Below are 57,671 nucleotides of genomic sequence, written 5' to 3'. Positions count from 1 at the left end.
GATTCTTTGCGCCATTCTATCTGGATGGAAAACATCCAAATCTTCCATTTTCTCCCCGGTGGAGATGAATTTGATAGGTTTCTCCACTACATGACGAATGGAAATAGCAGCACCACCTCGCGTATCGCCATCTAGTTTGGTTAGAACTACCCCATTAAAATCTAATCGCTCATCAAAAGTCTTTGCGGTATTCACCGCATCCTGACCTGTCATCGAGTCTACGACAAAAAGTGTTTCTGAAGGATTAAGAGCATCTTTGAGCTCCGCAATCTCATTCATCATTTGCTCATCCACTGCAAGGCGACCAGCGGTATCGACGATTACGGTCTTTTTGCCTGTCTTCTTGGCGTAAGCGATGGCATTATTTGCTATTTGAAGGGCGTTCTTATTATCAGGCTCAGCATAAACCTCAATACCTACTTGCTCCCCAAGCACCTTAAGCTGGTCAATCGCAGCTGGACGGTATATATCACAAGCGACTAAAAGAACCTGTCGACCCTGCTTTTTCAACAAGTTTCCTAACTTTCCGGTGAAGGTGGTCTTACCAGAACCTTGCAGACCTGATATCAAAATTACTCCTGGGTCACCGGAAATATTCAGATCTACTTTGGTGCCACCCATCAACTTGGTAAGCTCTTCCTGGGTGATTTTCACCAAAAGCTGTCCCGGAGAAACTGATATCAAAACATCTCGACCAAGGGCCTCCGTTCTGATTCTATCGGTTACTTCTTTGGCGACTTTATAGTTAACGTCCGCATCAATAAGGGCTCTCCGAATTTCCTTGGCTGTGGTAGCCACATTGATTTCGGTGATTTTCCCAGTTCCTTTAAGGGTCTTGAATGCGCGGTCTAGTTTTACACTTAAATTATCAAACATGCTCTCTGCAAATATTTGGTGCAAAAGTAAGGATTTTAAAGCCAGATAGAAAGTCTGAAAGCATGTAAAACAAGCCACGATACCCATTTTTTCATGAGGTTTGGGTTTTAATTCCTAATTTGCGCAAGGCAAAAAAATCATCCTGAAAAAATTAATTTATGACCCTGGATTTTAAGAAAGACTGGCTCCCACATATCCTTAGTGTAGCTGTTTTTTATGTTTTGATCGTAGCCTATTTTTCTCCTGTGGTTTTCGAAGGCATGGTGATCTTTCAGGGGGATATCCTTAAATGGGAAGCAACGGCCAAAGAAATCATGGATTTTCGCGAGGCTACCGGGGAAGAAGCCCTTTGGACCAATAGCATGTTTGGTGGAATGCCTGGTTATTTTGTGAGCATGGAATTTCCAGGAGACATTACAAATCTTCTGGTATCCATTCTAACTCTCGGGCTACCGCACCCAATTAATGGACTGTTTTTGGGAATGGTCAGCATGTACATTTTGCTGTTGACCTTTGGGGTGAGGCCAGCTTTTTCGGCTGTCGGAAGTGTTGCCTTTGTTTTCAATTCATATAATTTCCTAAGCCTCGCAGCAGGTCATAATGCAAAAATTTGGGCAGTTTGTCTTATTCCAATTATTCTAACTGGTATTCACCTAACTTTCAAAAACAAACGGCTCTTGGGAGCTGCGATTTTGGCCCTAGGGCTAATGCTTCAACTGAAGTTTAATCATGTTCAAATTACCTACTACACCCTTATCATTTGCATCATTTATTCTGGTGTTCAGATAGCATTTTTATGGAGAAAGGAGGGATTACCTTCTTTGGCGAAAACAGCTGCATTTCTTTTGATTGGGGGTGTTTTTGCATTGGGTTCAAATATTGGACGACTTGCAACCGCACTAGAATACTCCACCTATTCCACAAGAGGCGCCGCCACAATCGAGAGCAAATCGGAAGGCTTGGATAAAGAATATGCCTTCGGCTGGTCCAATGGAATCATGGAGTCATTCACACTCTTGATTCCAGACTTTTACGGTGGTGGGTCCAATACCCCTTTGGGAGATGATTCGGAATTAGAAAAAGCCCTACGAGCTAATGGAGCCGATCCCGGTCAAATTGCTGCATATGTGCAAAATGCTCCTACTTATTGGGGAGATCAACCTTTCACTGGAGGCCCTATTTACGGAGGAGTGATTCTGGTTTTTCTTGCCTTCCTCGGAATCTGGGCAGCACCTAAGGAGACGCTAATCACCTTTGGGAGTATTATTGTGATTTCATTGGTCCTTTCCTGGGGAAAAAACCTAAGCTCTGTCAACTACCTTCTCTTCGACTATCTACCTGCATACAATAAATTCAGGGCTGTTTCAATGGCTTTAGGAATGACGCTTTTTGCCATACCAGTACTTGGGATGATCGCTTTGGAAAAGACTATTCAGGAAAATAAACTCAAGGATTTCCTCATCGCAGCTGGATCCGTTGCTGGATTGATATTGATTTTCGGACTTGGAGCAGGTATTTTCAGATTTACCGGGATGGCTGATCAAGGGCTTCCTGACTGGCTGGTGGATGCCCTTAGAGAAGATAGAAAATCCATGTTGCAAACTAGTGCATGGAGAAGTCTGGGATTTGTGGCTTTGGCCGCAGGCCTAATCTACTTTGCCATGAAAGGCAAAATCAATGATTTGGTTCTTGGTTTGGGACTTTTTGCCTTGGTTTTGATTGACCTTTGGACCATTAACCGACCTTATTTAAATGACAATAGCTTTCAGGAAAGTCCTTCCGAATCCTACTTTTCTGAAACTCCTGCTGATGCGGAGATCTCAAAAGATAATTCATATTTCAGAGTGATCGATTTAAATGAAGGAATCACCCAGGCGGGAAGAGCATCCTATCGATTTCACGCCATTGGAGGATATCATGGCGCCAAAATGCGCCGTTTTCAGGATTTGATAGATTTCAGAATTAACCCTGAACTTTCGAAATTTATCTCTAAAGCTCAGGAAGGGGAATTCGATTATGCGGGTCTGAACTCTCTGAATATGCTCAATACCAAATACATCATGGCAGGGAATGCGGCAAATGCAGTTTTCGAGAATCCGGAGGCAAATGGACCCGTCTGGGTACCTGAAAGGATAATAGCGGTAGGTAGCAATGAAGAAGAAATTCAGTCTATCGGAGAAATCGAAGTAGCTGAAACCGCCACCGTTAATTCAGAGGAATACCCAGGGATAAAAGCCGGCTCTGGAATGGCGGAATTAGTATCTTATGAACCGAATCGACTTGTATATACTATCAGTATGCAAGAAGAGGGGCTTGTCGTGTTTTCTGAAATATTCTATCCTGTTGGCTGGACAGCCACTATTGACGGAGATGAAGCTGAGATTATCCGTACTAATTATCTCCTAAGGGGACTGATGGTTCCTGCGGGGAATCACGAGGTAGAGTTTAAATTCTCCCCCACCTCCTATACTGCCACCAAAACCCCAATGGTCATCTTTCAGTATTTGATTGTATTGGCTTTAGGGGCAGGTTTATTCTTCACATTTAATAATTCAAATGGAAGAGTCAAAGGATAAAATAATCAGCTATTATGATCAGTTTGCCGAGCAGCAAGAGGTCACTGGAATCAATTCCAGACATCTGCAGATTCTGGATAAACTTGTCGATGCTGGATTAAAAGAAAATCATAAAATTCTGGAGGTTGGATGTGGAATTGGGACAGTTTCTCATCTATTGGCTTCCTATGTCAAAAGGGGAAAAGTGCTTGCCGTGGATATCTCTCCGGAAAGTATAAAGAAGGCTCAAGGTCTTTGGAAAGAACAGAAAAATCTTGAATTCGCAGTTTCAGACATGAAGGATTTTGAGAGGAATGAGCAGTTCGATTTCTTTGTTTTTCCAGACGTATTGGAGCATATTCCTATAGATCAACATCCTCCCCTTTTTCGCACCGTGAGAAAACATGCTCATGAAGATTCAGCTATTTTTGTACATATTCCCGCACCCAGATTTTTAGAGTGGATGATTAGAAATGAACCCCAAAAACTACAGGTTATTGATCAGCCTTTAGATTCTGGGGATTTAATCAAAAGCATAACTACCGCTGGTTTTTACCTTGAAAAAATGGAAACTTACTCCATTTTTTACGAGGAGAAGGACTATCAATATTTTGTTTTCCGGTCTGCTAAAAACCTTTATAAAACCAAGCCTCTGAGCAAATGGAAAGTATTAAAAGAGAGAGTCCGAATACGATTAAGACATAAAATATTCAATTAAACCAATGAAAGTCGAAGAGAATAAAGTGATAGGGATTGCCTTTGAGCTGAAGGTGAGCAAAGATGAGGATGATATTGAGTCCGTCCCCTTCAGCGTAGAAGTACGAGATGAGAATGATCCATTTTATTTTGTATTCGGAAAAAGTGGTCTTCCTGAAAAATTTGAGGAAATCTTATCAGGAAAAGAAATCAATGATGAATTTTCATTCGTCCTGGAAAAAGAAAATGCATACGGTGAAGCTGATGAGGAGCTGATTCTGACCTTGCCTAAAAGTCAATTTTCCAAGCAAAATGGCTTTACTGAAGAAATGATCCAGGAAGGTAATTTCCTTCCCCTGATGGATGAAAATCAGCAGCCTATGCAGGCAAAGATTCTTAAAATTCAGGGAGACAATCTAATTCTGGACTTTAACCATGCGCTAGTAGGTTTTGATCTGCACTTCGATGGTAAAATCCTAAGTGTTAGAAATGCCAGTGAAGCCGAAAAGCAAAGTGGTTTGGTAGAAGGCGTAGACTAGTCTAATCAAATTCAAAACCCTCAAGATTTAAGGCTAAGGACTTTACCCTGCTCCCAGGTTAGATAGACACGATCTCCTTTTTGGTATTTCCTATCCGGATCATCCACTTCCCAAATTTCCCCGGTCTCCTTGATTTTGACCTTTAGGGAGTTGAAATGCAATAAAAATATAACATCGGTGACATGAGCCAGAATTCCATTCCTAGTTCTGAGCTTGACATCTACCGGACGAATGTAGTCCTGCCCCTTGGTCTTAATTCTGTTGATTGATGAAAATAACTCAGCCACATATTTACTCTTTGGGCTCAGGCAAAGATCCTTGGAATTTCCTCTCTGAATAATCTTCCCATTCTTTAAAATCAATAGATCATCAGTTAGTCTAAGTGCATCATCGAGGTCATGCGTAACCAGAATAACGGTGGTTCCAAGTGCGGTAAAAACCTCCTTCAGTTCATCCATGATATTCCGGGTTTGGATGGAATCCAAACTACTGAATGGCTCATCCAAAAGCAGGATTTCAGGCTCTACACTCATTGCTTTGGCGATAGCCACCTTTTGCTGCTGCCCACCTGAGAGCTGCCTTGGTAGCTTGTCCCTGAGCTCTCCCAGTCGCAACAAGGAAATGAGCTCTTCTACCCTATTTCTGGTGTATTTCTCATCAAAGCTTAAGAGTGGCCTGGAGATATTTTCCTCCACTGTACTATTTGGAAAAAGAGCGTAATCCTGATGGATTAGCTTTATTTCATCGTATCCAGCGACGAGCTTCTCTTTTGGGTTTTCAATCTTTTTGTCACCAAGCCAAACCTCACCTGAAGTCTGAACTTCAAGTCCTGCCATGATCCTTAAAAGAGTACTTTTCCCGGACCCGCTCTCTCCAACTATAGCTAAAATATCACCCTTCTTAAGTTCTGTAGAAAAGGATTTCAGAGCTTTTTGGTTACCGTAGGTCTTTGATACTGACCTAATCGAAAAATAGCTCATGAGGTAATTTTTGATTGAATTTTCTTTGGAAGGCTTTTCAAAATAAGATCATAAGAATGATCCACCAGCTCTAAAATCAAGGGATCAGGAACGTTCCCTTCTACTGAGACTGAGTTCCAGTTTTTCTTATTCATATGATACCCAGGAGTAATTCCTTCATGTTTTTCTCTTAGCTCAATGGCTTTCTCAGGATCACATTTAAGATTAATGAAGTCAAAAATATCCAGACTAGTAATGGCAAAAATCTTTCCTCCTACTCTAAAGCAAAGAGTCACTTCATCAAAAGGAGTGTCCTCGGTAGTTCCGGGTTTTGCCAGACAATAATCACGTAAATAGGAAAGGGTCATAAAAAGTGTGTATTTCCTAAGGTAAGGAATGCTTTAAAAAGTTTAAACCCTTAACTCAAATATCCAGAAGCGATGAGCAAAAGAATTACATCAACCGCTTAATCGTCCATACGATAATGGCAAACAGGAAAATGATTATGGAAATCTTATTGATTCCATGCATCATTCTCAGATTGAAATTGGTTTTCTTATTTGGGTCTGGCTTTTTGAAAACATTGATAAAATAGCTCCCTACCTCCCCTAGTTTAAAAAACTCTTTGACTTTCGAATTACCCATTGTTTTTCAATTTAAATCGTGCGATTTGCACATTTAATTCTAGGCATGAACTTCTGGTTCTGTCCACATTCCGTCTTCGCGGATGATTTGAATCAGCTCATCCACAGCATGCTCCGATGGAACACCACGTTTCATTACCTCTTTGCCCTTGTATAATGTTATTTTTCCTTTTCCTGAACCTACGTATCCGTAGTCAGCATCTGCCATTTCACCTGGTCCATTCACGATGCACCCCATGATCCCAATCTTCACACCTTTCAAGTGGTCGGTTCTTTTTCGGATCATGGCTGTAGTTTCCTGAAGATCGAATAAGGTTCTGCCACAAGATGGGCAGGAAATATATTCTGTCTTAGACATTCTGGTCCGTGCAGCCTGAAGCACTCCGAAACCAGTGACATTATGAAGCTTGATTTGTTCCAAAGTCTCTTCTCGGCTATGAGACTTTTCCTTTTCCAACGAAATGAAAACTCCATCCCCCAGACCGTCAATTAATAGTCCACCCACATCGGTAGCTGCATAGAGCATGGTTTGATCTGAGGTCTGATCCGGGTAGCTCACTTTGAACACCACCGGCACCTGACTTTCCGCATCAATCAAACTTACCATTGCTCTCCTTAAAGCAGGCATAGTATGAGAATTTGAAGTTTTCAGGATTAGTACCAAGTTGGATTCTTTTTGTACCAAAGGAATAGCCGCATCAATATCTTGATCCGAAATTTCAAGAAAATTCAACTCTCTATGTCTAGCTTCGATAGAAGAGAAAGAGTCTAAGGTAAACAGAGGAAACTTGTTCAGCTGATCTGATTGCGCGGCCCAAATATCCCCATCTTGAATTTCTTTCATTCCATTCGGAAGCATAAAAGGAATAGGATTTCTACCAGAGTATACAAAATCACATCCGAGATCATTCATCTTCCACTTGTCCAATTCGGGTAGATAGAAGTGACCCACTGCCTTCATTTCTTTTGGAGTAATATCTTTTATTTTGGAGATATCTGTAATAACTCTGGGGACATTATGGTCTCCAAAATTAAACACCTCAGAGGTCTTCCTTTTTTCATGATCAAAAGGATGAATGGGGTAATGATCTAAATCAGGTATGGCTGGATGCCCAAGACGGTTGGTATATCGGTCGATCAAAGCTTGAGCTACCGGTGCTTCGAATTCTGGGTCTTCAGTCAGAGAAACACGCACAGTGTCCCCCAGCCCGTCTTCAAGGAGTGTTCCAATTCCTACAGCGGATTTTATCCTACCATCTTCAGCCTCTCCGGCCTCAGTCACACCCAAATGCAAAGGGTATGGTTTAAACCCGCCTTCATCCAGCTTTTGGACCAAAAGCCGGTAAGCCTGTACCATTACTTGGGTATTCGAGGATTTCATGGAAATTACCACCTGATGATAATCTTCCTCTTCACATATCCTCAAAAATTCAAGGGCAGATTCAACCATTCCTAATGGTGTATCACCATATCGACTCATGATTCTATCTGAAAGAGAACCATGGTTGGTCCCAATTCTCATAGCAGTACCATGTTCCTTACAAATTCTGACCAAAGGAAGAAAGCGCTCACGAATTCTATCAAGCTCTTCCTGATAGCTTTCATCTGTATACTCTATGGTCTCAAATTTCTTTTTATCAGCGTAATTGCCAGGATTTACCCGAACTTTCTCCACAATTTTAGCTGCGATCTCTGCAGCATTTGGGGTAAAGTGGATATCGGCCACGAGTGGAGTTTTATATCCTCTTTTGCGAAGCCCTTCCTTAATATTTCTAAGATTTTCAGCCTCCTTAATACTTGGAGCGGTAATTCTCACTAATTCACAACCTGCATCTATCATCCGGATACATTGCTCAATGGAACCTTCCGTATCCATGGTATCCACAGTCGTCATGGATTGGACCACTATGTGATTATTCCCTCCTATCACCACATCCCCAATCTGCACGGGAATAGTCTTCCTCCTAGAGTATTTGGTGAGGCTATCGCAATAAGTCATTGAAGTCTGCTGAGTGGATTCCATATTATAAGTCTCCTAATTGTGGTCTGATGGTTATTTCCTCAACTACCGATTGTGGGGAAAGGTTATAAGCTGCCCAAACACTTTCTGCCACATCCTCCGCCTTCATGAATCGTTCTTCGGGTATATCAACTCCCGCCCAGCTAGCAGTGTAGGTTGCCCCCGGCAAAATGGAGGTCACTTTAACATTGTATGGTTTGAGTTCTTCTCTTAGGCATTTGGTCATTCCAAGCATGGCCCATTTTGAAATAGCATAGCTTCCACCATTTGGATAAGCCGTGAGACCGGCGATTGATCCTATACTAAAAATGTAACCTGCTTTTCTTTCTATCATATCTTTTGAAAAAGCTCGGATTAGGTAATAGGCCGAATACAGATTCGTATTCATCATCAATTCAAAATTTCCTTCTGGCTCGTCATGAATTGCCCCTGGCAAAAAGACACCTGTATTGTTCACCAAAACATCAGGAATCCCTTTTGCTTTCACCTGCTCTGCAAAAGACAATACTTCCTCTTTCTTAGAGAGGTCCGCTCTGATCGAGGTGACGCTGCAATCAGAAAATTTTTCGGATAGTTCAGCATGTAAGGATTTCAGGTCTTTTTCATTTCTAGCACAGGTGATGAGATCAAACCCTTCTTTACCGAATCGCTCCAAAATGGCTTTTCCGATCCCTTTTGTACCCCCTGTGACCAAGATAGATTTTGACATTATTTGCAGGTGAATTAATAGTTAGTATGACAACTATCTAATGGAGACAAAGTTACATTTTTTTGTCAAAATAAAGCCGAAACCTGCATACGACCGACATGTACCACTCTATCCAAACCTTCAGAATTACGGCCTTCATAAACCACATTCAGTTGTAATCCTTCCCCGATTTTCTGAAGCCAATTCAAAGTCCAAGTGATGTTGGTGCCAGGGGTCAGAGCCTGAAGCATTTCATATCCAACGGGAGAATTTGCCACTCCATTGTAATCAATTAAAATAAGTTGTAAATCCCCAGTCAAAGTGGTTTTAATCGCCTTGGCATATCTTAAATCAATTCCAATTTTATGCGTCTGAGCCCTTTCGTTGAATTCGACGTTCTCGATATTTTCTTTATTGGAAAAAGAATATCTAGCAGTCGATCTGAAATAAGGACTTGGCTGCCAGGCTAATTCAGGACCTAACATATATTGGTCAATCGTATAATTCCTATTCTCCAAAAAATCAGATGCTGAGGATTTTATTCCCGTGGATCCGATTAATCTTAATGTTGCGATAGCATCGAAATTATATCTGAGGTTTAATTTCCAATCCTTTTGAATCAAATCCTCAAATCCCCCTGAAAGTAATTGCTTAAACTGGCTATCGAAAAGGGATAGATCAAAACCATACTTTGCGGAAGCGCGATTAAAGAAGAAGCTCGAGCGAATAACCTGTCTAAGCCGCAAAATTTCTTCTCTGCTGATCCCACCGATGAAAGGATTGATTCTATCTCCAAAATTGTCTGAAGTCACTTTTTTCTCTACGCTGAGGCTGCTTGTATTTGAAAATTTCTGGAGAAAACCTCGAACTCCCCCTTCACCTTTCCACGAGTCCGGAAACCTGGCCTGGAACCTGTAATTCAAAAGACTGGTGTAAGCTTGAACGTAAGTGTCTGTAGGGACAAAGATCTTGATGTACTCCTTTTCTTCGGGGTTTATGGCCAGGTAAAACTCATTCAATTGCTGAATTCCATCCCCATTATCATCCCTCCAGGTATGTGTGCCATCTCCGTTTGGGGCAAGGATATAAACGAACTCACGCTGTAGCTCCCTACCATTTCCAATTGCATAGCTAATGTCATTTCGGACCAGATTTTTTCCCAGACTCCCTTGATAGTCCAATTTACCCATCACGGTCGTCTCGGTGGGTAAATCTCTAAAAATATACCTTAGCTCTCTATAGGTGAAACTACTTCGAAGATTATGATTTTTCCACTGTTTCCTGAAGGTAAAATTACTAGTGAAAGCTTCTGTATCATTTTCAAACTTCCCAGCAAAAGGAGCTCGATCCTCTCTCCAAGCTGCATCTACCTGGAATTGATAATCCAAAAAATCATTGCTTTTTAGAAATACCAGATGTTCCTTAAAGTTCATGGCCGTACTTAAAACAGAATCCGTTTCAGCACTTCTCAGAGCATTTTGATCCAAGGAGAACTGATACCCAGGAACGAAAACTTTAGAGGAATAGCTTGCCCTTCCAGTATACCTTATCCAATCAGATTTTAGGGAACCTTGGTCACTATTCAAGGCAAAGAAATCCTGATCGAATTGGAGCCTTTCACCAAGATTGAGTCTCCAGGTTCCGAAATGCTGAGTGCCCTGAAGCACATCTCTCCTATTCCTCAGATAAATACCATATTTAAACTCATTCTTAATGTCTTTATGAAGATGAATATTAGCCTTAAACAATCTCTCCGCTGCTGCACTTTCCAATGACTCTTGAGATAGTCCCCAATCCCGATCGAATTCTATATATCTGAAACGATCGATGAAACTGAAATTAGTAGAATTCAACTCAAATTCAGCATCAGTATTTACGCGGTACTTTGGGAGTAAACGCAGTTTTCTGTCTTGGCTTTGAATACCCAGCTTCCAAGCTAAGCCCTGGTTATCCTCATCGTCAATTGTTGAAAATAGGTTCTCATCCACGGAGGACAGAGCGAGCTCGGTATACGCTGATTCTTTCTCCCCAAGTTTAACTCTTGAACCAGCCGTAATCATTCTCTTACTGTCTGGAGCCGGAAGTTGAGTCAAAATGGAATAATTGCCTTGAGGAGAACCTCCTATTCGAGGAACATATTCATAGACCGTTCCATTGGCCAGTTGGGTTTGGCGTATGTAGTCTCCTCTTCCCTGACCCACCTGAGAGAAGGACAAATCATACTTAGCCACTTCTGGATCAACAGAATATTGGTAATACACCAAAGTATTTCCATCCCCATCTATTTCGGTGATTTTTTCATAAAGGATCCTATTGGGATCAAAGGCCACGCTATCAATCCGTGGAATTCGGGCCAGTTCAGTTTGATCACCTACACTTGCCAATAATGCCAATTCCTCTTGGCTAAAATCAGAAAAAAGAGGTCTACTTCTATTATCCGACTCCTGATAGTAGTTCATATAGACCTCCACATTTCCATTGGTTTGGCTGTGATTAGCTCCGATTATTGATCTGCTATAATTACGTTCCGCGTATTCAAAATCTATCCTCACTCTTGAGTATTCAGTGATCAAAACTCTCGGAGTAAAGGTGATCTCCGCCTGATTGTAGTCAATAACGTAGTCTTCATTAAATCCCCGCTTGAGTTGCTTTCCATCCAAAAAGACCCGCTCTGAATTTGCCATGATGATTACGAACTGTTCATTCTCAGGGCCATTGATCAGATAGGGGCCAAGAACTCCCTCTATGATTGGAAGTTGAATCGAGGCAAATTTACCCTTCGCAATCGAAGCAAAAGCCTGGCTGCTGGCACTCCAAGAGTCTGATAGTTTATATTTAGACGTAAACTGTAAGCCCTGTACATTTTTATAATACCTTAGAAACTCTGACTTTCTTTGCTGAAGGACCACATCGCCAGCAGCTAGGCTGAATTTATCACTGTAAAGCTCAATCAGAACATTATCAAAATCCTGAATTTGCTGAGTATTTCCTTCTGGCTGAAAAGGGACATTTTGATCCGTTATACTAGCTCGGATATTCAACTGATCCGAAATGGCTCCTTCCAGCTGAAGATTTAGAGCTGAATTCACAAAAACATTTTGGGTGTTTCCAAAAGAAATTCCTCTGGTCAAGCTACCTGTTTTGTACAGGTTTGTAGCAGGAAAAATCTCCTCTGAAAAATCAAAGACCTCCTGTTTTGCTTCACGATTATCTCTGAAAACTGCCATGGAATCATAATTTGCTGAAAGAGTTCTTCTCGCCAGTGGAGCACCAAAATTCATACGGAAAGTACGGTAGCACAACCTTAGAGAATCTGGAAGCGTTTGATCGGAATTTGGTACAGAGATGGAGTTTCCCTCAAGTGAAAAAATAAAGTCAAAAGATTTACCATTAGCGTCAGTCAGTCTTATGCTCTCTTCAACAGCAGAGAGTGAATCGACTTGGATTCCCTGAAGCAAGTCACCCTGAGGTACCCAACGACACTTCTCTTGTCCCTGAACTTGGCTAATCAGGAAAAACAAAAACACACATAAACTTGCGAGAAATCGCATATTATAAACCAGCCTTGGATTCTAAGGTAATTAAATCCAGCCTATTGAACTATGGGGAAGGTGAGGTAAAATGTGGTTCCCTTTTCCGTTTCAGTTTCAAACCAAATTTTACCACCAGCCGTTTCAACCCCACTTTTTGCGATAGCAAGACCAAGCCCCGATCCCTGAGTTTTTGTACTGAAATTTGGTATAAAGATCTTTTCCCTAAGTTCAGGAGGGATTCCTTTTCCATTATCGCTTATCTCTAAAAAGACAGCAGAATCACTGAGCCAGAGCCAAACTTTGATTACAGGAACAATACCTTCTTCTACTGATTGAATTCCATTGATGATTAGGTTAGTGATCACACGCCCAAAGAGTTTATCATCACCCATGATCGGAATGTCATCTGTGTAAGAGTCATCCTTGAATCGAAGATCTACCCGATCATCATTGGAGTAAAGTTCGAGAACTTTTGTCACCACGGTCTTGAAATTCATCAACTCATTTTTCGGCAGCGGCATCTTGGCAAAAGTGGAAAACGAGGAGGCTATTCCACTTAGGGCATCCACCTGATGAATAAGGGTATTCAGGGATTTTTTCAGACGCTCTTTTTCGTCTTCCTGTCCCTGCCAATCCAACCTCATCAAATGTTGAAGAGTAAGTTTCATAGGGGTAAGAGGATTTTTAATCTCATGGGCCACCTGTTTTGCCATTTCCTTCCAAGCGGATTCTTTCTCGGTGGATGCGAGCACTTTCTTACTTTGCTCAAGCTTAAAAAGCATGTTGTTGTACTCATTTACCAGCATTCCTATTTCATCCCGAGCGTTCCAAATCATCGGCTCATTGTTCTCCAGGTTTGTGGTTTTGAGCTTTTGTGTCAGCAGCTTGAAAGGGAAAGTAAGATTCTTTGATACAAAGTATGAAATGATCAAAAACGCGATAAAAATCACAACAAACGCATTGAAAATATTACTCAGTACATCGGCAACAAGCTTATTTAATTCAGCCTCAGATTCGAAAAACGGCACTGCCAGAATGCCCATAAGTTCCTGCCTTGGCCCTGTTAATATTGGAAGGTAAACAGACTTATACTTCAGGTTTCCGAGGCTTTCATCTGTAAGAAATTGGTTGAGGTTATTTTCACGGATGGCAGCGATTGCAGCCGGATTTATGAACCTGGAGAGAATCCTTTTTTCAAAGATATTGGGTCGGTTTGTCGAGAATAGTTCACCCTCGGAACTATATAAATTTAATTCACTTCCCGTGGTATTGGCCAGGTAAGTCAGTTCTTCATCAATTGAATTTTGAGTAGAACCTTCCATCCCCAAACTAGAAATGGTACTGGTCAAATTCCCTCTTATCAATTCTGCTTTTTGCAAGTATTGCCTGTCAAGATCCTCTCGGTAGCTATTTGCCAAAAGTCCCAGAGTGATGATACTAATAATCAAAATGGGAAAGAAGAAGGCAAAATTGAGGTACAATTGAAGCTTAGTGGAATAGTTAAACACAAAGTTTTTATACCCCTTGATCAATGAATTAATCAGGATCGAGATAAAAGTAAGGGATACAAAAATCACAAAATAAAGAGATATGTTCCCTGCAAACTCTGCTGGGGAAATGGACGGTGAGGAAATAACAATAAGACGGGCACCATCCTTTATCCCCAGATGATGAAATCTTCCCTCAGCTACTCCCTCATTTACCAAATTTGGATTATCCAAAACGGGTAGGAATCGGTCACTAGAATAATTAAAATTTCCAACACTTGAAACCAACTCCTTCTCCACAAATATTCCATAGTTGTATTGTGTAGGATCCAGCTTTTCGGTGAAATTTTCATCCAGCAGGAGCTTTGGGTAGACACTGGATGGCTGGATATTCATTTTCTGTAGTTCTAAAACTATCGTACCTACAGCATTTCCATCCTTTGTGACCGGAACAAAAGATATAAATTGATTTCCTTCTATAGGTGAATCTCCCCTGATAAAAAATAAGCCTCTTACATCAGTCGCATAGTCACTTTTTACTACACGGTTTCTTACCCCACTGAGAGAGCCAGTGGAAGCCGGCCCCAAAATTTTCCTTCCCGAGGATGAATAAATGGAAATGACTACCTCGAATTGATCAAAATAATTATCCAGATAAATCTTCCTGATCTTAGTTTCAATGGGCTCTTTTGCCAGAAGTGGGTCCGCAAGGCGGTTCTGGATAAACAGATCGCCTTTAATCCTCTGCATCACCTCATCAAGAAAATACTCTGTGATCACATCGTTCTCGATCAGATTTTGGTCTGTAAACCTAACTTTTGACTCAAGGAGCTGATCTTGCTTTGTATTTCTAGTACTTAATCCAGAAACTACGGCAGCTATGATAGCTGCAAAAAAGAACGTATAAAAAGTATCAAGCCCAAGTTTGAATACATTCTTGTAAAGCTGATATCGAAATACTAGTGTGAAGAAAATCAGGTGCACGGCCCAGGCCAATGAGGCCCAAAACTGAAAATATAAAAGGACTCCCAGAACCGGAAAACCCATTATCCCCACCCATTTAGCGAATTGTATCCAATCTCGGCTCATGGAGGCCAGCAGGCTACAGAGTGCTATGGTGATCAAAACGTACAACGCACCCCAAAGAAATAAAATGAGATAGCTTATGAACTGAAACCAGTCCATAGCTGGGAAATTTTGGATGTCAAGGGCCCATTGAGAATTTAAAAGAATATCTGCAGGGATATCCCAGAGCAAATACAAGAAGGTTGAGCTGATTGCCAAACAGATTAGAAGAATGACTATTTGTTCATTCTTAGAGGTAAACATCCTCATTCGCTCATGCATATCATGAGTGGTGATTTTTAGCAGGATCAATGAAAAAATCAATGCAAAACAGATTGAATTAATCCATAAGTCTCCCAAACTGGGATTTAGCCACGAGGAAGCGTAATAAATCGGATCAAAGAGTTCGATTCTAAAAAAAGCCTCTGGAAAATCCAGTAAAAGCATGATAAATCGAAATACGAAAATAGTCAGAAAGCTGTATGATATGGCCCTCCATTGCTTTCCACTTCTCCAGACCTTGGCTATAAAATCGTAGCTCAAAATGGTATAGAGCAGAAGAACAGAAAAGAAAAATAATAGTACTGGCGTATTAGAGAAGCGACCTGCAGGCTGATACCCAAACAAAAAATCAACACTAAAGATAGGATCACCCTTGCCATTGTTTATGGTGAAACTTCCTTCTTCAGGGTCTCCAAAAAGCTCAAATTCTTCATTTCCAAAAATTTCTGGATTAGCACCTGTGATCAAATAATCATTACGCACACTTCCAGGGTAAATCAATCGTACGGCATGAATAAGCCAATATTGCTTTTCATTTCTAGTGATCTGGCGGGACCTGAGAAGAAATGTACCGAAAGGGTCTTCCGCAAGCTGATAAGGTTCAGTTTTGTCCAAAAGCTCAAAGTCCAGACTAAAAGAGAAATCGGACCAGAAAAGGACCTCATTTTCATCATTTAGCAAAAAGTATGGATACTCTGAATTGATTCTGGTGATGGTCTCAAAAGTAACCGAATCCTCAGGCCTCGCACTCATCAAAATATTGATGAAATCCTGATCCAGCTGGGCATCAATCACCGATATCTTTTTTTGTAAATCTTCGTAAGCTACAGTCTCTTCATTTTTTGGAAAAAAGAAGAAATACAGAATCAGTAAAAGGAGAATAGAGAGTACGCTTGCCAGAAAAATCCAGCGCCGGGATACTTGCGTCATTTAGGTTAAAAATAAAAAAAGCAAAGTCATGATTCAAACTTTGCTTTCGATAAGATTACCGTAAAGATAACCTTGCTTTTTTACGCTTTGCTGAGCGATACCAAAAGAATCCTATGATCATAGCCATCAAATAAGGCATGATAAAGAGATATAGAATCCCATTATTCAGCCCCGCTCCTATCGTGGTTTCTCCATTGCTTACATTATTTTCCACCGACGCTCTACACATTGCACACTGTGCATTGGCATTGAACTGAATAGCCAATGAAATAATTAATCCAAAAACAATTGCCACAAACCTTTTCATCTTATCCTCCTCTTTTATTTTTTCTTAATTCACGTAATATGGGCTGATCATTAAATACACTACCACCCCAGTTACCGTCACATACAGCCAAATCGGATATGCAAATTTAACAACTTTTCTATGCTTTTCTCTTTGGTCAGTCAGACCATAATAATATGCGAAAAGAATAGGAAACAATGCAACTGCCGCGAGTATGATATGGGTAATTAAAAGAAAGTAATAAACTGGACGAATCCAGCCCTCACCTCCAAAGGAAGTGCTTTCTGCCATTCCGTGGTACAAAACATAGGACACCAAGAATATAGCCCCTAGACCGAAAGCAGTACTCATCGCTGCTTTGTGCTTTGAAATTTCTTTCTTCTTAATAAAAATCAAACCTGTGATCAGAGCTACCGTCGCTGCTGAATTTATCACCGCATTCAGATGTGGAAGAAAGTATACCCATGGGGCTCCTTCACCAAATTTGGTCGGCATAAATAGCAGCACTGCTACGACCACGGGGATTAAAATTGATAATCCAATAATCCATGGCTTAACCTTTGCCTCATCGGCTAACACTCCCATTTTATTCTGCTCCATGTAAAAGCACTTTAGTCTCTAACATTAATAAGTCAACATCCTCTCTGTTTGTTCCGGAATAATACCCTCTAATTCGGCCTAATTCATCCACCAGGATAAACTTGTCACTGTGAATAAAATCATCTGGAACTCCCATCCCATCTATGGTGGGTAAAACGAAGCCACATCTGGCTAATTCATATGTCTGGACTTTATCTCCGGAAAGAAAATCCCATTTACCAGCTTCCGCACCGTGATCATCTGCATATTCCTTCAGGATTTCAGGTGTGTCATAAGTGGGGTCGATGCTAATGGAGAGGATCTGAACTTTTTCCTCCTCACGAAACATATCATTCACTCTTTCCATTTCTTTTGACATCACAGGACAAATACTTGGACAGGAAGTGAAGAAGAAATCCACAATAGTGATTTTGCCTTCCATATCTGCTGAACCCGTTGGGTTACCTTCCTGATTCACAAATGTGAACTCAGGAATATAGTGTTGAGTAGTATCAGAATTAGGACACTCTTGAAAGGGGTTTTCTACCCCCTTTTCAAAGTATACCGGCAAGTCATACTCATTCGTACCAAAGCTTTTTAAGAAGGTGAATATGAGCACAGGGATGAGCAATATGCACACGAGAACCAATCCCTGAAGTAATCTTAATCCTTTCATATTGTTGTAACAAAAAATAAGGTTGGAAGTATTCCCCCAACCTTACTTTTTTTGGATTTTTTATAATTCTACCAACGCATGTTGAAGATATCTGTCCCTTCTTTTGCGAGAGCAATAAGTAACCAGATAAGGAAGATCAAAGGGACAATGATGGAATAGAACAAGGGCTTCACCTCATCTCCCAGGTGCATAAACTCCATCATGATATATTTGGCCTTCCAGATAGTAAGTGCTATAAACAGAGCATATAGTAGAATTCCTCTATCCATGGTGAAAGCCATGATAAATTCCGCAATTGTCAAGGCAAGAAGTATCCCGGCAGTTTTCCAGATCTTTTTGATCTTCTCATCATTTCTGGGAGTAACTTCTAATGTTGATTTATTTTGTTGAATTTCCATTTTCTTGAAATTTTAGGCTTAAATAAGATAGAATAATGTAAATACAAATACCCATACTAGGTCTACAAAGTGCCAATACAATCCAATCTTCTCAACCATTTCGTAATGACCTCTTCTATCATAAACTCCAACAGCTGCTTGATAAAAGCAGAGAAAAAGAAGGACTACGCCGATCGTTACGTGGAATCCGTGGAAACCTGTAATGAAGAAGAAAAGCTGGGCAAAAGTGGCTGGACCATACTCGTTGACCACCAGATTAGCCCCAAAGACTGTTTCAGTTACTTCTTGATTTAGGCCATTAATATAAGTTAAAACCGACCCTGCATCTGTACCATGGATGAAGTGATTCCATTCCCAAGCTTGACAGCCAAGGAAGGTCGCTCCCCCTACAATAGTCCAAAGCATCCATTTTACCACATCATTTCGATCATTTCTATGACCAGCTTCCACAGCTAGTACCATAGTCACTGAACTCGAAATCAAGATGAAGGTCATGATCCCTACAAAGACTAGTGGAGCATGAACCCCATGTAAAAAGGGAACTGCTTCAAAGACCAATTCTGGAATTGGCCAATATTGATTTGAGCCAACAAAAGAATCAGCAGGACCAGCATAAGCGGGATAAGTAACCCTTGTGGCCAAATAAGTAATAAGGAAAGCAGCAAAGGTGAAAATATCAGAAAGCAGGAAAAACCACATCATGAGTTTTCCATAGCTCGCTTTCAGGGGTTCGTTTCCACCACCCCAAACTCCTCTTTTGGAGCTAACACCTATAGCGGTTGATTGCGCAGACATATGAGTTTAATTAGTACTGAGATTAATGATTCAATAATAAAAACATGAACAAATATAACCAAAGTCCTCCAAGGAAGTGCCAATATGTGGTGGCCATTTCCATGGTATTCATAGATTGAGAATGGACTTTATATCTGAACGTTGAAATTAATACAATAATAAGGAAGATCACACCACTTATCAGGTGCATTGCATGCAAACCTGTAAAAACATATAGGAATGATCCTGCAGGGTTTCCTACAAAGAAAACCTCTCTATCCACCAAGGCTACCCAACTATACCACTGTCCCACCAAAAAGGCGATTCCGAAAAGCACCGACAAAGAAATAGCTATCCTAAGAGACTTTAGATTATCTTTCTTGGCCGAATAGTATCCCCATTGAAGGAAAAAACTACTTACTATTACCAGCCCGGAAGTAAAATAGAATATTTCGGGAAGATCATATTCTAGCCAATTTCCCTCCGACTGACGAACAATATAGGCACTAGTCAATGCAGCAAAAACCATTACCACCGTTACCATAAACAACCAAAGAGCAAACTTCTTTGGATGCATGGAGATCGGTTGCTCCACCATATCGACATATTTCAATTCTCTTTCCATCAGGATGGGATTTTGTCAATTAAGTAGGCAATCTGAACTATTGGTAGATAGAGGAATGATCCAAACATGATCCTTAATGCAGACTTCCTAGAACCATCCCGCATTAATGAGAAGGTTTGGGCAAGGAAAAGAACTCCACATACTGTAGCCACTATTCCCGAATTTAATCCGGTTAGTCCGAAATAAGTAGGCAAAAGACCTAACGGCAATAGAAACAAGGTGTAAATCATAATTTGAAATGCCGTATTCAAATCTTTCTTCCCACCACTAGGCAAAAGTTTGAATCCAGCTCTCTGATAATCTTCATCACTCACCCATGCTATAGCCCAGAAATGAGGAAATTGCCAAATAAATTGGATACCGAAAATAATCAGAGCCTCATAAGAAATAGATCCGGTAGCTGCAGTCCATCCAAGTAAAGGTGGCATTGCCCCCGGAATTGCTCCCACAAACACAGCAATAGGTCCGACTCTCTTCAATGGGGTGTACACGAAAATGTACAATACCATGCTCAGGATGCCTAAGAGGGTGGTGAGAGGGTTTGTAAAAATCCATAAGATTCCTATCCCCAAAAACCCTAATAAGCTGGTGAATAAATAAGCTTCTGAAAGGGAGATAATTTTTAGTGGTAAAGGTCGATTTTGGGTTCGCTTCATTAACTTATCCAAATCTCGCTCAAGGATTTCATTTGCTGCTCCAGAAGCACCAGTTATTAGAAACCCCCCAAGTGCTAAACCAAGAAAGTGCGGCCAAGAAAAAGCCACAGCAGTATCGCCTAGGATAAATCCAAATACAGCTGAGAAAGTAACCAAAGCCGACAGACGGAATTTGATTAAATCCATATAGGCTCTCGCCCTTACCTTTACAAATTCAATGGCCGAATTTCCGGCTACATCCATTGTTTTCATTAGTTCTCTACTTAAGACTGAATTGCTTCGTATCCCTTAATTGAAGATAAAGCAAAACCTGAACTCCAGTAATCATACACCCAATCACAAGGTGAAAGGGCTGAAGAAAAGCAGGAATACCAAAGTATGCCATACCCATACCTGTTGCTATTTCTACTATTATAAATGCCATCAAAACCTGAGACCAGAAATTAATCTGGGAGTTCCTCAATGTGTATTTAAAGGCCATGATAAAGTACACCAGATGTACTCCAAATATGCTCAATGAGAAAGATCTGTGCACAAGAAATATCCTTCCAGATTTTTCAACCCAGGTATCTCTAAGCATATAACCAAGACTTGTCGCCACAGAATCAATCTGCTCTCTAACCTGCGTACCCAATACGATCTGAATCAGCATAAGAATAATTCCAAGAATCAAAAGCCATTCGACTTTTCGGGGAACATCCATTTTCACAGACTCTCTTCCCATTCGGCGGTTAGCCAAATGGAAAATCCAAATCAATAAGCCTGCAAGAAGCAAAGCCAAAATCATGTGGAAGGTAATCATCCAAGGAATCAAATTAGTGGACACAACCAAGGATCCGATCCAACCTTGGAAAAGAACCAAAATTAGGGAGGCTATTGCTCCGATTGTGATTCTTTTATCCACTTTCCACATCGGAAAAGATTTCCAAACGGTCAGAATTATCAGTAGACCAATAACCACTCCAATCAATCGATTCACATATTCAATCCACGTTTTTGTAGCATTGAATTCCTCTTCGACAAGGATCGATTTGTCATTAGCGATTTGGTCTGCCGTATCAGACAAGCCTAAACTTTTCAAAGTAGCTACAAACCGTTCGTTTTTAGCCAGTCTTTTCTCCAAATAAATTTCCTGATAGTTGTCGGGGAGTTGATCCACATTAGTCGGAGGAACCACCTGTCCAAAGCATTTTGGCCAATCTGGACACCCCATACCTGACCCCGTACTTCTAACGAGCCCGCCGACCCATATCAGGAAAAAGACAGCAATCACCGTGTAAAGACTAACACGGCGAAAGCTGATCAATTTTTTATTAAGATTCTGATTCATTTGGTACCAGGACCTCATCCTCGTCCTTCATGATCTCAAGCTCAATTTTCACTTGCTCTTGCTCATGCGGTAAATTGGATTCAGGTGTCTCAGACAATGGAACAGTCTGAGGAATAAAATCCTCTTCAGCACCTGGCTTAGAATAATCATAAGGCCATCTGTAAACTGCTGGAATTTCTCCTGGCCAGTTACCGTGCCCTGGATGAAGCGGTGTGGTCCATTCAAGGGTGTTGGATCTCCATGGATTCAAGCTGGCCTTTCTTCCTCTATACATGCTATAAAAGAAGTTAAACAAGAAGATAAACTGAGCACCGAATGTGATGATCGCTGCAACCGATACAAACATATTTAGATCTGTATACATATCGGAAAAAGCAAAGTTTGTCCACGAGTAATATCTCCTTGGGAAACCTGCAATACCAATGTAATGCATCGGGAAGAACACCATATAAACTCCAACGAAGGTTGCCCAGAAGTGAACATAGCCAAGTCTTGCGTCCATCATTCTTCCAAACATCTTAGGGAACCAGTGATATACCCCAGCCATCAGACCAAAGAATGAAGCTGAACCCATTACGAGGTGGAAGTGAGCTACTACGAAGTAAGTATCATGTAATTGAATATCAATCGCAGAATTACCCAGGAAAATACCTGTTAATCCACCAGAGATGAAGAAAGAGACCAAACCTATAGAGAATAGCATTCCTGGGGTAAATACAAGGTTACCCCTCCAAAGTGTAGTCAGATAGTTAAACACCTTTACAGCCGATGGAACAGCAATGATCAGTGTTAAGAACATAAATATGGAGCCAAGGAATGGGTTCATTCCTGACACGAACATATGGTGAGCCCATACGATAAATGACAAGATGGTAATCCCTAGCATGGAAATAATCATTGCCTTGTATCCGAAAATTGGTTTCCTGGAATTAGTGGCAATGATTTCTGAAGTTATACCTAAAGCTGGAAGAAGAACAATATATACCTCAGGGTGCCCCAAGAACCAGAACAAGTGCTGGTACAATACCGGGCTACCACCTGTATTTGGCAAAGCCTCTCCACCAATATAAATGTCAGACAAGTAGAAAGATGTACCGAAACTTCTATCAAAAACTAGTAGCAAAGCCGCAGCGAATAGTACTGGGAATGAAAGAAGCCCAATAACGGCAGTAAGAAAGAATGCCCAAATTGTTAACGGAAGTCTCGAGAAGGACATCCCTTTCGTCCTTAGATTAATTACTGTAGTGATGTAATTGATACCTCCCAAAAGAGATGAAGCAATAAAGAATGTCATTGCAATCAACCATAGGGTCATACCAAGTCCGGATCCTGGGATCGCTTGCTCAAGAGCTGATAAAGGTGGATAAACAACCCAACCTCCCCCAGCTGGTCCTGTTGGAATGAACAAGGAAATGAACATGATTACACTGGACAGGAAGAAGAACCAGTAAGAAAGCATGTTCATAAAACCAGAAGCCATATCCCTTGCTCCAATTTGAAGAGGAATAAGGAAATTAGAGAACGTTCCACTTAATCCTGCCGTCAATACAAAAAATACCATAATGGTACCATGCATAGTTACAAGAGCCAAGTAAAATGTGGGATCTAATTTTCCAGTCTCATCAATCCAACCTCCTAAAAGTGGCCTTAGCCACTCAAGATCCATCTCAGGAAAACCTAATTGTAATCTAAAAAGGATGGAAAGGAAACCTCCAATCACAGCCCAAAAGATTCCGGTAACCAAAAACTGCTTACCGATCATCTTGTGATCTGTGGAGAAAATATACTTTGTTACAAAATTATCATGATGCTCATGCTCGTGAGAGTCGTGAGACGTATCATGATTAGCTATTGATGCTGTTGCCATAATCTAGCTTTTGTTAATTACTGTTCGCTTAATTGAATTTCCGCTACTTCCTTCAATTCTGCTGGCAGATTCTCAGCCAAAGCTGGATTCTGCTGAATGAAAGACTTTTGCTCTGCAAGCCATGCCTGGTACTCAGCTGGCTCTACTACCTCTATAACCTTCTTCATTGAGAAGTGTCCCCTACCGCAAATCTCTGTACAAGCGATTTCAAATTCAAATTCTGGATCACCTAACTCAGCTCTCATTTCAGCTGTAGTTTTTGTTGGCACAAACCAAAATCTCGTAGGCATTCCAGGAACAGCATCCATTTTCAATCTCATATGAGGTGCGAAAACAGAATGCAATACGTCCCTTGCTCTAATTTTAAAGAGAACAGGCTCGCCTTTAGGTATTACCACAACTGGAGATGGGAAATCATCAATAGAATTAAGATCCGTGAAATCAACTCCATGGGAATTGATGGCACTTGTCAATCTGTAATCGTAATCTCCTAATACATTATCAGCACCCGGATATCGAACCTCCCAAGCAAACTGATAACCCATAATCTCAACGACGTGAGCATTTTCTGGAGCCGGAGCAGTGATATCAGACCAAGCCATCCATCCAGTGAATACCAAAATGGCCAAAACTACCCCAGGAACTGTTGTCCAAATAATTTCAAGTTTATTGTTGTCAGGATAGAAACTAGCTTTCCTTTTTTCGCTGTACTGATACTTATATGGAAACCAGAAAAGCAAAACGTGGGTAATCAAAAAGATTACACCTGTCACAGCCATGGTTACCCAGAAAAGATTATCAGTAACTGCTCCATGTTCAGAAGCTATAGGAAGCTGATAGTTATCAAATTCCTTGATGGAATACCAAAACATAAGTACCCCTGCTCCTATCATAAATAGGACGAACAACAATGCATTAACCTTATTACTGCTTGAAGCGATCTTTTTATCAGACCCTTTCACCACAGAAACCAAGGTTTGGATTCTGTAAACCATCCAAATAATGGATAGTAATAATAGAATCCCTACTCCGATAAGAAATCCGTACATATCTTTCTTTTAACTTATTTAAATATGATGATGATAGCTCTCCTCGAGCATCGGGTGATTCTTGGGAATCAAATTTCCTTTGGACAACCCACTTAACACAACTAACGTCACTACTGAACCATACAATAGGAACATACCAACCTCTATCAATCCTACGCCTCCATTATGACCTAGCGTTCCTGGTTGAACCATCAAGAAGAAGTCTACCCAGTGTCCGGCTATGATAAGAGAACATACTAGCTTCAAGAAAACTCCATGTCTTTTTGAATCTCTTGTCATCAAAACAAGGAATGGAAGAACAAAGTTTACTAGAATATTTACAAATATAAACGGTCCATACACGTCACTAGACAGTCTCTCAAGGAAGTACACAGACTCCTCTGGAATATTAGCATAATAGATCAACAAGAACTGGGAGAACCATAGGTAAGTCCAGAAAATAGTAAATCCAAAAACAAATTTTCCAAGATCGTGTACGTGGTTCTCATTTACCATTTCAAGGTAACCAAGACCTTTAAGGAAAATGGTCAACAAAGTCATAGCCGAAAGTCCAGCTACGAACCAGCTTGAGAACACATACCATCCAAATAAGGTAGAAAACCAGTGTGTATCAATTGACATTACCCAGTCCCAAGCAGCTATGGAAGAAGAAACGGCAAAGAATATAATGAAGAACGCCGACCAACTTCTGATTTTGAACCACTGTGAATTATCTGTAATTCCATCTTCTGCATAACTCATGGACTTAAGTTTGTTAAAGAAGAAAACCCAGAATCCAAAGAATATTACCATCCGGGCGATGTAAAAAACAGGGAAAGTTCCCTTTTCCATCGGCCAATAGAAAAATGCTCCTTTACCATCTATAATGGAATCATATTCTGGAGAGCTTTTGTCAAATAGGTAACTATGCGTCCAGTGGAACAAGTCATGATTGGCAACAAAGAAAGTTACGATGGTCAAGATAGCGGCATATGGAAGCCAATTTCCTAAGGAAAGCATTACCCTTATAATAGGTGCGGACCACCCTGCCTGGGCTGCATATTGTATCGCGAAGAAAAAGACACCAATTATGGCTATTCCGGCGAAATAAATATTGTTGATCCAAAGGTTAGCAAATACTCTTTCATACCAATGAAAAGCATGGCCTCCAGCTTCACCAGCAGCTTCCTCATGGCCTCCACCCATCATCGCCATTACTATCCCTATTCCAAGAAGGACAGCACCAATGACCAAAACTGTCATGATCGGCTTCTTGAGAGCCGGCGTAAACTCAAATTTTTGATCTAAGTTATAATTCTGTACGTCGTGAGCCATGATTAATTAGCTGGGGTTTCTGATTCAGTTACTTCGGCAGTGGTTTCTGCTGTTTGAGCACCCACACCACCTTGAATTTCTTGTTTCACATAGTGAACAATTTTCCATCTGCTTTCTTGAGGAATCTGAGAACCATGAGCTCCCATTCTTCCTTTACCTTTGGTAATCACATGAAAAATATGACCTTCAGGAAGTCCGACATAGGCACCTCCTGTAAGATTAGCTACACCTCCGATGACCATCCCAGCTTTTCCATCCCCTTCTCCATTGGCACCGTGGCAGGCGTTACAATATTGTTCATAAAGCGCTTCACCGTCCTTAAGCACCTCATCTGTGAGCTCAACTGGGTTTCTGGTTAGTGCTGCTTCTTCTAATTCATCCATTTCCAGTCTATATGGAAGATAACCTTGTTTGTTTCTCGGAACAGTATTAGCCACAGGCTTACGCATATTCATGCCGTGAGGGTTATGGACATTACTATTGAAAAACTCCCCTTTACCGTCTTCTCTGGTTGACAACCAGGTTCCCTGACTCTCATCAGTGATCTGGGTAAGACCTTCGTAAGGTACAGAGTGATACATCTGAGGTGCATACTCCAACCCCTGATTATCCCCTTCTGCTTTACATCCGTAAATTAGAACAGCAGCCAGGACTGGGATTAAAATTTTTGAATTTATAGCAAATTTCATTTTACCTGTATTACTCATCAAAACTCTTATCATTCACTTCAGAAGCTCCGGATGACCGAAGTACTTCACGAATTTTATCTTGCTCCATGGAGCTGTTATTGGCAATATCGATAGCCATAATGTGCTTATCATCTGTGCTTCGCAAATCAAAGATTCTTGGCTTTGCCCAAGGCTTCAAATTAGAAGTCACCATGAATACACCCACCATCCCGAAAGATGCAAGTAGAACAGTCATTTCAAAGGTCACCGGAATGAAATCTGGGAAAGCCGCATAGTCTTTTCCACCAATGATCATAGGCCAGTCAAACTTCATCATATAGAACTGCATGGTCAATGCAAGTGAAGTTCCTAACAAACCAAAAAGAAACGCTGCAATAGGAAGCCGACTTCTCTTATAGCCAAGTTCCTCATCCAATCCATGAACAGGGTATGGAGAATAAACCTCATGGATTTTTACTCCACTGGATCTCACATCCTTTACAGCATGTAGGAGTACGTCTTCGTCATCGTAAACTCCAAGAATAAAATGCTTATCTCTTTCCATAATTATTTGGCTACTTTTTCAGATGAAGACTTCAATACTGATTTTACCTCGGCCATATTGATCACTGGGAAAAACTTCGCAAAAAGGAAGAATAAAGTAAAGAACAAACCGAAAGTGAAAAGATATACTCCTATATCAGCCCAGGTCGGGTAGAACATAGCCCAAGATGATGGAAGGTAATCTCTGTGTAATGAGGTAACGATAATTACAAATCTCTCAAACCACATACCTATGTTTACAACCAATGACAAAATGAATGTCGCAATGATAGAAGTTCTAATCTTTTTAATCCAGAAGAGTTGTGGCGAGATCACATTACAGGTCATCATGGACCAGTAAGCCCACCAATATGGACCTGTCGCTCTATTTATAAAAGCATATTGCTCAGCCTCTACTCCAGAGTACCATGCGATAAAGAATTCGGTGATGTAGGCTATACCAACTATGGAACCGGTGATGATGATTACAATATTCATCAGTTCAATGTGTCCCATGGTAATGTAATCCTCAAGTTTGAATACTTTTCTCGTGATAATCATCAGGGTAAGTACCATGGCAAAGCCTGAGAAAATCGCCCCTGCTACGAAATATGGAGGGAAGATGGTGGTGTGCCATCCTGGAATCACAGAAGTTGCAAAGTCAAAGGATACAATGGTGTGTACAGAAAGAACCAAAGGAGTTGCCAAACCGGCAAGAATCAAAGAAACTGATTCATATCTCATCCAGGATTTCGCAGCTCCATCCCACCCGAAGGATAGAGCACCATAAATAGTTTTTCTTAAACCAGTAGCTCTGTCCCGGATAGTAGCAAAATCAGGTATCAACCCAATGTACCAGAAAACCAGTGAAACAGAGAAATAAGTAGAAATCGCAAAAACGTCCCAAAGAAGTGGTGAGTTAAAATTCACCCAAAGTGATCCGAACGTATTTGGCAGAGGCAAAGCCCAATATGCTCCAAGCCAAGGACGACCCATGTGGATAACGGGAAACATCGCCGCACAAATCACAGCGAAAATGGTCATGGCTTCTGCTGCTCGGTTGATAGATGTTCTCCACTTTTGTCTAAAAAGCAGAAGGACAGCGGAAATCAGCGTACCTGCGTGACCAATACCAACCCACCATACGAAATTGGTAATGTCCCAGGCCCAGCCAATGGTCTTATTCAGACCCCACATTCCTATCCCTTCCCAAAGGGTGGCAGCAAGAGCAATAAAACCCAGAGCAAGAACACCAGCTGAGGTAAGAAAGGCAAGGAACCAAGCAATACTTGGCTTACCCTCTACCTGCCGTGACACATCATGAGTCACGTCATGGTAGGTTTTCCCACCGGTAACTAACGGTTCTCTAACGGATGAAGTAACCTGCATAGTCTATAAAATTATTATTAGGCTTCGTTTTTGTCTTTGTTTCTGATCTTAGTGAAGTACCAAACATTTGGACTCACATTGATTTCTTCAAGTACGTGATACGCTCTTTCTTCATTAACTTCCTTCTGAGCTGAAGTAGTGTTTTCCTGAATCTTGAGCGTCTTAGATACACGGCTATTCGGATCATTCATGTCTCCAAATACCAAAGCATCAGTAGGACAAGCTGTTGCACATGCAACATTGATCTCGCCATCCTTCACTTTTCTCTTTTCTCTCTTTGCAGTCAGTTTTCCTTCCTGAATTCTCTGTACACACATGGAGCATTTTTCCATTACCCCTCTCACACGTACAGTTACATCAGGATTGAGGACCATCTTACCAAGGTCATCATTCTGAGCTACGTTCACTCCGGCAAAGTCCTTGTTATCATGGTACTTGAACCAGTTGAATCGTCTTACTTTATAAGGACAGTTGTTTGCACAATATCTAGTACCAATACATCTGTTGTAAGTCATTTGGTTTAGACCCTCGGTAGAGTGCGTAGTTGCAGCTACCGGACATACTGTCTCGCAAGGTGCATTATTACACTGCTGACACATCATTGGTTGGAATGTAACTTCCGGATTTTCAGAAGCTTGTTCCATTCCCTCTAAATCATCAGCCGGAGCATCTGAAGAATAGTATCGGTCGATTCGAATCCATGCCATTTCCCTTCGGTTTAGCACTTCTTCTTTTCCAACTACCGCCACATTATTCTCCACTTGGCAGGCCACAGTACATGCACCACAACCGATACATGAATTCATGTCTATAGCCAAGCCCCAGTGGTGCTGACTATATTGGTGTCCTTTCCAAAGAGATATCTTAGATGGCTTAATAAACTCACCATCCTTATAGATTTCTGGTTCATATCTTCCAGCCTTAGGATTTTCCTTATATTCTCCTAAAGTGGCTTCCTGGATCACGTTTTCACGACCCATGAAGGTATGGTGAGTTTGAGTTCTAGCGATTCTATAAGAATCTGCTGTCACTGCAACTTGGACATCACCAGTAATATCAAAATTGGTGAAACCTTGAGAAGCATCAGCAAAAGCGTAGGCATTCACCCCGACACCGTTTGCCACTCTTCCCGCTTTAGTTCTACCATATCCAACAGCAAGTCCAAATGTACCGTCTGCCTGACCCGGTTGAACCATTACAGGAACTGTAAGGCTTTTCCCATTCGCAGAGATGGTAGCTTTAACTGTCGCACCCTCTACCATTTTGACGCCATTTTCAGACGCCCATTTCTGAGATACAGTCAGATAATTATCCCAGGTAGCTTTTGTGATTGGATCAGGCATTTCCTGAAGCCAAGGGTTGTTTGCAAAAGCACCATTACCAATACCCACTTTTGCATAAAGCGCAAGCTCAGCCCCGGTATTATTGGCAGAATAAGATCTACCTATAGCCGCTGCGGCACTTGCAATGTCACCCATTGGTTGAACTGCAGGACTTTCACCTGAGTCTATAGCAAGAACACCATTATATAAGGAGCGATCCCAGAATTCCTGGAAAGTATCGCTTGTTTCAACTTGTGGATAGATTTCAGTTTGCCAAGCTGCTTGCATGAAATCATAGTAAGAATCAGATACACCTGCCCATGTCAAGAAAGAGTCTTGGGCCTGTCGAGTGTCAAACAATGGCGAAATCGTAGGCTGAGCCAATGAGTAATGTCCAGCTTTTGGCTGATAATCATTCCAGGATTCCAACGCATGGTGATCAGGAGCATTCATCTTAACAAGAGAAGCAGTTTCATCAGCAACACCATTGGTAGCGATTGTAGCTTTAGCCTTAGCTATACCTGCAGCAAGTTCTTCTCCTCTAGCATGATCGTAAACCGGATTGCAGTTATAGAAAATCACTCCACCTACTCTACCTGCATTCAGGTCTGTAATGAACTGATTCATTTTTGAATCATCTCCTCTTCTGAAGTGCAAAGGATTTGAAAAATCTACTGTAGTTCCCTGGCTTCCAAGAAGTTCATTAATTGCATTTACCACAACCTGAACATTTGGATCATTTGATCCTGAAACAACCAAAGCTGCTCCTTTTGCTGCCCAAAGATCATTTGCAGCTTTTTCAAGATGTGCAATTTCCACTGCTGGAGCAGAAACCGTCTGAGCTCCGGCCTTTCTGGCAAGAGCATTGTATAGAGCAAGAACCGCCAAACCACTCTGAGATGGTCTGATTGGAGTTCTATAATCCGCATTAGCACCAGTAAGAGAAAGATTGGACTCAAACTGGTAGTGTCTTGACATCTCTGGCTTTTCCTTCGTAATCTTTCTGGTCTTAGCATACTGACCAGCAAATTCGATAGGAGAAATCCAGGTACCTAAGAAATCGGCTCCGAAAGAAACGATAGTCTTGGCATTGTCAAAATGATAAGAAGGAATCATGGCCTGCCCGTAAGTCATTTCGGCAGCCTTACTTATTCCGTAATTCGATAGAGGATCGTACTGTATCACCTCTGCACCACCGAATGCTTCGGAAAGTGCTCCCAATGCTTTTTCGGTAGATGGTGAAAGGATGGTATTGGAAACTATCTTCACTGTTCCGGCTGAAGCCAAAGCTGATTTAGCCTGAGAATCCAAAGTAGACCAGTCAGTTTTTGCTCCATCGATCATTGGACCAGTAAGCCTAGCTTTGTCATACAAAGAAAGAACTGAACCCTCAACGATAGCGTTTACCTTTCCTTTATTAATTGGAGAAAGTGTGTTTCCGTCGATTTTGATCGGTCTACCTTCTCTAGTCTTCACCACCACAGATGCATAATCTCCGCCAGAGGCAAAGGTCGATGCATAGTAATTAGGAATGGATGGATTTATGTCGACAGGCTTGTTGACGTAAGGAATAGCTTTTCGGATTGGAGCCTCACAAGCCGCAAGAGAAGCGGCTGCAAGGGAAAATCCCATCATTTTCAAAAAGTCTCTTCGTGAAGAGCCTCCTTCGCTGTCCTGACCACCAATAGATGGTAACTCAACAAACTCTTTATCTGCATTCTTTACAAACTCAGGATCGTTGCTTAGTTCTTCAAGCCCTTTCCAGTAAGTTTTTTTCGTATCCTTCATTTTATTTATAGAAATGAAATTGCTGAATGATTCTTAATTAATAGTGGCACTTAGCACACTCAAGTCCTCCGATATCCTTAACCTTCAAGGCATCCTTTGAGTCAGAGTGTAGTTGAACCAACTTGTCATAATATTCATTGCCTGAAGCGGCAATCTCTGTTTGTCTGTGGCAATCAATACACCAACCCATAGTTAGGGAGCTATGCTGCCCCACGACTTCCATCTCCTGGATTTCACCGTGACAAGTTTGACATTCTATACCCCCTACTTTAACGTGCTGAGAGTGATTAAAATAGGCCAAATCTGGAAGGTTGTGAACTCTCACCCATTCGATAGGCTGATCATTTTCCACTGCCGCATAGATTTTAGCAATCTCAGGCGACATTCCATCTTGTCCTCCTACATTTTGTATGTGTGTGTGACAGTTCATACAAATATTTGCTGATGGGATGTTGGCTGATTTGCCTATCTCTACACCAGTATGACAATATTGACAAGCAATTTCATATTCTCCTGCGTGTAGCGCATGGGAGAATGCAATCGGCTGCTTGGGAGCATATCCTTGCTGAACACCCACAGTATACAGTCCATCGATAGCTGTTTTTGCTACAAGAGCAACCACCAATGCAGTCACAATAATCACAAAACCGTCGCTTCTGAGAACTTTGCCAAGATCAAATTTTTGGGTAACAAACTCCTTGTCATCCTCTTCGAGATTCTGCTTGTTCAAGTACTTGGTCAATACCGAAGTGATCAGACCTAAGACTACAAGAATCAAAAGCAAAATAACCACCAGAACAACCAAAATAATGGTAAGGAATTCGCTCGGAATACCTCCTGAGCCACCTCCGGCCCCATCACCTCCAGCTGCCGCAGCTGCTGCCTCAGCAGCAGGATCCACCTTGTCACCGTATTCGATGTAAGACAGAAGATTATTTAAATCATCATCTGACAGGAAAGTATGAGGAGGCATCACAATGTTATTGTATTCAGCATACAATTCATTTGCATACTCATCACCTGTGGCAATCACGGCCTGAGAATTAAGAATGAACGATTTAGCCCATTCAATGGATTGTCTGTCAGTAATTCCTCTTAAAGCCGGACCCGTATATTTCTGGTCAAGCTTGTGACACTGTTTACAGTTAGCATTGAAAACGGTTTTACCGGCAGCAATTGCTTCTTCACTCTCCACAACAGCAGGGTCTGCCGCTATAACCTGCGTTCCTACGAATAAGAAAAACAGCATTACAAAGGCTTGCAGACTCGTCCGAATTCCAATTAGCGCTCGTTTGGATAACATATATTAAGCTAATTAAATAGTTTATTTGGTACTTTCTAACCCCTGCAAAGGTACTACCCGCGGGTTTATTTTCAAACATGGATGAAATAAGAAGAATGTTTCAAATTCGTACATCTGAGATGATTATAGATATTTGATAAACAGAGACTTATATTCAATTTTAAAAACTCTTTTTTATTTAGAATGTTTATAAATAATGGAAAAATATTGCGTGATACTACACCCTATTAAATGCTTATGATTTTCATAAATTTTACTTTGAAATTAATGTCTGATGACATTGTAGGCAAAGGCATTTTTTTTGATATCTCTGTTTGCTCAGGAAGAGATATTAACTAGATTTGCACTCCATTAGCGCAATGGTCGCGTGGCCGAGTGGCTAGGCAGAGGTCTGCAAAACCTTGTACAGCGGTTCGAATCCGCTCGCGACCTCAAAAAAAAAGCACCTAAATCAGGTGCTTTTTTTGTTTATCCCTTTTCTAACTAGCAAAAACTTGTCAGCTGTTAGAACCTGCCTGCGGCAGGCAGGTCCGCTCGCGACCTCAAAAATGCATTTTCACCAGATGCCTTTTTTACTTTACCAGTTTTTTAAAAGGAAATTCCCTTTTTAGGATTAGGCATAAAAAAACGCCGATTGATAAATCAAACGGCGTTTCCAGTATAAGCTAGGAGGAAATTACTTCTTCTTTCCTTCCATTTTTTCTTTTAGATCTGCAAGAGCTCCTAAATCACCCAAAGTAGACTTTTCTGCTGGTGAATTTGAAGACTCAGACTTCTTCTTCGCTGCTTTCTTTGGAGCAGGTTTGATATCATCTCTAAACATAGCTGTGTGAGAAAGAACGATTCTCTTATCTTCCTTAGAAAACTCAGCTACCTTAAACTCAAGAGACTCTCCTACCTCTACCTGAGAACCATCTTCTTTCTCAAGATTCTTTACAGTAGCGAATCCTTCCAATCCATATGGAAGCTCAAGTACAGCACCTTTGTCATTCTTAGAAACTACAGTACACTTATGAACAGAACCTACCGGGAACACAGATTCAAAAGTATCCCATGGATTCTCCTCAAGCTGCTTGTGACCAAGAGCCAGTCTTCTGTTGTCAACGTCTAGCTCAAGAACCTGTACTTCAAGCTCGTCACCTACTTTCACAAACTCAGATGGATGCTTGATCTTCTTAGTCCAAGAAAGATCAGAAACGTGTACCAATCCGTCGATACCTTCTTCAAGCTCGAGGAATAGACCAAAGTTAGTTAGATTTCTAACCACACCTTTATGCTTAGTACCTACAGCGTACTTAGACACCATATCATCCTTAGTCCATGGATCTTCAGTAAGTTGCTTGATACCTAGAGACATTTTGCGGTCATCCTTATCCAAAGTCAATACCACTGCTTCGATCTCATCTCCTACCTTCACAAAATCAGCAGGGTTTCTTAAGTGCTGAGACCAGCTCATTTCACTTACGTGGATCAATCCTTCTACACCGGCAGCTAGCTCAAGGAATGCACCGTAATCTGCTACGTTTACAATCTTACCCTTAACCTTTGCTCCTACTTCAAGACTAGACGCCAAAGAATCCCAAGGATGAGCAGTAAGCTGCTTCATACCCAAAGAAATTCTCTTCTTGTCATCATCAAAGTCAAGTACCACAACCTGAACTTTCTCATCAAGCTGCAACATCTCCTCTGGATGATTAATACGTCCCCAAGAAATATCTGTAATGTGAAGAAGACCATCCACACCACCTAGATCGATGAATACACCGAAATTGGTCATGTTCTTGATGACACCTTCCAATACCTGACCTTTCTCAAGGTTATTAAGAATCTCAGCTTTCTGCTTCTCAAGATCCTTCTCGATAAGCACTTTGTGAGAAACTACTACGTTATCATTTGCGTGGTTGATTTTCACCACTTTCACTTCCATCTGCTTACCTACATAGATATCAAAATCTCTAATAGGCTTCACATCGATCTGAGAACCTGGAAGGAAAGCCTCTACACCGTAGATATCCACGATCAAACCACCTTTAGTTCTTCTTTTTACCAAACCTTCGATGACATTATCCTCAGCAAGAGCTGCTTCGATATCCTGCCATGCTTTTACGATTTTGGCCTTCTTACGAGAAAGGATCAACTGACCCAAAGCATTTTCCTGCTCCTCGATAAATACTTCTACCGTGTCACCTGGTTTGATAGACTCCAAGTCACGAAACTCACTAACTGGAACCAATCCATCAGATTTGAAACCGATATTGATGATCACATCTTTATCGTTCACACCTACTACAGTTCCCTGGATCACTTCTTTTTCTTGGATTTCATTCAATGTACCTTCGTACAAAGCTTCCATCTTCTCGCGATCCTCTTTGGAATATCCGTCGCCGAAACCTTTCGGCTGAACATTGTCCCAGTCAAATTCTTCTTTGTTAGACATAATTTTTAAGACCCTGATAGTCAACAATCTTAGGGTCATCAGATTGCTGATTTTTATGTTTATGATGGACCTCCTGATTTACAGGAACATCCCCGTTCACTCGAACGGACTGCAAAGGTACGCTTTTTATCAGATTAGAAAAATGATGATCTCTAATAAAATTTTGATTCCCAGCGGCTTTAATTTTTCATGAATTTTGCCAGAAACCTGCTAAACTTGAAAAGAAAAAGCCCCGGAACGCTCCGAGGCCAGTGCAAGCAAAGAGTTAATTATCAATTAATACTCAAAAGTAAAGAATTTAGCCAATGTTAAAAGTCTTTCAGATCATTTACTCAATTTATGCCCTTCTTCTTTTCATCATATTGATGATGGTCTTTGCACTTTTTATAATTGTTCCCCTTTTGATTAGCCCAAAAGGTGCTAAAATCTCTTTCTTTTTTTTCAGACTTTGGGCGGGCCTTTGGTTCTTTCTTTGTGGGGTGAGATATGAGATAGAAGGTCTGGAGTATATCAAAAAGAAATCGAGCTATATTTTTATTTTCAATCATCGATCCTTTGTGGATGCACCAATTATCCCTGTTTCTGTCCCTAAGGAAGTACATGCGATTGGAAAGAAAGAGCTTTTGAAGATTCCGATCTTTGGTTTAATCGTGGATAGAGTAGCGGTTTGGGTGGACCGTACCAATCCCGAATCAAGAAAGGCCAGTCTGGAAAAAGTTTCCAAACTTATCAAGTCAGGTGTTTCTGTGATGATAGCTCCAGAAGGTACTCGAAATGGAACAGATGAAACCCTGCTACCTTTTAAAAAAGGAGCTTTCCGACTTTCTGCTGAAACTCAAACCCCGATTCTGCCCATGGCCATTATTGGTGCAGATAAGATTCTTCCAAAGGGTGGAAAACTCATGAGTCCAGGTAGAATTAAGGTTATTTTCTCTCAGGAGATGAATCCACCAAAATCATCAGATGAAAAAAGTATTGAAGAATTTTTAGAATTGGGAAGAAACAGGCTTGAAGCGATGATTCTTACTCATGAATGATCGTCGTCAGAAGTAGAATTTACTATTACCGCATCTCTGGTTAATTCTTCAAAAAGCACATAAACGGAGAAATAAGACCAGGGAATAGTAAAAAGTAACCCCACGCCTAATGTGAGAATTCCCGCTAGGTTAATCAGTAAAAGAACTAATCCGAAAAGGAAAAACTTAAACCAGTTAGTGGAAACTAATCTTCTGCTAAGCTCCATGGAAGTCCAAAATTCAAAACCTCCAAAAACCGTAAAAAGGAGACAGAACATATAGCTCACCAGAAGATAAATAGCTGGGATCACAAAAAGAAAAATTCCCAATACCACCAAAATGCTACTGATGAGGTTCACTATAATTACGGCCAGCCAATATCTAAATCCATGAAAGTAATCAGGAAAGTCAAAGAACTCCTGCTGACTGATTCGATTAGCAATCAGGTAAAAACCTGTAACCAGCGCTGGAGCCAGAAAAATGGTAAAGATAAAAAGGTAGTCCTCCATAAAGAAGGTAAATAGGAACTGGACGAACATAAGAAGGAATGTAAATCCAATATGCATCATGGAATTAACCCTGAAAGTCTCCCAACCACGGGTAAGGATGTCCTTGATTTCAAAATCTACCCCTTTGGAGATAATTGACTCCAGTTTACCTCTATCCATTTTCTTTAATTGGTGAAAGCCTCCAGAATGTCATGCTTGGTGATGATGTGGATTTGATTAGAATCATCTCTCACCAATACAGCTTTCTCCTTTTCCACCATGCTGGAAAGGACATCAAGGGTACTATCCAAAGCAACAAAATGCATGGAGTCTTCCATGACATCTTTGACAGTTGCATCTTTTAAGTCAGGGTTCTCAATAATTTTCGCTAATAGCTTAGTATCTGTTAAACAACCTATCACCTCATCATTATCCATGACAGGGATCTGCGAAACACTGGTCTTATTCATCAGAGCAATAGCTTCACGAACTGAATCTGAGGTTCTGGAAGAAACGAGTGAAAAGCTCCCGTTTCTATGCGCTATGATGTCTCTGGCGGTGGAATAAGTTCTGTCTTCCAGAAAACCATGATTTCTCATCCAGTCATCATTATATACTTTACCGAGATATCTTGTACCGTGGTCAGGAAGAATGATTACCATTCGATCTCCTTCTTTTAGATTTGCTTTGGCGTATTCTAAAGCGCCATGGACTGCAGCTCCACAAGACCAGCCTATAAACAAGCCCTCTTCTCTGGCGAGTCTTCTGGTCATAACGGCTGCATCCTTATCAGTTACTTTCACGAAGTGATCAATCACATCAAAGTTCACATTCTTCGGTAGGATATCCTCTCCTATACCTTCTGTGAGATAAGGGTAAACCTCCTTCTCATCAAAAATTCCAGTCTCCTTATATTTTTTGAAGACTGAACCATAGGTATCAATTCCAACGGTTACTATTTCTGGGTTTTGCTCTTTCAGATAAGTGGCGGTTCCACACATGGATCCTCCAGTACCCACACCCGCAGCATAATGAGTGATCTTGCCCTCTGTATCATTCCAGATTTCAGGACCTGTGGTTTCGTAATGGGCGGCTGTGTTGGAAAGATTATCGTACTGATTTGGATAGAACGAATTAGGAATATCGGCATTCATTTTTCTAGCTACAGAATAATAAGACCGAGGATCATCAGGAGCCACATTGGTAGGGCATACTATTACCTCTGCTCCCACTGCCTTTAGAATATCAATCTTTTCCTGTGACTGTTTATCCGCCATGGTAAAAATACATTTATACCCTTTGGCGACAGCAGCCAAAGCAAGACCCATTCCAGTATTTCCCGAAGTGCCTTCAATGATGGTCCCTCCTGGCTTCAGAATTCCGGCCTTCTCAGCGTCTTCCACCATCTTAATGGCCATTCGGTCTTTCATGGAATTTCCAGGGTTAAAGTATTCTACTTTTACCAAAATCTCTCCTTTGATTCCCTGATTGACTTTATTTAAACGGATCATCGGAGTATCCCCGATGGTTTCTATGATGGAATTATAAATCATGGTTGGTCTTATCTATTCTGCAAAATTACAGGTTTTCCCTACAAAAGGACTTAACCCTTGAAATCAAATTTTAATTCCAGAGTATTTAAACCTCTTTGAATTCTAATCTCTTCAATATATCCAATGCCACATGCAGTAAAATCAAAGCGATAAAGGCCATGGAAACAGAAATTGCAACCATTGTCCAGACGAATTGCTTGGTGATGGCGAAGGCCACTATGCTCACTACCACTGCAGGAATCAGCCCGAATAAAAGAATCCCTCCGATCATGAGTGGCTTAATTAAAAACTTATCCCAGCTTTCTTCCAATCCTATTTGAGGGATCAGATTTATGCCAAAACCAGTAAGGTAAAAAGCAACTATCGCTACCAAAAAGGACGGAATAAGCAACCAATCAAGGCCAGCAATAAATACAGATGGTACGATCATCACCCCACTGAAAAGTAGAATTTGAACTATGTCAAGTTTGATGACATTCCAAAATTTAGAAGTCCAGCTGGCTGGAACCAGAAAGAAGTATGGCTTCTTTAAATCTCCAACTGATGTTCTGCCAATTCCTGATAGAAAATAAATCAAAAGAAGGATGAGCATATACACATAGACCACGATATGTGAGAACCAGTCGAAAAGAGATAATACAGCGAATATAATTCCTAATCCGGCAAAAATAAGTGCATACAACCCGAACAAAGGATGGAAATCCTGTCGGGAGGAATGCACATAGTTTCTCCAGTAAAATGCCTTTCCTCCAACACCGAAATCAGGAAGTGCCAGTTTCTTTTTGGCATTGAGGCTCATTTGAGATTCGCTTTGCTCTTTCTTGCCTCGGACTTTCTCAATCTTCTCTTCATTGGTTTTGGTAGCCTCTAAAACATCCTCGTAGTAGAAGCCAGAATACTCAAGAACCAGCTTTACCACAGAAAAATAAGCCAGCCCATAAATTCCAAGGAACCCTAAAGAAATCCACAAGTTTTGATGAGATAGATACCCTATGATTCCCCGGCTCCATCCCACTAGTGGAAAAAAGTCAAACCATGGAGAAGCAATCCAGCTAAACATCCCTTGCCAGAATTTTTCTGCCATTAAGCCTGGAATCAAAATCATCAGTCCAAGAAGGATTCCCAAAACAATCACCCCATTTCTGATATATTCTATCACTCCATATTTCGTGTGAAGGGTGTACACCAAAAACCTGATTGGGGAAATCATGAAGAAGAAAAGCGCAAAGCCTAAAATCATGAAGACAATATTGCCAACTGTTAGGTCCCATTGCTCAGCAAGTTGACTGGCTCCATAGGCCACAAAAAGAATTCCTGCACCCAATGAAGGGAGCAAAGATCTCCCCATGTAATAAATCAGAAGGTTTTCCGGACGAACAGGACCTGTAAAAAGTAAATTAACATCAGCCATTTTAAAGAAGCTGACATTATTCTTAGTGGCTTTGTAAAGCTGAAATATCATTAAACCCAGTGCCAAAATAGTCACTCCCCCGATGATGTTCTGCATGGCAAAATTCACTTGAGGGATTCCCTCCATATCAGGCATTTCCTGGGTAGCCCCTTCATCAAAACTATCAAAACGCATCCAATAGATGAAAAAGAAATACCCCACAATAGCAGCATAGGGTAGAAGCCTGAGTGGGTTTTTTAATATCAACTTAATATTATTCAGAAGGATCAGAAGGTCCTTTCTGAACAGAAGTTTAATCTCTCGCATCCTCAGTCAGTTGTAAGAATAAATCCTCAAGAGTAGCTCCGTCACTTCCTTCCGCCTGAGCCTTTAGGTTCTGAATAGTATCATTTCCTATGATCTTTCCATTCTTTAGGATCATAATCCGATCCGCTATGCTTTCCACGCTATCGATTAGATGGGTACTCACCAAAATAGTTTTTCCCTGCTCTTTCAGGTCTCTGAATACCTGTCGTGTATTTTTAATAGCCTTGGGGTCAAGACCAATCATTGGTTCGTCAAAAAATAAAATGTCTGGATCAGGCAGCAAAGCACAACAAATCGAAACCTTCTGTCGCATTCCCTTGGAAAGATCTCTACCCAGCTTATCGCCTTTGTCATCTAACTCGAAAAGATTCAATAGCTCTTCACCCTTTTCTTTCCAGTCTCTTACTCCATATGCCTGTGCAATGAATTGTAAATGCTCCCTTACTGTCAGAAGATCATAGACATAAGGAGTTTCTGGGATATAACTAAAAAGTCGTTTTGCCTCCACACTGAGATGGTCATGACCTCCGATCGTGATTTCACCAGACGTCTTTCTCAGTAATCCAACGATACATTTCATAGTGGTACTTTTCCCCGCACCATTCGGACCGAGTAATCCTACTACTTCTCCCCCACCTAGTTCGAATGAAATATCATCTACCGCATTTTGTTTGCCGTATCTTTTAATGAGGTTGGAGACTGAAAGCATAACTTTTTCGTTTGGTGCAAAACTCTGAAGAAAATCTAAAGTTCATAAACTTTGGAATCTTTTTTGTCACTGAATTTGGAATCAAAACCCGAATACCATGAAAAAAATATTCGTTTTACTCTTTCTTTCCTCAATTTTTTACTCCGCTCAAGCTCAACAAGCCGGAAGATTTAGAATGGGAATGGACCTTGGAATTGCTATCCCTCAAGGTGGCGGAATTGGTGGGGTGGTGAATTTAGAACCAAAGGTGAACCTATCAGACCACATGAATGTGGGAATTCGTTTTGGCGTGGCGGGCCTAGCCAAGGATGTGACCTACTTCGACATTAATGAAGATTTCGAAGGAGAAATTTCTGCTAATGCCTCTGTCACCGGCACTTTTGACTATTACTTTAACAAAGGAGAAAGTAGCGCCGCTCCATTTATAGGTGCCGGCTTCGGTTATTTTGCATTGAGTAGTGTGGATTTCGAAAATGGTGATTTTGACGATCCTGATGGAATCGGCAACCTAGAGGCTGACTTTGCCTGGGCTCCCATGGTGAGGGCTGGGGTAGAATTGAACAAGTTTAGAATGTCCGCAGAGTATAATTTTGTACCCAGAAGCAATCTTCAAAATGCTGCAGGAGAAGTCATCGGAGAGGCGGTAAATCAATACTTTGCCTTTACCCTAGGTTTCTATGTGGGAGGTGGAAGATGGAGAGACTGGAATAATTTCTAAAGGTTTTCTTTAAAAAAGGCGTCAAGAACTGACCAATTTTAATTTTTGGCTCCAGCCAAAAGATATAAGACGGCCATCCGAACGGCTACGCCATTTTCCACCTGATTGAGAATGATGGACTGATCCGAATCAGCTACGTCTGAATTCAATTCAACCCCTCTGTTGATCGGTCCTGGATGCATAACCACAATTTCCTTATTGAGCGAATCCAATAAAGCCTTATCAATTCCATAATACAGGGAGTATTCCCGTGTGCTCGGGAAGTATTTGATCTGCTGCCTTTCCAACTGAATCCGGAGAACATTGGCCACATCACACCATTCGAGGGCTTTTCTTACATCCAATTCCACTTTGACCCCGAGGCTTTCCACATACTTCGGTAAAAGTGTGATGGGACCACAAACCATTACCTCAGCACCTAGTTTTTGGAGACAGAAAATATTGGACAAAGCCACACGTGAATGAAGAATATCTCCAATAATCGCTACTTTTTTACCCGCCACATCGCCAAGTTTTTCCTGAATGGAAAAGGAGTCAAGCAAGGCCTGTGTTGGGTGCTCATGGGTACCATCACCTGCATTGACAATATTAGCTTTGACATTTCGGCTAAGAAAATGAGGAGCACCCGGACTGGAGTGTCTCATCACCACCATGTCTACCTTCATTGAAAGTATGTTATTTACTGTATCAACCAGGCTTTCACCTTTCTTCACAGAGCTATTGCTGGATGAGAAATTTACAACATCTGCAGAAAGTCTTTTCTCTGCTAGCTCGAAGGAAAGTTTGGTTCGAGTTGAATTTTCGAAAAATACATTGGCGATGGTAATATCCCTGAGTGATGGGACTTTCTTAATAGGGCGATTAATCACCTCCTTAAAGTTCGACGCTGTAGTTAATATGAGCTGAATATCCTCTTTCGTAAGGTCTTTAATTCCGAGGAGATGTCTGGTACTTAGTTGGGACATATTATTCAGCTACTTTTTCAGTGATCCAAATTGCATCTTTTTCAAATCCTTTATCTTCCCATTCTACCATGACATATTGAGTGTCAAGCGTATTCACGCGCACCCCAAAATAGTCTGGCATAATCGGATAGTCTCTGGTTAGTTTCCTATCTACCAAAACCAAGAGCTCAACTTTCTGTGGCCTCCCGAAGGCAATCATAGCATCCATGGCAGCTCTGACCGATCTTCCTTTGTACAGCACATCATCTACCAAAATCACCTTCTTCCCTTCTATAAGAAAGTTGATTTTTGTTTCGTTTGCTTTCAGCGGGAAATCTCTCCTTCGAAAGTCATCCCTATGGAAAGTAGCATCAAGATATCCTGAAGCCACTTTGGTACCAGAAATTTCCTGAAGCTTTTCAACGATTTTATCCAAAAAAATAGGCCCTCTTGGCTGAAGCCCCAAAAGAACCGTGTTTTCAAAATCATCATGATTCTCAATCAACTGATGACAAAACCTCTTCAAAATGATGTCGATCTCTTCTTGATCTAAGACTAGTCGTTTTTGCATGAGTAGGATTTGGTCGTAAATATAAAGATTATTTCCCTTCCTGAGCATCTTCTGCCTCAAAGGCATCTCCTTCTACCAAAATCTTGGTCATGAAGAATACGTCCTTGGTATCTTCCTTATTGTTTTCATCCAGAAATCTAACCCGCTGATTTCCCGAAAGTAGATAATAAGGACCATACCAATGTACAAGTTGAAGACTACCCGCATTCGTATCTCTGATTCTTTCTTCCTCATTTACGAGTTCTATTTCAAAACTTTCATCCTCAAAAATCTTTTCCCCATTTTTAAAATAGCTCATCTTGATGATTAAATCCTTTACATAAACGTGATAGACCTCATTTTCAACTACAGCCATCTCCCCAAATGGTTGTGGATATAAAGTACCAAATTCATCATAGGTACTGGCATTATCCCAAATCACATTGCCTTCTTTTCCCACCTTGATAAAATGTGCTGAGATATACTTAAACTCGGTGGTCACAGGCATAGCCATAGGATTCATGCCCATTCGGGTATTATAGACGTCATTAAAAAAAGGCGTATAACCCATCCGGTTTAACTGGTCATATCGATAATAGCGACCAGGACGATAGCCACCGGGCCTATTATTTCCTCTGCTGTTAATTATATTATAATGGTCAAAATAAATGTAATAGGCATCTTCTTCCGGAACCACTGAGCGAATAGAATAGACCTCTCTGATATTATTACTTTTCCCTTTTTCGGCATTCTTTTCCACTTCTGCAATTCGCTTTTCCCTCAGTTTTTCAGGTAAATAATTAAAGAAACCAGGGAAATCTTCAAGGGTATAAAGCTTGAATTCGTATTCTCCGAATTCATTAATATCCATGATATACATTCCTTGGTAAGCATCCCGCCTTTCGATACCATAACTTCCGATTAAAGCTTGCTGATATCGATCAGGAGGTAAAAGAATTCCCTCTAAAATCTCCTGGTTTTCCTCCCCGAAATTATCGACTCTTATTTCTCTCAAAAGATTTCCCAAGAAATCGTAGGTATTGATTACAATTTCACGATTTCTGTATTGGCCCTTCCGACTGATCACAACCTGCAAAGCATCAATTTCCGGAAGTTTTTGGATTTGTATGATTTGAGTATCATTTCCGTAAATACCCTGAATCGTGTGAACACTTTTATCGTCAAGGTCAAAAATCTGAATCGCAGGTCTTCCATCTGAATCCCCCATGAAAATAGCTTTGCCATTTTCTACCAGAAATTCAAGAAGTTGCATCCCTAATAAATTATCCGCCTCGTACTCAAAGCCCTGATTATCCTCCAGATTTATCTTGAAGATATATCGATCAGCATTAAGTGAAGTTCCTTTTTGGAAAAAAAGATACGCTGCCTCATCACTGTAATCATACCCTACCAAAGAATAGCCGGATCGCACTGGGTATTCAAATAGTCCTTTTTCAGAATTGAGATCAAAATCCAAATTGATAAACTGAAGTACCAGTCTGAAATTCAGTCCTTTTTCAGGAATGGTTCTAAATGCCACGACCCCGGTCTCCAGTCTGAGCATTTCAAATGTATCATCATAAAAGTCAGAACTTATCTCCAATCTCTTTACAAAATTTACCTGGGTAAATCCGCCGTAACTAAGGCACATTAAGAGTAAAAAACTGAGGAGTCGCTTCATTGTAAATAAAGGGTAATTAGATCCAAGTTAATATTTCGTGCTTTACATTGAAACAATATTTAAGCACATTTGTCCCATTCTAAGACGTAATAATTTTATTTTGGATCAGAAGTCAATTCTTAAAAAACTAAAACTCACCGTTCAGCTCATGGAACTCCATGAGGAGAACCCTTTCAAAATCAGGAGCTTTCAAGGGGCATTGAACTCCCTTGATCGCTTGGATCAGGATTTTACTTTATTAAGCTCTGATGAGCTGGCAAAAATCCCTGGAGTTGGAAAAAGTATACTTGGCGTCATTGAGGATTTAAAGGAATCAGAAAGTCATCCATTACTGGATAACTTACTAGAGAAAACTCCTTCAGGACTTCTGGAAATCCTTCAAATAAAAGGTCTTGGGCCTAAAAAGGTGAAAACACTTTGGACGGAATTGGGGATTACGAGCACACATGAGCTAATGGAGGCCTGCCAATCAGGCAAGGTTGCTCAGATCAAAGGATTTGGAGAAAAAACCCAAAATACAATCATCCAAAATCTTGAGTTTAAAGCTTCAAACGAGAATAAGGCACTTTATGCTGACATTGAAGAAATTGCTTTGGATTTAAAAGAATCAATAAAGAAAGCAATAAGCCAATCTGATCAAGTCATCCTGGTGGGAGATTTCGCCAGAAATCTGGAAATAATCTCAAGCCTTGAATATCTGGTTGGATCAGATGACTGGGAAAAAGCCTCAGATGATATCTTAAAAATTAAAGGGATAGATTGGTCTGAAACCAAATCAGGACCATTCACCTTAAAAGGAACACTTGAGGGTCAAAGTTTAGAAATTTCCGTCTACTGGACTGACAAAGTAAATTTTGTCCAAAAGCAATTACTCCTTTCCGCATCTCCTCAACATCTGCAGCTCGAAGTCCAGGAAAATAAGAGTATGGGTAAAGCCATTGTGGAAAGCCAAGCAAAATCCGAAGAGGAGTTTTTCGCTGGTTTGGATCTACAATTCATCCCTCCTGAATTGAGGGAGGGAGCAGACGAAATAGTTTTGGCAAAGGAAGGAAAACTTCCAAAACTCTTGGAAGAGGGCGATTTAAAAGGGATCCTCCATAACCACAGCACATACAGCGATGGAAAGCATAGTCTTCGACAGATGGCAGAACATTGCAAAAAGTTGGGATATGAGTACCTCGGAATTTCAGACCATAGCCGGAGTGCTTTTTATGCTGGTGGGCTAGAGGCTGAGCGTATTGTCAAGCAACACGAAGAAATCGATGCCTTGAATCAAGAATTAGCACCTTTCAAGATATTCAAAGGAATAGAAAGTGATATTCTTGCCGATGGGCAGTTAGATTATCCTGATGAAGTTTTGGCAAGTTTTGACTTTATCGTGTCTTCAGTTCATTCCATTTTGAACATGGATATTAATCGGGCAACTCAGAGATTAATTAAGGCAATAGAAAACCCTTATACTACCATTCTGGGGCATCCAACAGGTAGATTACTACTCCGAAGAAAAGGATATCCCATAGATCATAAGGCTGTAATTGATGCCTGTGCGGAAAATGATGTTGTCATTGAAATCAATGCAAACCCCTGGAGGTTAGATTTAGACTGGAGATGGATTCGATACGCTTTGGAAAAAGGAGTCAAATTATCTATCAACCCGGACGCCCATGAAATGGATGGATACCTTGATATGAAATATGGTGTACTCATAGGTAGAAAAGGAGGACTCACAGCCGATATGACTTTAAACACGATGAGTGTAGATGAAATTGATGAGTATTTTAAAAAGCGTAAGGCAAAATATTTGGTAAAATGAAATGGATGGAATTGCCTGAAGGCACGCTTTTAAATCGAATTTTTCTCTTTGGGATAACCGGAATAGTGCTAGGAGTGATCTCTTTGATAAATCAAAATTATCCATTTTTTGAAGGACCCATGGGACCATTAAATGGAGTGAGTATTGGTTTGCAACTGGTAGCTCTGAGTATTGCTGTTTTGCTTTTGAGAAAAAGAAAAATCTCAGATTCAGCTAAAAATAAAGCCCAAAAAATGACTGTAGTACTAGGTGCTGCAGCACTTTTCTTTATTTTTTCTCTTTAGTCAAGGAAAAAAATAAAGCCCTGGAGATCAATAGATTCCAGGGCTTTTATTCATAAACCAGTAAGTTTAATCCGCTTTTGCCTTCTTCTTAACTGAAATAGTGAGTTCATCACCTTTACCAGAATAGTCAGCTTTAATTACATCTCCTTCGGATAAATCTCCTTTGAGAATTTCTTCAGCTACTGCATCTTCCAGATACTTTTGAATAGCACGGTTCAGCGGTCGAGCACCATATTGTTGGTCATATCCTTTTTCAGCCAGGAATGATTTGGCCTTTTTAGTTAATTCAATTTTATACCCGAGATCAGTAATTCTGGCAAACAACTTACCTAAACTGATATCTATAATTTTGAATAGATGCTCCTGATCGAGCGAATTGAAGACCACCACATCATCCAGTCTGTTTAAGAATTCAGGACTGAAGGCTTTCTTCAGGGCCGACTGAATGGTGCCTTTCATGATCTCATCCATGTTATCTTTTTTCGCCTGATTGGCAAAACCGATTCCACTTCCGAAATCCTTCAGATCACGAACCCCAATATTGGAGGTCATAATTATAATCGTATTTCTGAAATCAACCCTTCTACCGAGTCCATCGGTTAGGATTCCATCGTCCAAAACCTGAAGAAGAATATTAAATACATCTGGATGCGCTTTTTCTATTTCATCAAGCAGTACCACAGAATATGGCTTTCTTCTCACTTTTTCTGTGAGCTGTCCACCTTCTTCATATCCTACATAACCCGGAGGCGCTCCCACAAGTCTGGAAACAGAAAACTTCTCCATGTATTCAGACATGTCGATTCTTATCAAAGAATCTTCCTTATCGAAAAGATAAGTCGCGAGCATTTTCGCCAGTTCGGTCTTACCTACCCCCGTTGGGCCTAAGAAAATAAATGAACCAATTGGCTTTTTAGGATCTTTGAGTCCAACTCGAGTTCTCTGGATTGCCTTCGTCAACTTCTTAATGGCTTCATCCTGCCCAATTACTTTATTGCTAAGGTCTTCCTTCATATTTAGAAGCTTAGCACCTTCTTTTTGAGCAATTCTTTTGGTTGGAATTCCAGTCATCATGGCGATCACTTCCGCCACGTTATCTTCATCCACTGTAAATCTTTTAGACTTACTTTCTTCTTCCCATCTTGCTTTCGCCAGTTCTAATTGCTCAAGAAGTTTCTTTTCTTTATCTCTCAACTGAGCCGCTTCCTCATATTTTTGAGATTTAACGACGCGGTTTTTCTCGGTCTTGATTTCTTCGACTTCCTCTTCCAGTTTCAGAATATCCTCTGGAACATGGATGTTATTAATATGGACACGAGCTCCTGCTTCATCCATAATGTCAATAGCTTTGTCCGGAAGGAATCTGTCTGAAATATATCTGTCAGATAAGTTAACACATGCCTGAACAGCTTCAGGAGTATAATTCACATTGTGATGGTCCTCATACTTATCCTTAATGTTCTCCAATATCTGCATAGTTTCTTCTGGAGTGGTAGCATCTACCATCACCATTTGGAAACGTCTAGCTAAGGCGCCATCCTTTTCTATGTATTGTCGATACTCGTCCAAAGTCGTAGCACCTATACATTGGATCTCACCTCTGGCGAGGGCCGGCTTAAACATATTTGAGGCATCCAAGGATCCACTTGCTCCACCAGCTCCCACAATAGTGTGTAGCTCATCGATGAAAAGGATCACATTCGGAGATTTTTCCAGCTCGTTCATCACTGCCTTCATTCTCTCCTCAAACTGTCCTCTGTATTTCGTACCTGCCACAAGAGAAGCAAGGTCTAGAGTGACTACACGTTTATTGAAAAGTACACGAGATACTTTCTTTTGAACAATTCTTAGCGCCAAACCTTCGGCAATAGCAGTTTTACCCACACCTGGTTCACCAATAAGAATAGGATTGTTTTTCTTTCTTCTGGAAAGAACCTGTGCCACTCGCTCGATTTCTTTTTCCCTACCAATGATAGGATCTAACTTGTCTTCCTCGGCCATTTTGGTCAGGTCACGACCAAAATTATCCAAAACTGGAGTTCTGGACTTTTCATTTCCTTGCTTAGAACTTGAAGAGCTTCCGCCTCCTGAGGATCCAAATAGCTTTGAACCTTCTTCCTCTCCATCTTCTGCTTCGGCCCTTGAGCTGGGCGCTGAGGCATCTCCTGACATTTCGAGCATTTCCTTTACCGAATCGTATCCTACGTCAAACTTGTTCAAAATTTGAGTAGCGATATTATCCTCATCCCGAAGGATGGAAAGTAACAAATGCTCTGTTCCAATGAGTTGGCTCTTGAAGATTTTGGCCTCCAAATATGTAATTTTCAATACCTTCTCTGACTGACGAGTCAAAGGGATATTGGCCATATTTTTCACATTATGGTTAGCCGTGCCTTTAACTGCACGCTCAATGGAGTTTCTCAATTCATCGAGAGGTACCCCAAGTTTTTTAAGCATGGAAACAGCAACACCTTCTCCTTCTCGAATCATACCAAGCAAGAGGTGCTCCGTGCCAATATAATCATGGCCTAGTCGTAGCGCTTCCTCTCTACTGAGAGAAATGACCTCCTTGACTCTGTTTGAAAATTTTGCTTCCATTTAATTCCTTTCTGATTGTATAATATTCCCTAACGAATGTTACCGAATTTGTTTTAAAAACACAATCAATTTAACGATTGTTCAATGTTTTTTTAGCGGAGCTTTCAATGATCATTTTTGCTTCAGGCCCCATGCAAAACAACAAATCCAGAATGCTCAAATTAGGTTCAAAGTCTGAGCCAAAAAGCTGGAAGTACGGTTCTGGCGAATAAAGCCCCCTCTTCTGCCAGGTCTCATTACTCGAGATTTGCCCTCTCAGGTCCTTTTCAGGGCGAAAATCATGCAATGTAGGGTATTCGGCGACTTTGGCAGACAGGCCTAGAAGCTTCAGACATACTGTCAGAACACCCTTGTTTAAGTTCCAGAGTGATTCAGGGGGATTCTCTAAAAAGCCCTGGAAATAAGGGAAATAATGCTCAAAAAAAGGAGCTTTGCCGTAGGCACTTTGGATGGTTCGAAAATGATCCAACTGCCATTTTTCATGAAAATTGATCATTAATTCTTCCTGAGGAATAGCCGGTCTCCTACCCTGAATCGGAATACTTAAACGCTGAACCTTATTAGCCCCTCTGATCTCAGTGCGATTTATATAGCTATTTCTTCGGAAATATGCCTTCGGAAAAAGAGCTATTTCTTCAAAGCCATAAATCGCTGTAAAAAACTCCAGATTCGGGAAGTAAAATAAATCAGCTGCTACTATGGCCATAGATCAAAGAATGTCCTCCACCCGACCTAATCCCTCACGAATAACTTCAACGGGGTCAGTCGTACAGTCCAGAACCGTGGATGCTACATTCTGACCATAACCTCCATCTATCACCACATCAACCAGGTTTTCATACTTCTCAAAAATGAGCTCAGGATCTGTGCTATACTCTATCACTTCATCCTCGTCCACAATGGAGGTGGTGAGTATAGGCCTGCCTAATTCCTGCACTAGCATTCTGGGCACCAAATGATCCGGAACCCGAATTCCAACCGTCTTTTTGCGGCTATGCAAAACCTTAGGTACTTCAGTGCTCGCATCTAAAATAAATGTAAATGGCCCAGGGAAAGCTTTTTTCATCATTTTAAAAACCGGCTTACTGATGATTCTTGTGTATTCTGAGATATTGCTTAAATCAGCACAAATGAATGAAAAGTTATGCTTTCTTGGGTTTATTCCTTTTATCCGACAAATACGCTCTATGGCCCTTTGATTCGTAATATCACATCCCATTCCGTAAACGGTGTCAGTCGGGTAAATCACCAAACCTCCTTCCTTCAGGACTTTTGAGATTTGGATGATTTTCTCCTCATCCGGATTTTCAGGATAAAGTTTAATTAGTTCAGCGCTCATAGATACCTCAGGGTTGTTTTTTGATTTCTTCCCACTTCTTTACCAGTTCCTTTACTATGGGAATATCAGCCTGAGCCCAATTTACATTCAAAAGTTCATTTCGTCCTAACCAGGCAAAATCATCGTGCTCGGCCAACCTGAATTCACCTGAAAACTCCCTGACCAGAAAAGGAATCAAGCGAATAACTTTACCATCCTCATAGCTATATTCAGTAGGAGTAAGTGGTACTCCGACTTCAACAGTTAAATTTAACTCTTCCTGTATTTCTCTTTTTAGGGATTCTTTTTCACTTTCCCCATTCTCGATTTTGCCTCCAGGAAACTCCCAAAACCCTACTAAAGGCATTTTGCTGGATCGCCTCACTGCTAAAACCCTGGAGTCAGATATTAATATGGCGCAGACTACCGGAATAAGCTTCATGGGGTAAAGAAAACCAAAAGAAGTAAAACCCTAATAACTTGGAGGCGTTTTGAAAAAGTCTTTTGTTATTTTTGCCACACATGCTTACGGATAAAAAGAGAAAATTTCTTCTGGTTTTACTGGTTACAGGTTCTGTGCTTGCCATTTCCTTTACCTTTTACTTCTACCAGGTATTTTACAGCCCAAACACACTACTGGAAACAGAACAGGCTTATGTCTTACGAATTCCCAGCAATGCAACCTATTCTCAGGTTAGCAAGGAGCTGTATGATGAAAAAGTGATCAATGATGCTGTAAGCTTTGGCTTTGTAGCCAAAGTTCTTGGCTATCAGGAATCTGTAAAATCTGGGTTGTATATCATAGAACCTAAAATGACTAATCTGGAATTGGTCAGAAAGTTGAGATCAGGTGATCAGTCCCCAATTAAACTGACATTTAATAACATCCGAACCAAAGAGGATTTAGCAGAAAAAATTTCCAAAAATCTGGAATTCAATCAAACTCAATTCTTGGAGCTTTTACAGGATTCTGTATACATCAGGAAGTTTGACTTCGAAGAGGAGACCATCATGGGGATGTTTATTCCTAATACTTATGAGGTATGGTGGGACAGCAGCCCTGAGGAGATTTTCGAAAGAATGAATAAGGAATACCAGCGCTTTTGGAATCAGGAGAGACGTGATAAGGCTAGGTTGCTTGGGCTAAATCCAAAAGAGGTGACCACTCTGGCCTCCATTGTTCAGGCAGAGAGTCAGCAAAAAGCTGATGAACGCCCCAGAATTGCAGGACTATATTTGAATCGTTTGGATCGGGGAATGTACCTACAAGCGGATCCAACTTTAGTATATGCGCTTGGAGATTTTGAGATAAAGAGAGTATTAAATGTGCATAAGGAAATAGATAGCCCATACAATACGTACAAAAATCTAGGTCTTCCTCCAGGCCCCATTAATCTTCCTGATATCAGCTCTCTTGAAGCTGTTTTGAACCCGGAAGAGCATAATTACCTTTACATGTGCGCAAAGGACGATTTTTCTGGATACCATGCCTTTGCTACGAATCTCACCCAGCATAATGCAAATGCGAGAAGATATCAGGCGGCGCTGAACCGAGCAAGAATATACAAGTAATGTATCAGGCAGAAACGCAAATACGGGTTCGATATGCTGAGACTGACCAGATGGGATATGTCTATTATGGTAATTACGCCATGTACTTTGAGGTGGCTCGGGTCGAAGCCATGAGATCCATAGGATTTTCTTATAAAGAAATGGAAGATAATGGAGTGATGATGCCTGTTTTGGAAAGCAATATCAAGTACCATAAACCCGGCAAATACGATGAGCTACTAACCATTAAAACCCGGATTCCTCAAGTCCCGGGAGTGAGAATTCGCTTTGAATATGAAGTCTATAATGAAGCGAATGAACTCATTACCGAAGCATGGACTACGCTTACCTTCCTGAAGAAAGACAACCACAGGCCAACCAGACCTCCGAAGAATTTGCTAGATTTACTAAACGAGTATTACTAGCTACAGTGCTTAAAGATAGAATTCAGGAATTTCAATACCAGCTGCTTCACCAGGCCAAAAAGCTCAAAAAGATTCATTTTGGGCATCCTGAAAACAATCTCTACAGTTTAGGGGAAACATTTATTCTTCAACTTCGAAAGGATGATATCAATGAGAGAGCCGGTTCTATGGCTTTCAGTTTTACCATCGCCCTTTTTCCACTTATTCTTTTCCTTCTAAATCTCGTCCCTTATTTACAGGATTTTTTTCCTTTAGTCACCACGGAAAATATTCTTGTCTTCTTTAAAGAAGTATTGCCTGGGGGACTTTATGAGCAGACCGAAGGAACTATTATGGACATTGTCTCTACTCCTAGGCAAAGTTTGCTCTCTTTTGGTTTTTTCTTCGCTTTATTCGCCTCCACACAAGGAGTGGTCTCCATGATGGATTCATTCAATTCGGTTTATAAAACGAAAGAAAGTAGAGGCTTCTTTAAAACCAGAATTATCGCCATTATGATTGTGCTAATGCTCGCCTTTACCGTTCTACTGGCCAGCACTGTTATGATATTTGGAAATATTTTCCTTGCCAGGATTGATGAATTGCACATGTTCAATTCGGGATTTATGCTTTTCCTTTTCAATGCATTTAAATTTTTAATTCTTCTTTTGGTTTTTTACATCACGTGTGCATTTATTTTTCGTTTTGCTCCAGCCATTCATGATAAATGGAAATTTGGTTCTATCGGTGCAAAAATGGCTGGGCTTCTTATAACTTTAGGCTTTTATACATTCACTTTTTACTTGAACAATTTCGCCAGCTATAATAAGCTATATGGATCTATCGGGACATTTATTGGCTTAATGCTTTGGCTTTACATCACCTCCCTCATTGTCATTATTTGCTTCGAAATGAATGTGAGTCTCGATCTGATCAAAGAAGACATTCGGGTTTTAGAGGAGCAGGAAAAGGAGCTTCCAGAATTTTCGGATTAAAAATTCTATTTCATTATCAGCCACTTAGAAATTAATGCCATGAAAAGCTTTGCAAAAGTAGAGATTACATTTACTTTTGCACTCCAATCGAATTTGATCACAGAGGCGTGGCAGAGTGGTCGAATGCGGCGGTCTTGAAAACCGTTGTACCGCGAGGTACCGGGGGTTCGAATCCCTCCGCCTCTGCAATGATAGAACCTAACTTGCTTATTTTTAGTAAGTTAGGTTTTTTATTTTTGAATAGGGTGTTGGTAAGGGTGTCAATTACGAGTAGAATCGTCATTTGAGCTGCGATTCTTTTCAAGCATTTTCTTGAAATCCTCATAAGTGGGTGGCAGTCCAGATTTTGTCTTATCCTTGGTTGAATCTCTTTTTCCTCTAAAGTATCTCATCAATTCATCAAATGAACTTGTTGACCCTGAATCCGTACCATTCTTTTTTGAGATGGAATTCCTCTCTTTCCTCCTATCATTAAAAAACCATGATAAAGGGTTATTCAAGTCATTTAAATGATCCAGGTCAATTGATTCAATAGTCTCATTTATTATCTCAAGGTTATTTTCAGATTTGTCAGCTAATACCATTAAAGACCTGACATCAACCCGTTCTTCTTTTAATTCCTCGCTAAAGGTTAAAAATGCCTTAAAAATGACTGGGCTACCTTTAAATGAGAAACTTCCTTCACTTTCCCCATACTTCACCCATTCATACTCCTTGAGAATCAAATTATAATCTAAATTTTCGCCATTGAATCCTTTGACAGTCTCTGTTACAACCCCATTCAGTCCCTTCGAAATATCGTATTCAAGGGAGTTTATTTTCAAATACATTACATAAAAAAGAATTCCATCTACCTCAAGAAATGATGTAACCCCTCCACCAATACCTGGTGAACTTTCGATCTGTTCTTCATTATTCTTATTAAAAGTCTTTTCCGGGGTGTTGAAAATTAAATCATTAAATGAGTTACTAACCCAGTTAATGTCCTCTACCTTGTAAACCGCCTCGGTGACTAAATTTCTTACTCTTTCTTGTCTCCTTTTCTTTAGAAGTGCGGTGAAAAGAACTGAGCCTATAAAAATTACGAGTACAATTAAAATCTTGAAAATCTTTTTCATTACGTAAGGAATGTTAATCCTTCGAGTTCTTCTTGATTTGCTCGTGCATCGTCTCGAAGTCTAGTTTCTGCTTGTTTTCTATTCGAGCCTTCATTATGCCCTCGTTGTTCTTCTTATGGGCTTTGTTTCTGAATTTGATCTTCTTGTCCTCCATTGAATTGATTTATGAAAGTATTTATGCTTAGTAAGCTGAAACTAAATGTCAACATTTGACTACATTTTCAGAAAGTGGCAACTGGCCGTTTATAATGTTTCAAAAGTCCAGTTTTGATTTCTGAGTACCAATAACCGAAACTAAACTGAAATCATTTAAACGCCTCTGTGAATATGTAGTTTTCCCAAGTTTCGACTGGACGAACCGATAACATCGGTTCAGTAATTCTTAACACTTTGTTTTGCTGACATCTGATTTGAAATGTTAGCTTATGTCAACAGCTTTTTCATCCCATGTTTACCAAATCAAAGTCTTGATCATTCATTCATTTGGTTTAAAGAACCTCCACCCTTTTGAATCAGAATACCTGAAGAACAATGTTTGCCTAAATCCTTTAAAATTGAGATCTGTTTCTAGGAAATCTCCTTCTTTATGGTTTAGATCAAAATCAAATACCCCCCCCCCACGATTTAAGTCAGCCTCAATACTTTTAACGTAGTTATTCAACCCGGAGCTAAATCCATAGGGAATTAATATTTCTCTAATTATCGATGGATTAGCTGTTTTTGGACCATTCTCGAAGTACCCCCATTGAGCGTCTGGAACATCCCCTTTTTCGGGCAGCTACAAAACTTAAAACGCTTTCCTTGAGTACACATGATCTTTTTGGAGCTAGTTTAAAACAAGCTATCTGACATTGATTAAACTACAAAATATTTTGATATTGATAGGATAAGTTTTTGAAATAATAATTTGTTGTGAAAGGTGGAGGAAGTCAACAACTCAGACAAATCTAAATGAAAGAATCAGAGAATGGATAAGCAGGAAAAAGCCCGAACAATGTTAAAGATGTACCATCTATGGATTTTAAAAAACGAAAAAAAGCCTAGAAATCAATATTTGGAAGGTCGCATTTTGGAGCTCTGCGAAGTGGGTTACAACAAACAGGAAATATTTTGGATCATGCGTGCTGCTGAAGAGCTATCCAAAACCGAACTCAAGGTGTTAGATTTCATGATTTATCTTGTGATGAAAAAAAATGGGTACTACAAGCCAAATGAATAAGGAGTTTCAGAATTCAGGAAACATTACTCCTAGTAATAATCATAAACCTGTAAAAGCAAGATAGTTTCAAAGGTCAAGCTGTTAACCAGCTCAATGCCCCATTGATTTGGATTGATTGTTTTTAGTTGACAAAAAGTATTAATTATGGATAATTCAATATTGGACTACGAGAAACAAAAGCCTAAAAAGAAACTCTGGTTGTTTAAGCTGATTTTAAACGTAGTAGTGGTTCTATTTTTTCTTTCCTTTTACTTTTTGAATGTTAGAGACGCCTCCCTAGCTTATCCCTTTGCTTTTATTGGAGTTTCTATTCCCATTGGTTTTGTCCTTTACTTTTTCCTCTCGGCTTTCTTCCAAAATGACTCTTGGAGTCTTCGAGATATTTATAGGTTCAGAAATTATTTTTATGAAGGCTTTATGGGTTTTTCCCTCGCTTTTGCATTGCTGTCAGCGATTTTCTTACCAAGTGTCAACATCCCAGAGCCTTTAGATTACAATTTAAATCAACCCTCATTTTTAGCTGATTCATTATTGGACTTTAAAACAGCCCAAGCAGTACATAGAGCATACATTTTCCCAATGCTTCTATTATACCTTCTTGGGATAAGATTCTTCATGTTGCTAATGATTGATAAAAAAGCAAAAGAGTTAACCTTTGAATCCGTTTCGATTCCAAATGAAGAGGAAGTTGTGAGAAAAACAGGCGAGTATTATACTTATTACAATAGATATTTTGGTGACCAATACCTTAACAAACAAGGTGATTTAATTGAGTCGGAAAAGCTAATGAGTAAGCTTATGGAAATGTCCAAAGAAGATTATACATGGCCGAGTCATGGCTTTTTAGGAAGGGACTAAAGCCTTGATTAAATCTGCTGTCTGATCCTTCAAACACTTCTGGACCCCATTTATGGCTATCGCACTTTCAGCCACCGGAATAATTGATCTTTTGCTATATCCGGCCTTTGTAGCATCCTTAATTTAGAAGATATCGGAGATAGGGTCAAACAAAAAAGCAAAGCCATGTCATTTTGAGTCGGTCGAATTTTGATTGATTTTGCAGTCTTGTAGATTCCTTAAATGTTCTACAGTAGACAGGATCGTAGAAAGAAAATGGAGACTCAACTTGAGCGAGTTAAGGCTAAGATCAGGAGAATTGTAATTACCAGTGAAAGCATCCCTCATGAAAGGCTGAGTAAGGGCCGTGAAATACGTGATTTATTGACCCTAGGAATTAAGCAATTGGATGAAGGTGATGAAACAGGATTAGGAAAGACCCTCAAGGAGCTCAAGGAATTAGGAGTATTGTGAGTTTATTTTGATTCAATAAAAAAAGAACCGAGGAAAACCCGGGTTCTAAGTTGTTAAGCTAAGTTGGCTACCAACTAGGTAATTAGCAATTAATCTTCGTTGACCCTAGATTCCTTTCTTGTTGAACTTAATGATCTCAAAAAGAAACCGATTGAAACGTATATTTAAGTTACCAATTGAAAGTTGAATTCCAAAGGTTTTTTAGGTTAAGTCTTGAGAAAGTCTTCCAATGAGCTTGGGTAAACTCTTAGGCACTTTTATCAAAGCTCAGAGCTTAATTATGTAGTACTTGGTCTCCTGATTCTTTGACTAAATCCCATAAAAAAAGTAGTGCCTTCATCTTAGCATTTGAATTATTTGAAACAGTAACAGTCTTTCTTTTTCCATTATTGGATTCGGTAATCTT

51 protein-coding genes and 2 tRNA genes (1 of these 53 running past the window's edge) are annotated in these 57,671 nt (G+C 40.5%); 15 read left to right on the top strand and 38 right to left on the bottom strand.

Features of this window, described 5'->3' with window-relative positions; all coding sequences use genetic code 11:
- Positions 1-876, bottom strand: the 5' portion of a protein-coding gene (gene ffh, locus QVH07_RS16250; protein ID WP_290002510.1) for a signal recognition particle protein. Its footprint begins 462 nt before the window's first position; 876 of the gene's 1,338 nt are visible here — the first part of the coding sequence; its start codon is at positions 874-876; its stop codon lies beyond the left edge, outside the window.
- A gap of 158 nt (positions 877-1,034) precedes the next feature.
- Between ffh and QVH07_RS16245 the strand changes: the two genes are divergently transcribed.
- From QVH07_RS16245 to QVH07_RS16235, 3 genes are read left to right on the top strand one after another with little or no spacing between them, the layout of a single operon-like run.
- Complete coding sequence (locus QVH07_RS16245; RefSeq protein WP_290002507.1) at positions 1,035-3,452, top strand: glycosyltransferase family protein; 2,418 nt, start codon at positions 1,035-1,037, stop codon at positions 3,450-3,452.
- Positions 3,433-4,149 (top strand): SAM-dependent methyltransferase, encoded by a 717-nt coding sequence (locus tag QVH07_RS16240; protein ID WP_290002504.1) that lies wholly within the window; start codon positions 3,433-3,435, stop codon positions 4,147-4,149. Before QVH07_RS16245 ends, QVH07_RS16240 begins: the two co-directional genes overlap by 20 nt.
- A gap of 4 nt (positions 4,150-4,153) precedes the next feature.
- A complete protein-coding gene (locus QVH07_RS16235; protein WP_290002499.1) occupies positions 4,154-4,666 on the top strand; it encodes an FKBP-type peptidyl-prolyl cis-trans isomerase in 513 nt (170 codons plus the stop codon).
- Between the two features lie 20 nt (positions 4,667-4,686).
- Here QVH07_RS16235 and QVH07_RS16230 read toward each other — a convergent pair whose 3' ends face one another.
- The 23 genes from QVH07_RS16230 to QVH07_RS16120 form a co-directional block, all read right to left on the bottom strand.
- Complete coding sequence (locus QVH07_RS16230; protein WP_290002496.1) at positions 4,687-5,646, bottom strand: ABC transporter ATP-binding protein; 960 nt, start codon at positions 5,644-5,646, stop codon at positions 4,687-4,689.
- Complete coding sequence (locus QVH07_RS16225; RefSeq protein WP_290002493.1) at positions 5,643-5,993, bottom strand: MmcQ/YjbR family DNA-binding protein; 351 nt, start codon at positions 5,991-5,993, stop codon at positions 5,643-5,645. Before QVH07_RS16225 ends, QVH07_RS16230 begins: the two co-directional genes overlap by 4 nt.
- Before the next feature lie 85 nt (positions 5,994-6,078).
- Positions 6,079-6,270, bottom strand: a complete 192-nt coding sequence (locus QVH07_RS16220; RefSeq protein ID WP_290002490.1) for a DUF6728 family protein — start codon at positions 6,268-6,270, stop codon at positions 6,079-6,081.
- A gap of 39 nt (positions 6,271-6,309) precedes the next feature.
- Positions 6,310-8,292 carry a (E)-4-hydroxy-3-methylbut-2-enyl-diphosphate synthase gene (ispG, locus tag QVH07_RS16215; protein ID WP_290002488.1) on the bottom strand — a complete coding sequence of 661 codons (1,983 nt, stop codon included), beginning with the start codon at positions 8,290-8,292 and terminating at the stop codon, positions 6,310-6,312.
- A gap of 1 nt (position 8,293) precedes the next feature.
- A complete protein-coding gene (locus QVH07_RS16210; protein ID WP_290002482.1) occupies positions 8,294-8,998 on the bottom strand; it encodes an SDR family oxidoreductase in 705 nt (234 codons plus the stop codon).
- Positions 8,999-9,063: 65 nt separating this feature from the next.
- Positions 9,064-12,528, bottom strand: a complete 3,465-nt coding sequence (locus QVH07_RS16205) for a DUF8818 domain-containing protein (RefSeq protein ID WP_290002480.1) — start codon at positions 12,526-12,528, stop codon at positions 9,064-9,066.
- A gap of 41 nt (positions 12,529-12,569) precedes the next feature.
- Positions 12,570-16,274, bottom strand: coding sequence for a sensor histidine kinase (locus QVH07_RS16200; protein WP_290002475.1), 3,705 nt, complete (start codon positions 16,272-16,274; stop codon positions 12,570-12,572).
- A 55-nt stretch (positions 16,275-16,329) separates the two neighbouring features.
- Positions 16,330-16,581, bottom strand: a complete 252-nt coding sequence (locus tag QVH07_RS16195; RefSeq protein WP_290002474.1) for a hypothetical protein — start codon at positions 16,579-16,581, stop codon at positions 16,330-16,332.
- 24 nt (positions 16,582-16,605) lie between these two features.
- Positions 16,606-17,160, bottom strand: coding sequence for a DUF420 domain-containing protein (locus tag QVH07_RS16190; protein WP_290002471.1), 555 nt, complete (start codon positions 17,158-17,160; stop codon positions 16,606-16,608).
- The gene (locus QVH07_RS16185; protein ID WP_290002468.1) at positions 17,147-17,815 is read right to left on the bottom strand and encodes an SCO family protein; all 669 of its coding nucleotides are present in this window, start codon (positions 17,813-17,815) and stop codon (positions 17,147-17,149) included. Before QVH07_RS16185 ends, QVH07_RS16190 begins: the two co-directional genes overlap by 14 nt.
- A gap of 68 nt (positions 17,816-17,883) precedes the next feature.
- Positions 17,884-18,213 carry a cytochrome C oxidase subunit IV family protein gene (locus tag QVH07_RS16180; protein ID WP_290002466.1) on the bottom strand — a complete coding sequence of 110 codons (330 nt, stop codon included), beginning with the start codon at positions 18,211-18,213 and terminating at the stop codon, positions 17,884-17,886.
- A gap of 18 nt (positions 18,214-18,231) precedes the next feature.
- Positions 18,232-19,008: a cytochrome c oxidase subunit 3 gene (locus tag QVH07_RS16175; protein WP_290002463.1), complete on the bottom strand. Its 777-nt coding sequence runs from the start codon at positions 19,006-19,008 to the stop codon at positions 18,232-18,234.
- 22 nt (positions 19,009-19,030) lie between these two features.
- Positions 19,031-19,612: a cytochrome c oxidase subunit 3 gene (locus tag QVH07_RS16170; protein ID WP_290002461.1), complete on the bottom strand. Its 582-nt coding sequence runs from the start codon at positions 19,610-19,612 to the stop codon at positions 19,031-19,033.
- The gene (cyoE, locus tag QVH07_RS16165) at positions 19,612-20,511 is read right to left on the bottom strand and encodes a heme o synthase (protein ID WP_435367068.1); all 900 of its coding nucleotides are present in this window, start codon (positions 20,509-20,511) and stop codon (positions 19,612-19,614) included. Before cyoE ends, QVH07_RS16170 begins: the two co-directional genes overlap by 1 nt.
- Positions 20,512-20,527: 16 nt before the next feature.
- Positions 20,528-21,598, bottom strand: coding sequence for a COX15/CtaA family protein (locus QVH07_RS16160; protein WP_290002455.1), 1,071 nt, complete (start codon positions 21,596-21,598; stop codon positions 20,528-20,530).
- A complete protein-coding gene (locus tag QVH07_RS16155) occupies positions 21,582-23,465 on the bottom strand; it encodes a cytochrome c oxidase subunit I (protein ID WP_290002453.1) in 1,884 nt (627 codons plus the stop codon). Before QVH07_RS16155 ends, QVH07_RS16160 begins: the two co-directional genes overlap by 17 nt.
- A gap of 17 nt (positions 23,466-23,482) precedes the next feature.
- Positions 23,483-24,514: a cytochrome c oxidase subunit II gene (locus QVH07_RS16150; protein ID WP_290002450.1), complete on the bottom strand. Its 1,032-nt coding sequence runs from the start codon at positions 24,512-24,514 to the stop codon at positions 23,483-23,485.
- Positions 24,515-24,532: 18 nt separating this feature from the next.
- On the bottom strand, positions 24,533-25,828 hold the full coding sequence (locus QVH07_RS16145; protein ID WP_290002447.1) for a quinol:cytochrome C oxidoreductase: 1,296 nt from the start codon (positions 25,826-25,828) through the stop codon (positions 24,533-24,535).
- Positions 25,829-25,830: 2 nt separating this feature from the next.
- Complete coding sequence (locus QVH07_RS16140; protein ID WP_290002445.1) at positions 25,831-26,517, bottom strand: c-type cytochrome; 687 nt, start codon at positions 26,515-26,517, stop codon at positions 25,831-25,833.
- Positions 26,518-26,527: 10 nt separating this feature from the next.
- Positions 26,528-27,061, bottom strand: coding sequence for a DUF3341 domain-containing protein (locus tag QVH07_RS16135; protein ID WP_290002442.1), 534 nt, complete (start codon positions 27,059-27,061; stop codon positions 26,528-26,530).
- Positions 27,062-27,063: 2 nt separating this feature from the next.
- The gene (nrfD, locus tag QVH07_RS16130; protein WP_290002441.1) at positions 27,064-28,428 is read right to left on the bottom strand and encodes an NrfD/PsrC family molybdoenzyme membrane anchor subunit; all 1,365 of its coding nucleotides are present in this window, start codon (positions 28,426-28,428) and stop codon (positions 27,064-27,066) included.
- A 17-nt stretch (positions 28,429-28,445) separates the two neighbouring features.
- Positions 28,446-31,538 (bottom strand): TAT-variant-translocated molybdopterin oxidoreductase, encoded by a 3,093-nt coding sequence (locus QVH07_RS16125; RefSeq protein ID WP_290002437.1) that lies wholly within the window; start codon positions 31,536-31,538, stop codon positions 28,446-28,448.
- A gap of 37 nt (positions 31,539-31,575) precedes the next feature.
- Positions 31,576-32,841: a c-type cytochrome gene (locus QVH07_RS16120; RefSeq protein ID WP_290002434.1), complete on the bottom strand. Its 1,266-nt coding sequence runs from the start codon at positions 32,839-32,841 to the stop codon at positions 31,576-31,578.
- Positions 32,842-33,202: 361 nt separating this feature from the next.
- Here QVH07_RS16120 and QVH07_RS16115 point away from each other — a divergent pair.
- A tRNA-Cys gene (locus QVH07_RS16115) sits at positions 33,203-33,273 on the top strand.
- Positions 33,274-33,517: 244 nt separating this feature from the next.
- Here QVH07_RS16115 and rpsA read toward each other — a convergent pair.
- Positions 33,518-35,278, bottom strand: coding sequence for a 30S ribosomal protein S1 (gene rpsA / locus QVH07_RS16110; RefSeq protein ID WP_290002432.1), 1,761 nt, complete (start codon positions 35,276-35,278; stop codon positions 33,518-33,520).
- A gap of 305 nt (positions 35,279-35,583) precedes the next feature.
- Between rpsA and QVH07_RS16105 the strand changes: the two genes are divergently transcribed.
- Positions 35,584-36,315: a lysophospholipid acyltransferase family protein gene (locus QVH07_RS16105; RefSeq protein WP_290002431.1), complete on the top strand. Its 732-nt coding sequence runs from the start codon at positions 35,584-35,586 to the stop codon at positions 36,313-36,315.
- Here QVH07_RS16105 and QVH07_RS16100 read toward each other — a convergent pair.
- The 4 genes from QVH07_RS16100 to QVH07_RS16085 all read right to left on the bottom strand — a co-directional run bounded on the left by QVH07_RS16100 (position 36,306) and on the right by QVH07_RS16085 (position 40,761).
- Positions 36,306-36,962: a DUF2189 domain-containing protein gene (locus tag QVH07_RS16100; protein WP_290002426.1), complete on the bottom strand. Its 657-nt coding sequence runs from the start codon at positions 36,960-36,962 to the stop codon at positions 36,306-36,308. The two genes, QVH07_RS16105 and QVH07_RS16100, sit on opposite strands and share 10 nt — an antisense overlap.
- Positions 36,963-36,967: 5 nt before the next feature.
- Entirely contained in the window at positions 36,968-38,335 is a 1,368-nt protein-coding gene (locus tag QVH07_RS16095) for a pyridoxal-phosphate dependent enzyme (protein ID WP_290002424.1), read from the bottom strand.
- An 85-nt stretch (positions 38,336-38,420) separates the two neighbouring features.
- Positions 38,421-40,052 carry a putative ABC exporter domain-containing protein gene (locus tag QVH07_RS16090; RefSeq protein ID WP_290002421.1) on the bottom strand — a complete coding sequence of 544 codons (1,632 nt, stop codon included), beginning with the start codon at positions 40,050-40,052 and terminating at the stop codon, positions 38,421-38,423.
- Positions 40,039-40,761, bottom strand: coding sequence for an ABC transporter ATP-binding protein (locus tag QVH07_RS16085; RefSeq protein ID WP_290002419.1), 723 nt, complete (start codon positions 40,759-40,761; stop codon positions 40,039-40,041). Before QVH07_RS16085 ends, QVH07_RS16090 begins: the two co-directional genes overlap by 14 nt.
- Positions 40,762-40,858: 97 nt before the next feature.
- On the opposite strand from QVH07_RS16085, the gene QVH07_RS16080 reads away from it, so the two are divergent.
- Entirely contained in the window at positions 40,859-41,479 is a 621-nt protein-coding gene (locus tag QVH07_RS16080; RefSeq protein WP_290002417.1) for an outer membrane beta-barrel protein, read from the top strand.
- Positions 41,480-41,517: 38 nt separating this feature from the next.
- Here the strand turns inward: QVH07_RS16080 and QVH07_RS16075 are convergent, their stop codons facing one another.
- From QVH07_RS16075 to QVH07_RS16065, 3 genes are read right to left on the bottom strand one after another with little or no spacing between them, the layout of a single operon-like run.
- Complete coding sequence (locus QVH07_RS16075; RefSeq protein ID WP_290002415.1) at positions 41,518-42,444, bottom strand: aspartate carbamoyltransferase catalytic subunit; 927 nt, start codon at positions 42,442-42,444, stop codon at positions 41,518-41,520.
- A gap of 1 nt (position 42,445) precedes the next feature.
- The gene (gene pyrR / locus QVH07_RS16070) at positions 42,446-42,994 is read right to left on the bottom strand and encodes a bifunctional pyr operon transcriptional regulator/uracil phosphoribosyltransferase PyrR (RefSeq protein ID WP_290002412.1); all 549 of its coding nucleotides are present in this window, start codon (positions 42,992-42,994) and stop codon (positions 42,446-42,448) included.
- Positions 42,995-43,022: 28 nt separating this feature from the next.
- Positions 43,023-44,654, bottom strand: coding sequence for a transcriptional regulator (locus QVH07_RS16065; protein WP_290002411.1), 1,632 nt, complete (start codon positions 44,652-44,654; stop codon positions 43,023-43,025).
- Positions 44,655-44,754: 100 nt separating this feature from the next.
- Between QVH07_RS16065 and polX the strand changes: the two genes are divergently transcribed.
- Together polX and QVH07_RS16055 are read left to right on the top strand one after the other, a co-directional pair.
- Positions 44,755-46,467: a DNA polymerase/3'-5' exonuclease PolX gene (gene polX, locus QVH07_RS16060; RefSeq protein WP_290002407.1), complete on the top strand. Its 1,713-nt coding sequence runs from the start codon at positions 44,755-44,757 to the stop codon at positions 46,465-46,467.
- Positions 46,464-46,751 (top strand): hypothetical protein, encoded by a 288-nt coding sequence (locus QVH07_RS16055; protein ID WP_290002405.1) that lies wholly within the window; start codon positions 46,464-46,466, stop codon positions 46,749-46,751. The genes polX and QVH07_RS16055 overlap by 4 nt, the downstream gene beginning before the upstream one ends.
- Positions 46,752-46,817: 66 nt before the next feature.
- On the opposite strand, the gene QVH07_RS16050 is transcribed toward QVH07_RS16055, so the two are convergent.
- The 4 genes from QVH07_RS16050 to QVH07_RS16035 all read right to left on the bottom strand — a co-directional run bounded on the left by QVH07_RS16050 (position 46,818) and on the right by QVH07_RS16035 (position 51,109).
- Positions 46,818-49,349: an ATP-dependent Clp protease ATP-binding subunit gene (locus tag QVH07_RS16050; RefSeq protein WP_290002403.1), complete on the bottom strand. Its 2,532-nt coding sequence runs from the start codon at positions 49,347-49,349 to the stop codon at positions 46,818-46,820.
- Between the two features lie 70 nt (positions 49,350-49,419).
- Positions 49,420-50,055 (bottom strand): WbqC family protein, encoded by a 636-nt coding sequence (locus tag QVH07_RS16045; RefSeq protein ID WP_290002401.1) that lies wholly within the window; start codon positions 50,053-50,055, stop codon positions 49,420-49,422.
- 3 nt (positions 50,056-50,058) lie between these two features.
- Positions 50,059-50,688: an L-threonylcarbamoyladenylate synthase gene (locus QVH07_RS16040; RefSeq protein ID WP_290002398.1), complete on the bottom strand. Its 630-nt coding sequence runs from the start codon at positions 50,686-50,688 to the stop codon at positions 50,059-50,061.
- Positions 50,689-50,695: 7 nt separating this feature from the next.
- A complete protein-coding gene (locus tag QVH07_RS16035) occupies positions 50,696-51,109 on the bottom strand; it encodes a (deoxy)nucleoside triphosphate pyrophosphohydrolase (RefSeq protein ID WP_290002394.1) in 414 nt (137 codons plus the stop codon).
- Between the two features lie 80 nt (positions 51,110-51,189).
- Here QVH07_RS16035 and mltG point away from each other — a divergent pair, with 80 nt between their 5' ends.
- The 4 genes from mltG (at position 51,190) to QVH07_RS16015 (ending at position 53,803) form a co-directional block, all read left to right on the top strand.
- Complete coding sequence (gene mltG / locus QVH07_RS16030; RefSeq protein ID WP_290002391.1) at positions 51,190-52,239, top strand: endolytic transglycosylase MltG; 1,050 nt, start codon at positions 51,190-51,192, stop codon at positions 52,237-52,239.
- The gene (locus tag QVH07_RS16025; RefSeq protein ID WP_290002389.1) at positions 52,239-52,643 is read left to right on the top strand and encodes an acyl-CoA thioesterase; all 405 of its coding nucleotides are present in this window, start codon (positions 52,239-52,241) and stop codon (positions 52,641-52,643) included. The genes mltG and QVH07_RS16025 overlap by 1 nt, the downstream gene beginning before the upstream one ends.
- A complete protein-coding gene (locus QVH07_RS16020) occupies positions 52,553-53,617 on the top strand; it encodes a YihY/virulence factor BrkB family protein (protein WP_290002388.1) in 1,065 nt (354 codons plus the stop codon). The genes QVH07_RS16025 and QVH07_RS16020 overlap by 91 nt, the downstream gene beginning before the upstream one ends.
- A gap of 101 nt (positions 53,618-53,718) precedes the next feature.
- Positions 53,719-53,803: transfer RNA gene (locus QVH07_RS16015), tRNA-Ser, on the top strand.
- A 74-nt stretch (positions 53,804-53,877) separates the two neighbouring features.
- On the opposite strand, the gene QVH07_RS16010 is transcribed toward QVH07_RS16015, so the two are convergent.
- Together QVH07_RS16010 and QVH07_RS16005 are read right to left on the bottom strand one after the other, a co-directional pair.
- Positions 53,878-54,735: a hypothetical protein gene (locus QVH07_RS16010; RefSeq protein WP_290002386.1), complete on the bottom strand. Its 858-nt coding sequence runs from the start codon at positions 54,733-54,735 to the stop codon at positions 53,878-53,880.
- A gap of 13 nt (positions 54,736-54,748) precedes the next feature.
- Complete coding sequence (locus QVH07_RS16005; protein ID WP_290002385.1) at positions 54,749-54,889, bottom strand: hypothetical protein; 141 nt, start codon at positions 54,887-54,889, stop codon at positions 54,749-54,751.
- Positions 54,890-55,702: 813 nt separating this feature from the next.
- Between QVH07_RS16005 and QVH07_RS16000 the strand changes: the two genes are divergently transcribed.
- The 3 genes from QVH07_RS16000 to QVH07_RS15990 all read left to right on the top strand — a co-directional run bounded on the left by QVH07_RS16000 (position 55,703) and on the right by QVH07_RS15990 (position 57,265).
- The gene (locus QVH07_RS16000; RefSeq protein ID WP_290002382.1) at positions 55,703-55,954 is read left to right on the top strand and encodes a hypothetical protein; all 252 of its coding nucleotides are present in this window, start codon (positions 55,703-55,705) and stop codon (positions 55,952-55,954) included.
- A gap of 144 nt (positions 55,955-56,098) precedes the next feature.
- Positions 56,099-56,812, top strand: a complete 714-nt coding sequence (locus QVH07_RS15995; protein ID WP_290002379.1) for a hypothetical protein — start codon at positions 56,099-56,101, stop codon at positions 56,810-56,812.
- Between the two features lie 222 nt (positions 56,813-57,034).
- Positions 57,035-57,265 carry a hypothetical protein gene (locus QVH07_RS15990; protein ID WP_290002376.1) on the top strand — a complete coding sequence of 77 codons (231 nt, stop codon included), beginning with the start codon at positions 57,035-57,037 and terminating at the stop codon, positions 57,263-57,265.
- Positions 57,266-57,671 lie beyond the last annotated feature (406 nt).

It is taken from the genome of Algoriphagus sediminis (assembly GCF_030403435.1).
Lineage (GTDB): Bacteria > Bacteroidota > Bacteroidia > Cytophagales > Cyclobacteriaceae > Algoriphagus > Algoriphagus sediminis.
Note: the sequence above shows the minus strand (reverse complement) of the source record. Positions and strands in the feature narration are given on the sequence as shown.

What these genes read in the sequence shown, in the direction of transcription:
- QVH07_RS16150 (WP_290002450.1), bottom strand. Translation starts at nt 24,514, where the DNA reads ATGTACGGATTTCTTATCGGAGTAGGGATTCTATTATTACTATCCATT.
- QVH07_RS16090 (WP_290002421.1), bottom strand. Translation starts at nt 40,052, where the DNA reads ATGCGAGAGATTAAACTTCTGTTCAGAAAGGACCTTCTGATCCTTCTG.
- QVH07_RS16045 (WP_290002401.1), bottom strand. Translation starts at nt 50,055, where the DNA reads ATGGCCATAGTAGCAGCTGATTTATTTTACTTCCCGAATCTGGAGTTT.
- pyrR (WP_290002412.1), bottom strand. Translation starts at nt 42,994, where the DNA reads ATGCAAAAACGACTAGTCTTAGATCAAGAAGAGATCGACATCATTTTG.
- QVH07_RS16225 (WP_290002493.1), bottom strand. Translation starts at nt 5,993, where the DNA reads ATGACCCTTTCCTATTTACGTGATTATTGTCTGGCAAAACCCGGAACT.
- QVH07_RS16005 (WP_290002385.1), bottom strand. Translation starts at nt 54,889, where the DNA reads ATGGAGGACAAGAAGATCAAATTCAGAAACAAAGCCCATAAGAAGAAC.
- QVH07_RS16065 (WP_290002411.1), bottom strand. Translation starts at nt 44,654, where the DNA reads ATGAAGCGACTCCTCAGTTTTTTACTCTTAATGTGCCTTAGTTACGGC.
- QVH07_RS16020 (WP_290002388.1), top strand. Translation starts at nt 52,553, where the DNA reads ATGGACTACGCTTACCTTCCTGAAGAAAGACAACCACAGGCCAACCAG.
- QVH07_RS16055 (WP_290002405.1), top strand. Translation starts at nt 46,464, where the DNA reads ATGAAATGGATGGAATTGCCTGAAGGCACGCTTTTAAATCGAATTTTT.
- QVH07_RS16035 (WP_290002394.1), bottom strand. Translation starts at nt 51,109, where the DNA reads ATGAAGCTTATTCCGGTAGTCTGCGCCATATTAATATCTGACTCCAGG.
- QVH07_RS16050 (WP_290002403.1), bottom strand. Translation starts at nt 49,349, where the DNA reads ATGGAAGCAAAATTTTCAAACAGAGTCAAGGAGGTCATTTCTCTCAGT.
- QVH07_RS16120 (WP_290002434.1), bottom strand. Translation starts at nt 32,841, where the DNA reads ATGTTATCCAAACGAGCGCTAATTGGAATTCGGACGAGTCTGCAAGCC.
- QVH07_RS16200 (WP_290002475.1), bottom strand. Translation starts at nt 16,274, where the DNA reads ATGACGCAAGTATCCCGGCGCTGGATTTTTCTGGCAAGCGTACTCTCT.
- QVH07_RS16125 (WP_290002437.1), bottom strand. Translation starts at nt 31,538, where the DNA reads ATGAAGGATACGAAAAAAACTTACTGGAAAGGGCTTGAAGAACTAAGC.
- QVH07_RS16100 (WP_290002426.1), bottom strand. Translation starts at nt 36,962, where the DNA reads ATGGATAGAGGTAAACTGGAGTCAATTATCTCCAAAGGGGTAGATTTT.
- QVH07_RS16145 (WP_290002447.1), bottom strand. Translation starts at nt 25,828, where the DNA reads ATGGCTCACGACGTACAGAATTATAACTTAGATCAAAAATTTGAGTTT.
- QVH07_RS16190 (WP_290002471.1), bottom strand. Translation starts at nt 17,160, where the DNA reads ATGGAGCAGAATAAAATGGGAGTGTTAGCCGATGAGGCAAAGGTTAAG.
- QVH07_RS16245 (WP_290002507.1), top strand. Translation starts at nt 1,035, where the DNA reads ATGACCCTGGATTTTAAGAAAGACTGGCTCCCACATATCCTTAGTGTA.
- QVH07_RS16210 (WP_290002482.1), bottom strand. Translation starts at nt 8,998, where the DNA reads ATGTCAAAATCTATCTTGGTCACAGGGGGTACAAAAGGGATCGGAAAA.
- QVH07_RS16230 (WP_290002496.1), bottom strand. Translation starts at nt 5,646, where the DNA reads ATGAGCTATTTTTCGATTAGGTCAGTATCAAAGACCTACGGTAACCAA.
- QVH07_RS16170 (WP_290002461.1), bottom strand. Translation starts at nt 19,612, where the DNA reads ATGGAAAGAGAATTGAAATATGTCGATATGGTGGAGCAACCGATCTCC.
- rpsA (WP_290002432.1), bottom strand. Translation starts at nt 35,278, where the DNA reads ATGTCTAACAAAGAAGAATTTGACTGGGACAATGTTCAGCCGAAAGGT.
- QVH07_RS16040 (WP_290002398.1), bottom strand. Translation starts at nt 50,688, where the DNA reads ATGAGCGCTGAACTAATTAAACTTTATCCTGAAAATCCGGATGAGGAG.
- QVH07_RS16220 (WP_290002490.1), bottom strand. Translation starts at nt 6,270, where the DNA reads ATGGGTAATTCGAAAGTCAAAGAGTTTTTTAAACTAGGGGAGGTAGGG.
- QVH07_RS16180 (WP_290002466.1), bottom strand. Translation starts at nt 18,213, where the DNA reads ATGGAAATTCAACAAAATAAATCAACATTAGAAGTTACTCCCAGAAAT.
- mltG (WP_290002391.1), top strand. Translation starts at nt 51,190, where the DNA reads ATGCTTACGGATAAAAAGAGAAAATTTCTTCTGGTTTTACTGGTTACA.
- QVH07_RS16025 (WP_290002389.1), top strand. Translation starts at nt 52,239, where the DNA reads ATGTATCAGGCAGAAACGCAAATACGGGTTCGATATGCTGAGACTGAC.
- QVH07_RS15995 (WP_290002379.1), top strand. Translation starts at nt 56,099, where the DNA reads ATGGATAATTCAATATTGGACTACGAGAAACAAAAGCCTAAAAAGAAA.
- QVH07_RS16010 (WP_290002386.1), bottom strand. Translation starts at nt 54,735, where the DNA reads ATGAAAAAGATTTTCAAGATTTTAATTGTACTCGTAATTTTTATAGGC.
- QVH07_RS16155 (WP_290002453.1), bottom strand. Translation starts at nt 23,465, where the DNA reads ATGGCAACAGCATCAATAGCTAATCATGATACGTCTCACGACTCTCAC.
- QVH07_RS16185 (WP_290002468.1), bottom strand. Translation starts at nt 17,815, where the DNA reads ATGAAAGGATTAAGATTACTTCAGGGATTGGTTCTCGTGTGCATATTG.
- QVH07_RS16105 (WP_290002431.1), top strand. Translation starts at nt 35,584, where the DNA reads ATGTTAAAAGTCTTTCAGATCATTTACTCAATTTATGCCCTTCTTCTT.
- ispG (WP_290002488.1), bottom strand. Translation starts at nt 8,292, where the DNA reads ATGGAATCCACTCAGCAGACTTCAATGACTTATTGCGATAGCCTCACC.
- QVH07_RS16085 (WP_290002419.1), bottom strand. Translation starts at nt 40,761, where the DNA reads ATGCTTTCAGTCTCCAACCTCATTAAAAGATACGGCAAACAAAATGCG.
- QVH07_RS16095 (WP_290002424.1), bottom strand. Translation starts at nt 38,335, where the DNA reads ATGATTTATAATTCCATCATAGAAACCATCGGGGATACTCCGATGATC.
- QVH07_RS16240 (WP_290002504.1), top strand. Translation starts at nt 3,433, where the DNA reads ATGGAAGAGTCAAAGGATAAAATAATCAGCTATTATGATCAGTTTGCC.
- QVH07_RS16175 (WP_290002463.1), bottom strand. Translation starts at nt 19,008, where the DNA reads ATGTCTGCGCAATCAACCGCTATAGGTGTTAGCTCCAAAAGAGGAGTT.
- QVH07_RS16205 (WP_290002480.1), bottom strand. Translation starts at nt 12,528, where the DNA reads ATGCGATTTCTCGCAAGTTTATGTGTGTTTTTGTTTTTCCTGATTAGC.
- QVH07_RS16195 (WP_290002474.1), bottom strand. Translation starts at nt 16,581, where the DNA reads ATGAAAAGGTTTGTGGCAATTGTTTTTGGATTAATTATTTCATTGGCT.
- QVH07_RS16135 (WP_290002442.1), bottom strand. Translation starts at nt 27,061, where the DNA reads ATGGAAAGAGATAAGCATTTTATTCTTGGAGTTTACGATGACGAAGAC.
- QVH07_RS16000 (WP_290002382.1), top strand. Translation starts at nt 55,703, where the DNA reads ATGGATAAGCAGGAAAAAGCCCGAACAATGTTAAAGATGTACCATCTA.
- nrfD (WP_290002441.1), bottom strand. Translation starts at nt 28,428, where the DNA reads ATGCAGGTTACTTCATCCGTTAGAGAACCGTTAGTTACCGGTGGGAAA.
- QVH07_RS16140 (WP_290002445.1), bottom strand. Translation starts at nt 26,517, where the DNA reads ATGAAATTTGCTATAAATTCAAAAATTTTAATCCCAGTCCTGGCTGCT.
- QVH07_RS16080 (WP_290002417.1), top strand. Translation starts at nt 40,859, where the DNA reads ATGAAAAAAATATTCGTTTTACTCTTTCTTTCCTCAATTTTTTACTCC.
- cyoE (WP_435367068.1), bottom strand. Translation starts at nt 20,511, where the DNA reads ATGGATGTAGCCGGAAATTCGGCCATTGAATTTGTAAAGGTAAGGGCG.
- QVH07_RS16075 (WP_290002415.1), bottom strand. Translation starts at nt 42,444, where the DNA reads ATGTCCCAACTAAGTACCAGACATCTCCTCGGAATTAAAGACCTTACG.
- QVH07_RS15990 (WP_290002376.1), top strand. Translation starts at nt 57,035, where the DNA reads ATGTTCTACAGTAGACAGGATCGTAGAAAGAAAATGGAGACTCAACTT.
- QVH07_RS16160 (WP_290002455.1), bottom strand. Translation starts at nt 21,598, where the DNA reads ATGAATCAGAATCTTAATAAAAAATTGATCAGCTTTCGCCGTGTTAGT.
- QVH07_RS16235 (WP_290002499.1), top strand. Translation starts at nt 4,154, where the DNA reads ATGAAAGTCGAAGAGAATAAAGTGATAGGGATTGCCTTTGAGCTGAAG.